Raw genomic sequence first — 57,671 nt, 5'->3', positions numbered from 1 at the left:
GCGGTAGCGGTCCATGCGCTGCATCTGGTAGAACGGGCCTTCGTCGTGGTCCAGGCCCAGCCACTTCATGCCTTCGATGATCGCTTGCACGGCTTCCGGCGTGGAGCGTTCCAGGTCCGTGTCTTCGATGCGCAGCACGAAAGTGCCGCCAAAGTGGCGGGCATACGCCCAGCTGTACAAGGCGGTGCGGGCGCCGCCCAGGTGCAGATAGCCGGTCGGGCTGGGAGCGAAACGGGTGCGGACGGGAGTAGCGGTTGTGGTCATCGAAGTAATCAGGCTTTAATAAGTAAAACGCCATTTTACTCTGTTGAACGTCCCCGCTCCACTTGCTCATTCCCTATTACCCTACAGCGCCAGCAAGCGCCTTTTAACCTCGTTCGCCTGCGCCTGCAAGGCCTGCTCGAACAGGGCGACCAGCTGCGACAGGGGCCGGTGCAGCGGCTTGACGATATTCACGGTGAACGGCAGCGACACACTGAAGCGGCGGATCTGCAGGCCCTGGCCCACAAAGTCCAGCGCCGTCAGCGGGTTGACGATGGCCAGGCCCACACCCTCGCGCACCATGGCGCACACCGACGCGGCGCTGTGGGTGTCGAGCGCCATGCGCCGCTCCACGCCGGCCTGGGCGAAGATGGCGTCGATCTGCTGGCGGTAGGGGTCGACTGCCGCCAGGCTGATAAACGGCAGCCCCGCAAAGTCTTCCGGCGCCAGGGTGGCCTTGCCCGCCAGCGCATGGCCATCGGGCAGCACGCACACTTCATCGACGGACATCAAGGTATCGAGCACGGTGCCGGGCGGCGCATTGCCCACCTCCGTCAGGCCGACATCATGGCGCTGGGCCGACAGCCATTCCTCCAGCAGCGGCGACTCCTGCGGCGTGATGCTGATGCTCACATTCGGAAAATCCGCCACGAACGATTTACAGGCCTGCGGCAGCAGAGACTGCGAAAACACGGGCAGGCAGGCGATCGACAGCTGGCCCTGGTCGAACTGGCGCAGGGCGGTGGCCGTGCTGACAATGCGCTCCAGGCCGAAATAGGCGCGCTGCACTTCCTCGAACAGCTGCAAGGCCTGGGCGGTGGGGCGCAACCGGCCGCGCTCGCGCTCGAACAAGGTCAAGCCCGTCAGGTATTCCAGGCGCGCCAGCTCGCGGCTGACGGTGGGCTGCGAGGTATTGAGCATGGCGGCGGCCGCCGTCACGCTGCCGGTGGTCATGATGGCGCGGAAAACTTCGATATGGCGCAGGGAGATGGACATAGCTCATATCATAAATGAATAAGGTGGCCTTAAATGGATATTTTATGTTTGGGCGATAAACCGCGATGATGTGGTTATTCTTCCCTCACACGAAAGCGCACGATGAAGCCCGTCAACGACCAGACCCTCGCCCAACTCGCCCAACAGCACGGCACGCCCTTGTGGGTCTACGACGCGGCCACCATCCGCGCGCGCGTCAAACAGCTGGCGCAGTTCGACACCGTGCGTTTCGCGCAAAAAGCCAACTCGAACATCCACCTGTTGACCTTGATGCGCGAGGCCGGCGTGCACGTGGACGCCGTCTCGCTGGGCGAGATCGAGCGCGCGCTGCAGGCTGGCTATACGCCGGCGCAGACCAATGGCGCGGCCGGCGTGGTGTTCACCTGCGACCTGTTCGACCGCGCCACGCTGGCGCGCGTGGTGGAGGCGAAGATCGAAGTCAATTGCGGCTCGGTCGACATGCTGCGCCAGCTGGGCCCTGTATCGCCCGGCCACCGCGTCTGGCTGCGCATCAATCCGGGTTTCGGCCATGGCCACAGCAACAAGACCAATACGGGCGGCGAAAACAGCAAGCACGGCATCTGGCACGAGGAGCTGCCGGAAGCGCTGGCCGTGATCCGCCAGCATGGCCTGCACCTGGTCGGCCTGCACATGCATATCGGTTCCGGCGTCGACTACAGCCACCTGGAAACCGTCTGCGGCACCATGGTCGGCCTGGTGAGGAACATGGGCCACGATATCGAGGCGATTTCCACCGGCGGCGGCCTGTCGGTACCGTATCGCGAAGGCGAGCAGCCGGTCGATACCGACCACTACTTCCAGCTGTGGGACGCGGCGCGCAAGCAGATCGAAGCGCACCTGGGCCACCCGGTGCACCTGGAGATCGAACCGGGCCGTTTTTTAGTCGCTGACGCGGGCCTGCTGGTGGCCGAAGTGCGCGCCACCAAGCAAATGGGCGGCAACCATTTCACCCTGCTCGACACCGGCTTCAATGAACTGATGCGTCCCGCCATGTACGGCAGCTACCATGCGATGACGGTGATCGCCCACGATGGCCGCGCACTCGATGCCCAGCGCGCCACCGTGGTCGGCGGCCCGCTGTGCGAATCGGGCGACGTATTTACCCAGCGCGACGGCGGCGTGGTGGAAACCCGCCTGCTCCCTGCCGCCCAGGTGGGTGACTATATGGTGTTCGAAGGCGCGGGCGCGTATGGCGCGTCGATGTCGTCGAACTACAATAGCCGTCCGCATGCGGCCGAATACCTGGTCGATGGTGACGCGTCGCGCCTGATCCGCCGCCGCCAGACGGTGGCCGAGCTGATCGCGCTCGAATCCCTGTAAGACGTCAGGCGCGGCGGGCTTCTGCTACCATCGGGCAACCCCGATGAAAGCCCGCCATGACCCGTATTACCCTGCCCTCGCGCCGCCTGACCGCACTGTTTTCGGCGGCGCTGCTGCTGTCCCTTCTGCTGGGCGGCTGCGCCGAACTGCCCTCGCTGGCGGGCCGCACGCACAGCGTCACCCTGCTTGATACCGCGGACACCAAACTGGCGCAGGCCATCATGCCGCTGGCCGCGCAGCATCCGGGCGTGTCCGGCATCTACGCCCTGTCCGACGGGCGCGACGCGTTTGCCGCGCGCGCCCTGCTGGCCGCAGCCGCCCAGCGCACGCTCGACGTGGAGTACTACATCTGGCACAAGGACATTACCGGCACCCTGCTGTTCGATGCGCTGCGCCAGGCGGCGGAACGGGGCGTGCGCGTGCGCCTGCTGCTGGACGATAACAACACGGCGGAACTCGACGACACCCTGGCCCTGCTGTCCAAACAGCCCAACCTGGAAATCCGGCTGTTCAATCCCTTCGCCCTGCGCTCGCCGCGCGCACTGGGTTTTCTCACCGATTTTTCGCGCCTGAACCGGCGCATGCACAATAAATCGTTCACGGCCGACAACCAGGCCACCATCGTTGGCGGGCGCAATGTCGGCGACGAATATTTCGGCGCCGCCGGCGACGTGCTGTTTGCCGACCTCGACGTGCTGGTGATCGGCTCCGTGGTGGGCGCCGTGTCGCAGGACTTCGACCGCTACTGGAACAGCCCTTCGGCCTACCCGGCCACCTTGCTGATCAAGCCGCCCAGCAGGGGAGACGCCGGCGATATCGCGCTTGAAGCCGACCGCATCGACGACACAAAGGCGGCCGAAGAGTATGTGCAGGCCATGCGCACCTCGCCGTTCGTGCAGCAGCTGATCGAGCGCCAGTTGCCGTTCGAATGGGCGCCCACGCGCCTGGTCAGCGACGATCCGGCCAAGGTGCTGGACAAGGCGCGCCCCGGCTCTGGCGTGGCGGCCAACCTGAAGAATTTGCTGGGCGTGCCAAGCAAGGAACTCGATCTCGTCTCGCCCTATTTCGTGCCCGGCAAATCGGGCACCCAGGCGTTTGCCGAACTGGCGAAGGAAGGCGTGAACGTGCGCATCCTGACGAACGCGCTGGAAGCGACCGACGTGGCGGCCGTGCATGCGGGCTATGCCAAATGGCGCAAGCCGTTGCTGGAGGCGGGCGTGACCCTGTACGAATCGCGCCGCTCGTGGGATGAAGGCGATGCGCGCGAAAAAACCGGCCGCTTCGGCAGTTCCGCGTCCAGCCTGCACGCGAAAACCTTTGCGGTCGACGACCGGCGCATCTTTGTCGGCTCCTTCAATTTCGACCCGCGCTCGATCGATTTGAATACCGAAATGGGCCTGGTGATCGACAGCCCGGCGCTGGCCGGCAAACTGGGCCAGGCCATGCGCGGCAGCATCCCGCAGCGCGCCTACCAGGTGCTGCTGCAGCCCGACGGCACGCTGTACTGGATCGCGCGCGACGCCCATGGCGGCATCACGCGCTACGACACCGAGCCGGGCACCAGCGTGTGGAAACGCATGGGGGTGGCTATCTTGTCGGTGCTGCCGATTGATTGGTTGTTGTAAAACGCGCCAACAATGTTGTCGGGTTAGCGCGCAGCGCGTAACCCGACACCACCACTTGCGGATGAGCTTACTTGACCGCCTCGGTCAACACCCGCCCTTCCGACGCCGACGGCTGACGCACGCGCAGCAGGTGCGCCAGGGTCGGTGCGATATCGACCACTTCCGCGTACTGGCCATAGGCACCCGGCTTGATCCAGCGCGGGCCGTAGACCATCAGCGGCACATTGGTGTCATAGGTATAGGGCGTGCCGTGCGAGGTGCCGCCCACGCCCTTGCCGAAGTACCAGGCCGGTTTCGTCACCACCATCAGGTCGCCCGACAACTGGCGGTTCCAGGCGCGGCGCATCAGGGTGTCCATGCGGGTGGCGACCGCCCCCGTTTCCATCTGCGTGCGCGTGTAGACCTGCGCCAGGCCATCGCGCTGCAGCAGGAAGCGCGCGGCCGCGTCTTCCAGCTCCACGCGGCTGGTGCCGTTCTTTTCGGCCAGCGCATAGTCCAGGTAGATGTTCGGCAGCGAGAACGTCGTCACCAGCTTGTCCACGCCCAGGGTCGCCGCCAGGTGGTCGTTGAGGTCCTTGACCAATTGCCCGCCATCGATGCGCTTGGCGGGAACGCCGCGCGTCTCGTTAAATTCGGGGACGTTGGCAAAACCGTGATCGGCCGTCAGCACCACCAGCACATTGTCCATGCCGACCTTTTTATCGAGGTCGGCAAAGAAGCCGGCCAGCATGCGGTCCAGGCGCTGCAGATGGTCGTGCGACATCTTGCTTTCGGGGCCGTAGGCGTGGTTCACGTAATCGTGCGCCGACAGGCTGACGCCCAGGATGTCCGGCACGCCGGCCGGATTGCGGCCCAGGTTTTCGCCATCGACGGCGGCGCGCGCGAATTCCAGTGTCAGCTCGTCGAGGAAGGGGCCGGATTTCAAACGGCTGTAGTAGTCGCCATCGAGGCTGCCGCTGTCGCTGTAGTAGGCGAACGGGAAGGTGTTGCGCGCACCCGGCTTGGCTGGAACGATATCGTCGCGCGCGTCGTTGACGTAGGCCGAATCGGCCAGCAGCGGGGTCCAGCTCTTGCCGTAGTAGCGGTCCTGCGGCTTGGCCGCCTGGTAGCGCTGCACCCATTGCGGATGCTGCTGCATGTAATAGGTGGAGCTGGCGAAGTTGCCGGTCTTTTCCATATACATATAGGCGGTGCCGGTTTTGCCCGCCAGCAGGATGGCGCCACGGTCCTTGCCCGACACGGTAATGACCTTGGCCTGGTTGCCGGTGCCATAGCGCAGCTCGTCGCCCAGGGTCGTCACGCGCAGTTTCGCTGGCGAGGTGCCATCATCGGGCTTGGTCTCTTCGCCGATATATTTGTGCGCGCTGTCTTCGGTGCAGTAGACCGACTGTTTGGTGACGGGGTCGATCCAGTTATTGCCGATCACGCCATGCTGGTAAGGATAGGCGCCCGTCAGCACGGCCGAATGGCCGATGGCGGTGACCGTGATGCCGTGCGCCTGGTGCGCGTCGCTGAACCACGCGCCCTGCTCGAGCAGGCGGCGGAATCCGCCCTGGCCGAACTGGTCGCGGTAGCGCGTCACCTGCTCTTGCGGCAGGCCGTCGACCACCAGCACGACCACCAGCTTGGGCTGCGCGGCAGGCTTTTGTGGCGCGGGCGCGGCATGTACGGAGAATGCCGCCAGTAACAAGGCAGGCACTATCTTGCGTGTCAGGGAAATCGTGAGTGTCATGGTGAGGATCGATGGCTGGTTGATATGCGCGGCGATCACGCCGCGGCCCGCCCGGCAGCATACAGAACCATGATGACAGGAGTATTACATGAGCATGACAGCACGCCGGGACCGCTGCCATGCTCGTTCAAGCTTGCTTAAAAGTCAAACACGGCCTTCAACACCGCCGTCCTCGGGTCGCCCAGCGGCAGCACATTGGCGTTCAGCACGCCGGCGTAGTACTCCTTGTCGAACAGGTTTTTCACGTTCAGGCTGAGCCGGTAGCCACGGCCCTGGTAAGCCAGGCTGGCATCCGCAACCGTGTAGCCGGCGACCGTGTAGTTGACCGACGGCCCCGTCTTGCCCGCTTCATGGCGTGCGCCCAGGCCGGCCGTCCAGCCGTCCATCACGCCGCCACGGAAGCGGTAGTTGGCCCATACATTGGCGCTCTGGCGCGGCGTATTGAGCAGGCGGCGGCCCACCGTGCCGCCATTGTCTTCGGTCACGCGTGCGTCGAGCACGCTCAATGCGCTCTGCACGCTCCAGCCATTGCGCAGGTCCGCGCTGATTTCCGCTTCGAAGCCGCGCGTGCGCTGCTCGCCCGTCTGCACCTGGGCGCTCGACAGGATGGCGATATGGGCCGGGTCCGGATCGGCCGTGGTGACGTTGGTACGCGTCAGGTCATAGATGGCGACGGCGCCGTTGATGCGCCCGCCCGCGAACTGGAACTTGCTGCCCACTTCCGCCTGGCGCCCTTCTTCCGGCTTGAACTGCACGCCGAAGAAATCGCTGCCGCTGACGGGCAAAAACGAGGTGGCGTAGCTGACGTAGGGGATGATGTTTGGCGTCAGCACATACGACAGCGCCGCATTGCCGGTGGTCGACGAAGTGTCCTGGCGCTGGGTGACGTTGGTCAGGCCATTGAGTTCGCGGTTGCGCGCGCGGTCGTGGCGCATGGCCAGGTTGACGCGCCATTGCTCGTTCAATTTGATCTGGTCGCGCAGGTACAAGCCGGTCGACGATACGGTGGTGGTGGTCAGGCGGCTGACGGGCGGACACGTCACCACCGTGTTGTAGACGGGGTTGAGCACATTGAGCGCGCCGATGCGGCAAGCCTGGTTGGCGTTGCGCACGCGGTCGCTATTGAGATCGAGGCCGGCCATCAGATTGTGTTCCATGCCGCCGAATGCAAACGTGCGCGAGGCATTGGTGTCGAGGCCGCGGGTAATCCCGTCGACATCCTGCACCTGGGCCGAGCGCGACAGCAGCAGCTCGTTGGCGGACAGGCTGCCCAGCGACACGAAGCGGCCATCCATCGCCATTTTCTGCCAGCGGAAATTCTGCGCCACTTTCCAGCCATTCCCGAACCGGTGTTCCAGGCTGTAGCCGACCTGCTTCTGCGACGAGTCGTACGGGCCGAAACCGGGTTCGCCATAGAACTGATTGCGCTCCAGCCGGCCATTGCGGTTCGCCAGCAAGCTGCCCTTCACCGGCACGCCCTGGTTGCGCAGGTATTCGCGGCTGGTGTAAGACGTCAGTATCGTGAAATCCGTGTTCGCGCCCAGGTCCAGCGACAGCGATGGCGCCAGGTAGCGGTTCTTGAACCACACCTGGTCGGTCTGGTCGTCGCTGTGGGACCACAGGCCGTTGAGGCGGAACGCCGCCTTGCCGCTGTCGTTCAAAGGCCGGCCCAGGTCAAACGTGGCCTGCTTGTAGTTATAGCTGCCGACGGCAAGGCCGGCCTGGTTGAAGGCTTCCGCGCGTGGACGCTTGCTGACCATATTGACCATGCCGCCCGGCTGCACCAGGCCGAAGTTGATCGAGGCCGGGCCTTTCAGGATTTCGATGGTCTCGACGCCGGACACTTCCTGCGCCACGTAGTTGGACTGGTTCAGTTTCAGGCCGTCGACATAGATCGATTCCGACGCGCGCTGGCCGCGGATGGAAAAGTCATCCCAGCCGCGCTTGCCCCAGCTGCCCGACGACACGCCGGCCGAGGTCTGGATCGCTTCGTTCAGGGTGGTCACCTGGCGCGAATCGAGCAGGTCGCGCGTCAGCACCGAGATCGATTGCGCCGTCTCGAACAGCGACAGGTCGGACTTGGTGGTCGTGCTGCTGGCGCGCGTGGCGCCAAAGCCCGAGTTTTCTTCGCGCGTACTGGCCACGTGGACGGTCTGGATCGGGGCTTCGGCGGCAGCGGCATCGGCCGCAGTGCTGTCGTCAGCGCAGGCGGGGCCGCACAGCAGGGCGGAGGAAAGGGTGATGCACAACAGGCGGACAGCAGCGGGGATGGGGCGTGAAGTCAGGAGGAATGGAGACATTGAGAATCTTTATCGCATTGAGAATGATTCTTATTATTAAATGTAAATCCATGTAAAGACAATATGAAATTATTGTTTTGAGGTACTTTCCTGGCCTTTTGGTAAGGTTTTTACGTGTTATCCCTTAATGGAATTTGTGGTTTTTGTTGATGATTGTGAAATTTTGGCAAAAAAAATGCCGCGTCCGAAAAGCGCGGCATGCGGCATAAAATTTGTAGGTCGGGTTAGCGCACAGCGCGTAACCCGACAACATTGTTGGCGCCGGCGGTGTTGTCGGATTACGCTACGCTAATCCGACCTACGCGACCCAATTCACGCCACGAGGATCAATCGTTTTTAATAACAATGCTCGGGAATTTGTTCGTCATGTCCTTGGCTTTTTCCGCCACCTTGATGGCGATGGTGCGGGCGATCTGCTTGTAGATCGCGGCGACCGGGCCGTCCGGTTCGGCCACCACGGTCGGCGTGCCCGAATCGGTCTGCTGGCGGATCGCCATGGTCAGCGGCAAGGCGCCGAGGAATTCCACGCCGAAGTCGGCGCACATTTTCGCGCCGCCGCCGGCGCCGAAGATTTCTTCCGCATGGCCGCAGTTCGAGCAGATATGCGTGCTCATGTTTTCCACCACGCCCAGGATAGGGATGCCGACCTTCTCGAACATCTTGAGACCCTTGCGGGCGTCGAGCAGCGCGATGTCCTGCGGCGTGGTGACGATCACGGCGCCCGTGACCGGCACTTTTTGCGACAGGGTCAGCTGGATGTCGCCGGTGCCTGGCGGCATGTCGACGATCAGGTAATCGAGGTCGCGCCAGTTGGTCTGGTCCAGCAACTGCTGCAGGGCCTGCGTGACCATCGGGCCGCGCCATACCATCGGCTCGTCCGGATCGATCATGAAGCCGATCGACGACACTTGCAGGCCATGGTTTTCCATCGGCTCCATGCTCTTGCCGTCCAGCGTCTTCGGCTGGCCGCTGATGCCCAGCATCATCGGCTGCGACGGGCCGTAGATATCGGCGTCCAGCACGCCGACCGATGCGCCCTCGGCGGCCAGGGCCAGCGCCAGGTTGACGGCGGTGGTCGACTTGCCCACGCCGCCCTTGCCGGAAGCGACGGCGATAATGTTCTTCACGTTGCTCATCGGCTTCAAACCGCGCTGCACCGTGTGCGAGATGATCTTCGAGGACACGCCGACGCTGACATTGCCCACGCCCGGCAGCACGCGCAGCGCGGCCAGCACCGACTTGCGGATCAGGTCGATCTGGCTTTTGGCCGGGTAGCCCAGTTCGATGTCCAGGGAAATGTCGCTGCCGTCGACCTTCAGATTCCTGACAGTCTTGCTGGAAACGAAATCTTTTTGTGTATTTGGATCAATAACTTGCGCCAGGGCTGCCTTGACGTCTTCTGCTGTGATGCTCATGTGATTCTCCGTGTGTGATGCCCGCAGTTTAGCGCAAATGCGCGGGCCGGTCGCGATGCCCATGCAAAGACAAATGCACCACATGGCGCGGTTGCAACTGCTCGGCATCTGCTCATATTGCGTTTCCGCTGTTAAAATGCTCGTTTATCCATCCCAAAAGTGCATCAATCATGACTCGCAAGCTGTTCGTCACCACTGCCCTGCCTTACGCAAACGCCGCTTTTCACATTGGCCACATCATGGAATATATCCAGGCCGATATCTGGGTCCGGTTCCAGCGAATGCAACGCGATGGCGACGCCGGCCGTGAAGTGCACTTCGTGGGCGCCGACGATACGCATGGCACGCCGATCATGATCGCCGCCGAAAAGGAAGGCATCACGCCGCAGCAGTTCGTGGCCAATATCGCCGCCGGCCGCGCCCAGTACCTGGACGGCTTTCATATTGCGTTCGATAACTGGTATTCGACCGACTCGCCAGAAAACGTCGAGCTGTCGCAAGCCATGTACCGCAAATTGCGCGATACGGGCCTGATCGTCACGAAAACCGTCGACCGCTTCTTCGATCCGGTCAAAGGCATGTTCCTGGCCGACCGCAATATCAAGGGTGAATGCCCGAAATGCGGCGCCAGGAACCAGTACGGCGACAATTGCGAAGTGTGCGGCGCGGCCTACCAGCCGACCGACCTGGTCAACCCGTTCTCGGTGTTTACCAATGCCACGCCGGTAATGAAACCGTCGGAACAGTATTTCTTCAAACTGTCGGACCCGCGCTGCTTCGAGTTCCTCAAGGACTGGCTGAACACGCCTGGCCGCCTGCAGCCTGAAATGGTCAACAAGGTCAGCGAATGGCTGGGCGAAGCCGGTGAAAAGCTGGCCGACTGGGATATCTCGCGCGACGCGCCCTACTTCGGCATCCCGATTCCGGATGCGCCGGGCAAGTTCTTCTATGTGTGGATGGACGCGCCGGTCGGCTACCTGGCCAGCCTGAAAAACTATTGCGACAAGAAAGGCATCGATTTCGAGGCCTTTTTGAACGACCCGAGCACCGAACAGATCCACTTTATCGGCAAGGACATCGTCTCCTTCCACCTGCTGTTCTGGCCCGCCATGCTGAAATTTGCCAATCACCCGGTGATCGACAAACTGAAAGTCAATGTGCACGGCTTCCTGACGGTCAACAACGAAAAAATGTCGAAGTCGCGCGGCACCGGCATCTCGCCGCTGCGCTACCTGGACCTGGGCATGAACCCGGAATGGCTGCGCTACTACATCGCGTTCAAACTGAATTCGAAAGTGGAAGACCTGGACTTCAACGGCGAAGATTTCGTCGCCCGCGTCAATAGCGACTTGATCGGCAAATACGTGAATATCGCCAGCCGCTGCGCCGGCTTTATCGCCAAGCGCTTCGACGGCAAGCTGGCGCCAAGCTTGTCCGAAGGCGCGCAGACCTGGATCAACCGCGCGCTGACGCAGGACGTCAACGGCGTTGTCATCGAGCGCCAGGACAGCATCGCCAAACATTTCGAGAATCGCGAATTCGGCAAGGCACTGCGCGAGATCATGGAAATCGCCGACATCACGAATCAGTATGTCGACGAAAACAAGCCGTGGATCCTGGCCAAGGATGCGGAAAAGACGGCCGAACTGCACGATGTGTGCACCACTGCGCTGATCCTGTTCCGCCAGCTGACCATTTTGCTGTCGCCGGTACTGCCGGGCGTGGCCAAGAACGTGGCATCCTTCCTCAACGACGCCGAATTTACCTGGGCCGACACGCAGGTGTTCGGCGACGCCGTCTCGCAAAGCATGCTGGGCCGCACCATCGGCGCCTACAGCCATTTGATGACGCGCATGGATGCCAAGATGATCGAAGCGCTGTTCGATGCGCCGCAAGCCGTCGTGGCGGCCCCGGCAGCGGATGCGGCCAACGATGCTGCGCCGGCGGCCCCGGCCCTGGTGGCCAGCACGCCGGCCTCGGCCATCGAGGAACTGGCGCCCGAGATCAAGATCGACGACTTCCTGAAAGTCGACCTGCGCATCGCGAAAATCGTCAACTGCGAACTGGTCGACGGTTCCGACAAGCTGCTGCGCCTGACCCTGGACGCCGGCGAAGGTCGCCTGCGCAATGTGTTTTCGGGCATCCGTTCGGCCTACCAGCCTGAAGAGCTGGTAGGCAAGCTGACGGTGCTGGTGGCCAACCTGGCGCCGCGCAAGATGAAGTTCGGCGTCTCCGAAGGCATGGTGATGGCGGCCTCCGCCGCCGATGAAAAGGCCAATCCGGGCATCTACATCCTGAACCCGTGGCCGGGCGCCGAACCTGGCATGCGCATTCGTTAAGGCGCCATCATGAATATCGTGGTGCGCGAAGCGGGCGATGGCGATGCGGCCTTGATTGCCGGACTGACCCGCGCGGCATGGGCGGGCAAGGTTGCCGCCTCGTCCAGCGGCCACCACGAAACGGCCGGGCAGGTGGCGCGCGCCCTGCGCAGCGGTGGCGGGTTCATCTTGCTGATCGACGACATGCCGGCCGGCTCCGTGCGCTTCATGCCGCTCGACAGCGAACCGGCTGTCTGGGAAATCTCGCGCATGGGCATCTTGCCGGCCTGGCGCGGCAACCATTGCTCGCAGCACCTGCTGGAAGCCGTGATCCACCATGCCCTGTCCTGCCAGGCCGAGGAATTGCGGCTGGCGGTGCGCCTGGACCAGGGCAAGCTGATCGACTTTTACGCCGCCTTCGGTTTTGAACTGGCAGAAGAGCTGGAATATTCGCACGCCAACCCGGCCGAACCCCCGCCTTCCGTAATGCGGCGCATGCTGCGTTATTAAGTTACGTTACTAAGCTACGTTATTAAGTTTTAGAAATTTCCCTCATCGGCCAGGCGACAGAATGTCCCACCGCGCTCCCCGGCGCGGTAAAATGTGGCCTGCTGACTTTTTATACAGAAAAGACCATGAAACTGCCTGCAAAACACATGAACTACGTTTCGGACCACACCCTGTTCATCGCCGAACTGAAAGCGAAGAACCCGGGCATGGAAGAAGGCCAGCGCGCCGGCCGCGCCCTGCTGTGGGACAAGCCGCCCGTCAGCCTTGACGAGCAGGACCGCCAGATGGCCTCGGCCGTCAAGCAGCAAGCCTACGTGTACCAGAACAAGAACTAATTACCGCTGGAACCGGCACGATGTTGCCTGAAGAACCGGCGGACGCGCCAGGCACGGCTGTGCCTGACGTGGCCGCGGTCATCGCGCCGCCCGCCCCCGATCCGCTGGCCATCGCCCGCCTGTATGGCGAGCCGATGCTGCGCATGCCGACGGATCTGTATATCCCGCCGGACGCGCTGGAAATCTTCCTCGAAGCCTTCGAAGGCCCGCTCGACTTGCTGCTCTATCTGATCCGCAAGCAGAACTTCAATATCCTCGATATTCCGATGGCGCAGGTCACCCTGCAATACCTGAAATACGTCGACCAGATCCGCGTGCGCAACCTGGAGCTGGCGGCCGAATATCTGCTGATGGCGGCCATGCTGATCGAGATCAAGTCGCGCATGCTGCTGCCCTCGCGCAAGAGCGAGGTCGAGGAAGATGGCGGCGATCCGCGCGCCGAACTGGTGCGCCGCCTGCTCGAATACGAGCAGATCAAGCTGGCCGCGTATGAACTGAACACCATCCCCCAGTTCGAGCGCGACTTCGTGCGCACCCAGATCTTCATCGAGCAAAGCCTGACGCCCACCTGGCCCGAGGTCGAGCCGGTGGACCTGCAGCAAGCCTGGCTCGACGTGCTGAAACGCGCCAAGCTGACCCAGCATCACCGCATCAGCCGCCAGGAATTGTCGGTGCGCGAGCACATGACGGCCATCCTGCGCCGCTTGCAGAGTACGCGTTTCGTCGAATTCGGCGAGCTGTTCGATATCGCCGGCGGCGTGCCGGTGGTGGTGGTCAACTTCGTGGCCCTGCTGGAACTGGCCAAGGAAACCCTGATCGAAATCACGCAAGCCGAACCGTTTGCACCCATTTACGTCCGGCTGGCTTATTCGCCCGCCTGATATCATCTCCCTTTGTCACTGACCACCGTACAACGGGGCTTTAGCGAAAGCATGCAATGAAAATTATTTCCGACATCGATGAATTGCGCGACCAGCTCAGCGGACAGCTGCGCACGGCCTTCGTGCCCACCATGGGCAATCTGCACGAAGGCCATCTGTCGCTGATGCGCCTGGCGCGCAAGCATGGCGACCCGGTGGTGGCCTCGATTTTCGTCAACCGCCTGCAGTTCGGCCCGAACGAAGACTTCGAAAAATATCCGCGCACCATGGCCGCCGATGTCGCCAAGCTGGAAAAGGAAGGCGTCTACGTGCTGTTTGCGCCGACCGAGAAGGAACTGTATCCGGAACCCCAGGAATACCGCGTGCGCCCGCCTGACGGCCTGGGCAATACCCTGGAAGGCGAGTTCCGCCCCGGCTTCTTCGAAGGCGTGTGCACGGTGGTCACCAAACTGTTTTCCTGCGTGCAGCCGCGCGCGGCCGTGTTCGGCAAGAAGGATTACCAGCAACTGATGATCATCCGTAACATGGCGCGCCAGCTGGCCATGCCGACCGAAATCATCGCCGCCGAAACGTATCGGGCCGAGGATGGCCTGGCGCTGTCGTCGCGCAATATGTATTTGTCCGACAGCGAACGCGCGGAAGCGCCGGAACTGTACAAGGGCCTCAATTTTGTGGCCGAGGAAGTCCGCAAGGGCAACCTGTCCGTAACGGAACTGGAACAGGCCGCCATGCGCCTGCTCGACGGCCGCGGCTGGAAGTCCGACTATATCTCGGTGCGCAAGCGCGCCAACCTGCAGGCGCCCGACGCGGCCGAGCTGGCCGCCGGCGAGCCGCTGGTGGTGCTGGCGGCGGCCAGGCTGGGGCAGACGCGCCTGATCGATAATCTGGAGATTTAGCAGACATGCCGGTACCGTTCAGTTAGCGTCCCGCGCCACCAGCACACCGGCAAAACGAATTAAAACCTCAGGCGCCCGCACAGGTCCACCGGGCCAAGCGGGCCTGAAAAATGTCGAGGGCAAGGCGCAGCGACGAAGACAGTACGACTAGTACGGCAAGGAGCTGCAACGCAGCCATCGGCATTTTCTCAGGCCCGCGTCTCCGGCCCGCCATTTTGACGTTTTTGCGCCTTTCAATGCGTCGGACAGCGTAATTTAACGGCATCAGATCAGACCCCGGATGTAAAAAAAGCTGCCAGTTCACACTGGCAGCTTTTTTATTGGATCAACCCCGGCAAAATCAGGCGCCGGCTTTTTCCAGTTTTTCGAAAATCTTGTTCAGCTTTTCATCGAGCGTCGCGGCCGTGAACGGCTTGACGACGTAGCCGCTGGCGCCCGCTTGCGCGGCAGCGATGATGTTTTCCTTTTTCGCCTCAGCCGTCACCATTAGCACCGGCAGCTTGGCCAGTGCCGGATCGGCGCGGATATGCTGCAGCATCGTCAGACCGTCCATGTTCGGCATGTTCCAGTCCGAGACGACGAAATCATACGATTCCGCGCGCAGCTTGGCCAGGCCCATCACGCCGTCTTCCGCCTCGTCGACGTTGGCATAACCCAGTTCCTTCAACAGATTCCGGACAATGCGACGCATCGTCGAAAAATCGTCAACGACTAAAAATTTCATCTTTGGATCAGCCATGAATAACTCCGTTGTTTCTGTAGCGGTTTGTTAATAATATCGACATGAATGCCGACATTATGGTCGACACTACGGCAGCAAGTCACAGGATAGCATTTTCGTTGCTTTTAAGCGAAAAAAATTGCCTTCTATCATAGGAAACGTGGCTTACACGCGCAAAGCGCGCATGCCATGCGCCGCCAGGTAGCCGAGCACCATGCCAGGCAAGGCCGTCAAGGCGCCGACCTCATGCGTGGCACCGACGGCGATCGCTTCGCGCGGCATGCCGAACACCACGCAACTGGCTTCATCCTGTGCGAAATTATACGCTCCCGCGGCCTTCATCTCCAGCATCCCTTGTGCGCCGTCCTTGCCCATGCCGGTCAGGATCACGCCGACCGCGTTCTTGCCGGCGAACTGGGCGGCCGAGCGGAACAGCACGTCCACCGACGGGCGGTGGCGGTTGACGGGCTCTCCCTGGTCGATCTTGGTCATGTAGTTGGCGCCGCTGCGCGTCAAGGTCAGGTGCGAGTGGCCCGGGGCGATATACGCATGGCCAGGCAGCACGCGCTCGCCGCCAGCCGCTTCCTGCACCGAGATCTTGCACAGCGAATCGAGGCGGCGCGCGAACGAGCGCGTAAAGCCCTCTGGCATGTGCTGGGTGATCAGGATGCCGGGGCAGTCGGACGGCATCTGCATCAGGAATTCGCGGATCGCCTCGGTGCCGCCGGTCGAGGCGCCGACGATGATCAGTTTTTCCGACGACAGCAGCGGATTGCGCAAGATCGGCAAGGGCGCCGTGCCGGGCGCGGCCGGTGCACCGGCCGGTGCGATGGTGCGGGCACGGATGCGCGCCTTGGAGGCGGCGCGGATCTTGTCGGCAATCATCTCGGTGTATTCGCGCATGCCGCTCTGGATCGAAATTTTCGGTTTGGTGACGAAGTCGACGGCGCCCAGTTCCAGCGCGCGCATGGTGATTTCCGAACCGCGCTCGGTCAGCGATGACACCATCAATACCGGCATCGGCCGCAGGCGCATCAGTTTTTCCAGGAAGTCCAGGCCATCCATCTTCGGCATCTCGACGTCCAGGGTCAGCACGTCCGGGTTGGTCTGCTTGATCAGCTCGCGCGCCACCAGCGGATCGGGCGCCGTGCCCACCACTTCCATATCGGGCTGGCTGTTGACGATTTCCGCCATCACGCTGCGGATCAGCGCCGAGTCATCCACGATCAGTACCTTGATCTTCATTTATTCCCCTTCCAGGCCATACGGGCCTTTACTCATGATCTTTGTTAGAACAAATCTACCGATCCGCCCACGGGAGCGACTTTCAGGCGGCTGGCGTAATCGAGCTCGCGGCGGACCAGGGTGTCGTTGTGCGACTGCATCAGTTTCTTGACCAGTACCTTGCCGCTGCGCGGGAAGAAATACACCTTGCGCGGGTGGATGTCGTTCAGGTCTTCGGCCACCACGCGCATTTTTTCCGCCTTCAGGTAATTGATGACGAAGGCCGCATTGCGCTCGCCGACGTTGATCGCCGTAAAGCCGCGCAGCACGGCGCCGCCGCCGAACACTTTCGCTTCCATGTTCTCGCGCTTGGCGCCCGCTTTCAGCAGGTCATTGATCAGTATCTCCATGGCGTAGGTGCCATAGCGCATCGAGGCCGAGATCGGGCTGTTGGTGTCGCCGCCGCCGTCGGGCAGCATGAAGTGGTTCATGCCGCCCAGGCCAGTGACGCGGTCGCGGATGCAGGCCGACACGCAGGATCCCAGCACGGTGACGATCAGCATGTCCTTGTTGGTGAAGTAGTACTCGCCAGGCAGGATCTTGGCGGCTTCGCAGTTGAACGTCCGGTCGAAATAGACGTTGGTGGCGAATTGTTCTTTGGGTGCGAGGCTCATGGCTAATCTCAGGTACGTTGCGACGATGCTTTGGGTGCGGTGCTGCGCGACAGGTCCAGCTCATACACCGTCTTGCCGCGCAATTTCAAGGACTCCGACACGTACAGGAAATTTTCCGAGTGGCCCGCGAACAGCAGGGCATCGGGTTTCATCAGCGGCACGAAGCGCGACAGGATCTTGCGCTGGGTCGCCTTGTCGAAATAGATCATCACGTTGCGGCAGAAGATCACGTCGAACTGCCCCGTCAACGGCCAGCCGTCGGCCAGCAGGTTCAGTGGCTTGAAGGTGATCATCTGGCGCAGCTCGGGGCGCACCCGCACCTGGCCTTCGCGGTCGCCCTTGCCGCGCAAGAAGAAGCGGCGCGCGCGGTCGGCCGGCATCTTGTCGAGCCGGTCCAGGTTGTAGACGCCATTGGCGGCCGTGGCCAGCACATTGGTGTCGATGTCGGTGGCGATGATGGTCACCGGCGGCGTGAGCGTATTGAAGGCCTCGCACACCGTCATGGCGATCGAATACGGCTCCTCGCCGGTGGAGGCGGCCGAACACCAGATGGTGATCGGTCCCTTGAGCTTTTTCACGTGTTCCGCCAGCAGCGGAAAGTGATGGGCTTCGCGGAAGAACGAGGTCAGGTTGGTCGTCAGCGCGTTGGTGAACGCCTCCCACTCGTCGGCCATGCGGCCCGCTTCCAGGTCGTCCAGGTAGCGCACGAAGGACGAGATACCGGTCGCGCGCAAGCGGCGCGCCAGGCGGCTGTAAACCATTTCCTGCTTGCTGTCGGCCAGCGCGATGCCGGCACGCTTGTAGATCATGGCGCGGACCCGCTCGAAATCCTTGCCGGTAAAGTCAAATTCCTTGACCGAATCCGTTTTAGTTTGCGGCATTTGTTGATTACCTCTTCTATGACTGCTTTGTACAATGCCTTGCAAGTATTACAAGCGGGACCGGGATCAGGCCAGGGCCAGGGCCAGGGTCAGAACTCTTCCCAATCGTCGCCGCTGGCCGCCGCCAGCTTTTTGGCCGGCGGCGGCGTGACCGCCTTGACCGCCGGCGCCTGCGCCACTACCTTGACCTTGGCCACCTTCAGTGCCGGCACCGGTCCCGGCGCCGCCGTCACGGCGGCGCTGGCCACCAGCGCATCGCCTTCGCTGCCCAGCTTGAAAATGCTGACGGCGTCGGCCAGGCGCTGCGCCTGGTCCTGCATGCTTTCGGCCGCCGCCGCCGCTTCCTCGACCAGCGCCGCGTTCTGCTGCGTCATCTGGTCCATCTGCGCGATGGCCTGGTTGACTTCCTCGATGCCATGGCTCTGCTCCTGCGTCGCCGCCGTGATCTCGCCCATGATGTCGGCCACCTGGCGGATCGAAGTGACGATCAGGCCCATGGTCTGCCCTGCTTCATCGACCAGCCGGCTGCCCGCATCGACCTTGTCGACCGAGTCGCCGATCAGGCCCTTGATCTCTTTCGCCGCGCCAGCCGAGCGCTGCGCCAGGTTGCGCACTTCCGACGCCACCACCGCAAAACCGCGACCCTGCTCGCCGGCCCGCGCCGCTTCCACCGCCGCGTTCAAGGCCAGGATATTGGTCTGGAACGCGATGCTGTCGATGACGCCGATAATGTCGACGATCTTGCGCGAGCTGTCCTTGATCGACCCCATGGTGTCGACCACCTGCGCCACCACGCTGCCGCCCTGCTGTGCCACCGACGAGGCCGACACGGCCAGCTGGTTGGCCTGGCGCGCATTGTCGGCGTTCTGTTTCACCGTCGAGGTCAGTTCCTCCATCGACGACGCCGTCTCTTCGAGCGAACTGGCTTGCGTTTCCGTGCGCGCCGACAGGTCGGCATTGCCGCTGGCGATCTCGCGCGAGGCGATCGTGATCGTCTGCGTGCCCTGGCGCACGTCGCTCACCGTGCGCACCAGGCTTTCGTTCATGTCCTTCAGGGCCTGCTGCAGGGCGCTGGTCTCGTCCTTGCCTTCGACCACCACGTGCGAGGTCAGCTCGCCCGCCGCCACTTTCTGCGCCACCGCCACCGCGCCCGACAGCGGCTGGGTGATCGAGCGCGTGATGAACACCGCGCACCAGGCGCCCAGCGCCACGGCCGCGCCACCCAGCACCAGCAGCACCAGCATCAACTGCTTGTCATCGGCCAGCGAACCGGCCATGAAGCGCTGCTGGCTGGCGTGCTGCAACTGCAGCAGCTGGTTGATATCGGCCAGCATCTTGCGGTTCAAGGGGTCGATGCGGGTCGAGATCACCTTGGCGCCGCCTTCGCTGTTAAACGCCAGCACCTGGCCCATCGCTTCCTTGAAGGCGCTGTCGACTTCACGGTCCAGCGCCGAGATATTCGCCACCAGCGCCTTTTCGGCATCGGACAGGCCCAGCTTGCCCAGCTTGTCGCGCGCGCCATCGTACTGCTTGCGCTGCTCGCGCACCTTGCCTTCTTCCACCTGCATCAGGCCGACGTCGCCCTGCAAGCCGATATTGCGCATGGCGATGCCCATTTCCAGCATCGCGCTTTTCATGGTCGAGGCCTGCGTGTTCTTCTCGCTGGCCAGTTCCAGGCCCGACAGCAGCTGGGCCTTGTTCCGGTAATTCAATGCCGTGGCGGCCAGCACGACGATCACCAGGATCGCCAGGATGCTGCCAAAACCAATACCTAACCGTGTACCTATCTTGAAATTGCGCAAACCCATGACAGTCTCCCCCTATGTTTGATGACGGCGCGCACGATAGTCGTGTCGCGCCGTGCCTTGGCCTGGTTTCTGAGAACCTTGCGGCCTGCCGGCGCGCCTCTGCTCGCGCCGGGTCATGCTTTTGCTGTAGTGATTCTGGTGCTGGTGCTAATACTGGTGCTAATTTTGTCGCGGGTGTTGTCGGGTTACGCTGCGCTAACCCGACCTACCCGACCTACCCGACCTACCCGACCTGCCCGACCTGCCCGACCTGTCTTATGCCGCGAGCTTGTCGATCAAACCCATCTCGCTGCTGGACATCAGCTTGTCGATGTCGACCAGGATCAGCATGCGCTCGTCGATGGTGCCCAGGCCGATCATGTAGTCGGTCGAAAACGCGGTGCCCATTTCCGGCGCCGGTTTCACCTGCTCGGGTGTCAGGGTGGTCACGTCGGAGACGCTGTCGACCACCATGCCGACGATGCGGCCACCGATGTTCAGGATGATCACCACCGTGAACTGGTCATACACGGGAGTGCCCAGCTTGAACTTGATGCGCATGTCGACCACCGGAATGATGATGCCGCGCAGGTTGATCACGCCCTTGATGAATTCAGGCGCGTTGGCGATGCGGGTCACCGCTTCGTAGCCGCGGATTTCCTGGACTTTCAGGATATCGATGCCGTACTCTTCCGAGCCCAAGGTGAAGGCCAGGAATTCACGGCCGGCGATGTCCTTGCCGTCGCTGGTCTTGCTGGCGGATAGTTGTTGAGTATCTGACATGGTGCGTTCCTATCTGTGATAACGGTGTTACGAAAAAATATGGGACTCGTCGGCCAGCTGGCGCGAAGAGCGGATCAGGGCGGCGACGTCGAGTATCAGGGAGACGCCGCCATCGCCCAGGATGGTGGCGCCGGAGATGCCCACCACTTTGCGGTAATTCGATTCGAGGTTTTTCACCACCACCTGCTGCTGGCCGACCAGGTCGTCGACGAACAGCGCGGCCTTGCGCCCTTCCGTCTCGAGGATCACGCAGATGCCTTCGGACGCATTGGTAAAGCGCGGCGCGATGTCGAACATCTGGTACAGGGGGATCAGGGGCAGGTATTCGCCGCGCACCTTGACCACCTGGCCGCGGCCGGCGATCTCCTTGACATCCTCCACGGCCGGCTGCAGCGATTCGATCACGAAGCCCAGCGGCAAAATATACACTTCCTCGCCGACCCGGATCGACATGCCGTCCAGGATCGCCAGCGTCAGCGGCAGCGAGATCGAAATGGTGGTGCCGAAGCCCTTGGCCGAACGGATGTCGACCACGCCGCCCATGGCGCTGATATTGCGCTTGACCACATCCATGCCCACGCCGCGGCCCGACACGTCGGTGACCGCTTCGGCGGTGGAAAAGCCGGGCGCGAAGATCAGCTGCCACACTTCGGCGTCCGTCATCGTGTCCGACACGTCCATGCCCTGCTGCTGCGCCTTGGCCAGGATGCGTTCGCGATTCAGGCCGGCGCCATCGTCCGATACTTCGATGATGATGTTGCCGCCCTGGTGGCTGGCCGACAGGAACAGGCGGCCCGCCTCGGTCTTGCCGGCGGCCACGCGGGCGGCCGGCATTTCCACGCCATGGTCGATGCTGTTGCGCACCAGGTGCGTCAGCGGATCGACGATGCGCTCGATCAGGCCCTTGTCCAGTTCCGTTGCCGCGCCATTGGTGATGAAGTCGACCTTCTTGCCCAATTTGCCGGCCAGGTCGCGCACCATGCGCGGAAAGCGCGAGAACACGAAATCCATCGGCATCATGCGGATCGACATCACCGCTTCCTGCAGGTCGCGCGTATTGCGCGTCAGGTGGCTGACGCTGTCGAGCAGTTTTTCATGCAGCATCGGATCGAGCGCGCCGGCGCGCTGTTCGATCATCGCCTGCGTGATCACCAGTTCGCCCACCAGGTTGATCAGCTGGTCGACCTTTTCGATCGAGACGCGGATCGACGACGATTCGGCGCCGGCCTTGTCGACTTCCTTCTTGGCCGGTTTTTTCTCGACTTCGGCATCGGCCGCCACCACTACCGGGGCGGCAACGGCCGGCGCCACGCTGGCCGCGTTGGCGCGTATCTGTTCCAGCGGCTGGAAAAAACCGTAGCCACGTTCGGCGTCCGTCTGCACGCCGGCGGCGGCGCGGATGTCCTCGAGCGGCTGGAAGAAACCATAGCCCTGCTCGGCCTCGGTCTTCACCGCGCCGGGCGCGCCTGGCAGCGGATCGAAAAAGCCATAGCCTTGCGCCGCTTCCTGTGCCGCGCGCGCCGCTTGCGCGGTGGTCGCTTCGCCCGGCGCCAGCGGCGGCGCCTGGGTGATCACCATGTCGTCCGGGTTCAGCACGAACGAGCAGATCGCCAGGATATCGTCCAGGCTTTCATGGGTCGTCACTTCCAGCGAGCTGCGCGCGTCGGGCAGCACGGTCACCGCGACGTCGCCCAGCAGGCCCAGTTCGGCCGCCAGCGCATCGACTTCGCGCTGCTCCATCTTCGGCAGTTCAAGACGGAAGCGGTGGCCGCCGGCATGGCTGACGGCGGCTTTTTCAGCCGTGTGGAAAGCCGGCGCGACGGGTGTCAGGGCGGCTACCGGCACGTCCTGCGCAAACGACTGCAGCATCATGCGCACGTTGGCGACGGCGTCCTGGTCCACCTCGGAACCGAGGCGATGGCCGTCGAGCTGCATCTTGAGGATGTCCTTGGCGGCCAAAAAGGCGTCGACGTGTTCGGCCGTCAGGGCCATCTGGCCCTGACGGATACGGTCGAGCAGGGACTCGAGGATGTGCGTCACCTCGCTCATGTCGGACAGGCCGAACGTCGACGCGCCGCCCTTGATCGAGTGGGCGGTACGGAAAACGGCATTCAGGTCTTCGGCGTCGGGCGCCGCAATATCGACGGCCAGCAGCAGCCGTTCCATTTCAGCCAGCAGTTCCTCGGCCTCATCGAAAAAGACCTGGAAAAACTGGCTAATATCGATGGTCATAGGGTGACTCCGTCAATTGCATCGTTGTGCTGCGCGGCTGGCATCAGCCGATCACCTTCTTGACCACTTCGATCAGGCGCTGCGGATCGAAGGGCTTGACCAGCCAGCCATTGGCGCCGGCGGCGCGGCCTTTCGATTTCATTTCATCGGACGACTCGGTCGTCAGCATCAGGATGGGCACCTTCTGGTACGCTGGCAGCTCGCGCAGCAGCTTGATCAGCTCCAGGCCGTCCATGCGTGGCATGTTCTGGTCCGTCAGCACCAGGTCCACGGTTTGCAGCTTGGCTTTTTCCAGTCCGTCCTGGCCGTCCACGGCCTCCACCACCTGGTAACCGGCGGCTTTCAGGCTGAACGCCACCATCTGGCGCAATGAGCTGGAATCGTCCACTGCAAGTATCGTTTTGGCCATCTTTGCTCCCACTTATACCGGGCGTCGTGCCCGGCTTGTTTATTGAATTGATCCATGCAACCGCAAGCGTTCCGCACTCGGCTAGAACAACTCGATGTCGCCGCTTTCCAGATGCTGTTGGCTGACAGCCTTGCGCAGCACGCTGCGCAATTCCAGGCTTTGTATCGCCAGCGCCATGCTGACGCGCCCAAGCAAGGCCACGATTTCCTCGTTATCGCTTTCCGGCAGCATTTCGGCGCCGTGCGACCCCAGAGTACCGAGAAACTCGCGCAGCCCCGTGACCCGTTTCAGGGTACGGTCGATCAGCTGGCTGGTCATGTCCTGGAACTGCATGCTGGTGATGGCGGCGTTCACGTAACCGCCCACCTCGTCCTGCAGCGCCAGCAGCTTTTCACGCTGCTCGGCGGGCGGCACGCCGCCCTCGAGCAGCAGGGCGATCGTGTCCTGTTGCGCTGACACCGCCGCATGGATGGCCATGAAGTTGAAGGAGAGTTTCTCGATTGCCTCTTCCAGCAAGATGCCGGTCTGCACCAGGTCGGTTTCCACCTCCGTCAGGTGCTTGCGGCCATGGTCCGACACGCCGGACAACAGGCGCTTCACATGCGAGCCAAGTATTTTCTTTCTTGTCATAGAGATCTCATTGTTTTACTACGATGCGCACGCTGGCCATGCATGCCTATTTCTTTGCCGCCGCAGGCGCCGCACCCGCCTCCAGCCCCGAAGAGATGGCGGCCGCCGCGTCGTTCACCGGCAGTTCGATCGCGGCGCCGTCGCGCAGGACGTTTTCTTCCGTGCGCTTGTTCATGACGATAATGCTGATGCGGCGGTTGATCGGATTGAAGGGGTCGAGCTTGTCCAGGTTCGCGGCCGAGCCCAGGCCCACCACGCGCAGCACTTTTTCTTCCTTCATGCCGCCGATCACCAGTTCGCGCCGCGAGGCGTTGGCGCGGTCGGCCGACAATTCCCAGTTGCTGTAGCCGGCGTCGCTCATGTAGGGCGTCGAATCGGTGTGGCCGGACAGGCCGACCCGGTTCGGCACTTCATTGAGCACAAAGCCGATGGCGTGCAGGATTTCCTTGGTATATGGCTGCAGGTTGGCGTTGGCCAGCGCAAACATGGGACGATTCTGTTCGTCGACGATCTGGATCCGCAGGCCTTCGCTGGTGATGTCGAGCAGCAATTGATTCTTGTATTTTTTCAGCAGCGGATTGGCGTCGATGGTCGCCTCGATACGGGCCTTTAACGCCTGCAGGCGGCGCCCTTCTTCGCGCTCGAGCGCGGCCTTGGCCGAATTGAGGTCGAACGATTTGCGCTGCTGCTCTTCCTGCGCCTTGCGCACCTGGCCATCCTGGCGCGACAGGTCCTGGCCGCCGCCCTGGATCACGGAATTGCTTTCGCCGCTGCCGGAGCCGCCCGCCATCGCCACTTTCAAGGGCGTCTTGAAGAATTCGGAAATGCCGTTCAGGTCGCCCTTCGAGGTCGAACCGAGCAGCCACATCAGCAAGAAGAAAGCCATCATCGCCGTCACGAAGTCGGCGTAGGCGATCTTCCATGCGCCGCCGTGATGGCCGCCGGCCACCTTCTTGACGCGCTTGACGATAATCGGGCGCATGCCTTCATCGGCCATGGCGTCCCCCTTCCCTGTGCGGCGATAAACTCATGGTGTGCAAACGTGACCTCACTGCTTACTTCGTTTTCGATTTCTTGATGTGATCTTCGAGCTCGTTGAAGGTCGGACGCTCGGTCGAGAACAGCACCTTGCGGCCAAACTCCACCGCCAGCGCCGGTGCATAGCCGTTCAGGCTGGCCAGCAGGGTCACTTTCACGCACTGGAACATCTTGCTCGACTCTTCCAGCTTCTGTTCGAGCAGGCTGGCCAACGGCCCCACGAAACCGTAGGCCAGCAGGATGCCGAGGAAGGTGCCGACCAGCGCGTGCGCGATCAGCATGCCCAGCTCGGCCGGCGGCAGGCCCACCGACTCCATCGTGTGCACCACGCCCATCACGGCGGCAACAATACCAAAGGCGGGCAAGCCGTCGCCCACCTTGGCGATCACATGGGCCGGCACGGCGCCCTCGTGGTGATGGGTTTCGATCTCGTTGTCCATCAGGTTTTCGATCTGGAAAGCGTCCATATTGCCCGACACCATCAGGCGCAGGTAATCGGTCATGAATTCGACGATATGGTGGTCGGCCAGCACGGCCGGATACTTGGAAAACAGCGGACTTTCCTGCGGGCTGTCGATATCGCTTTCGATCGACATCAGGCCTTCCTTGCGCACCTTGCTGAGCACTTCGAACAGCAGCGACATCAGCTCCATGTACAGGTCCTTGGTGTAGCGCGAACCCTTGAGCAGGCTGGGCAAGGCGGCCAGCGTCGCCTTGATGGCCTTGTTATTGTTGCCGACCAGGAAGGCGCCCGCCGCCGCACCGCCGATCATCAGCAGTTCCAGCGGCTGGAACAGGGCCGCCAGATGGCCGCCCGCCAACGCGAAACCGCCGAACACCGAGGCGCAAACGATGATGTATCCGAGTATGACTAACAAGTGCTGTGACTCCCAAGGTGGCCGGGCATGCATACCCGTAGTGTTCTGGCAAGCTTGCATGAAGTTTAGCTACCATGGCACGCTGCTGCTGCGCTAACCGGAAGTAGCTGGAAACGGACCACATTTCAAGCTACTTCCAGCAAAGTGCCGCGTGGAACTACAATAACGTGAGATTGTGCTGTCGGCAAGCAAATAACGCAGACAATTGCCTAAAAGCACCATACGTAAAGTAAAGGGCCACGCTCTGTGGCGGCAATGGTCTTATCGGGCGCACGCGCGGCGATCTTGAATTCGTAACTAAGAAGCATACTTCCCGGCAACATTTGCTTTTCGACCTGCATCCACAGCGCCGCCATGGCGGCCGGCGACAGGTAGGCAAACACCACATCGTAATCGGCGAAATCGAGCGCCACATAGTCGCCCCGAACAAACCGCGCAGGGTTGCCCACCAGGCGCGCGCGCAAGCTGCTCACCAGCCACGGCAGCGGCGCCAGCTCGATGCCGCAAAACTGGCCATCGGGCCGGCGCCGCGCCAGGTCCAGCACCAGGCCACCGAGGCCGCTGCCGATATCGATCAGTTTCACGCCCGGACGGTCGGCGATCAACTGCGCCACTGCGCGCCACACGGCCGGCCCCGACGGATAGAACGGCACTTGCGTGCGAAAGGTGGACCAGTACAGGCCCAGCAAAAAAATAAAGACCAGCAGGAACAACAGCGGCGGCAGCTCCAGCGCGCTGGCCGCCAGCAGCGCCGGCGCAAACAGCAGGCCGATCGCGCACCACCAGCGCGCCAGCCTGGCGCGCCAGGTGATCAGCGCCGCCAGCACCCCCTGCAGCAGGGCCACCGAGAACAAGGTCATGCCGACCCCGGCGCGTGCCAGCAGATACACCAGGCCCAGCATCAAGGGAAACGCCAGCGCCTGGATCAGGACCGCCTTGAGCGCGGGCGCGCGCAGGATTTGTTGCAGCATGGAGCTAGTATGAGTGGAAACAGTGGTGAAAACGCCAGCGTTGGCGGCGGTGCGGCATCCCGACTTTGTCTGACACGCGCCGGTCAGCCAGCGCTGCCGGATGGCGCCGCAATCGCTTCGTCGCGGGCTTTCTTGGTCTTGCCGGCGCGCGAAGGCATGTGGCACAGGCCGCACACATAATCGGCGTTCAGGTCGAGGCAGTTGACGACGAACTTGCCGCCGCACTTGCCGCAGGTGGCCATGGCCAGCATCTTGCTGCTGAAAAAGCGCACCAGGGTCCAGGCGCGCGTCAGCGACAGCAGCGGCTCTTCGCCCGGCTCGGGCGGCATTTGTTCGAGGTAGAGCTTGTAAGCCTTCATGACGGCTTCGATGCCGGTGGCGCCGGCGTGTTCCACGAGGAAGTGGTGGATATTGATGAACAGCGAGGAGTGGATGTTCGGTTGCCAGGTGATAAACCAGTCGGTGGAGAATGGCAGCATGCCTTTCGGTGGCGACACCCCTTTCAGCTCCTTGTACAGGTTGAGCAGGCGTTCGCGCGACAGCGATACTTCGGTTTCCAGCAACTGCAGGCGGGCGCCCAGCTGTATCAACTCGATCGCAAGCTGTATTTCCTGTGCTTCCGAGACGACACTCTTTTTGGCCATGTTACTGCTCCCGTCTGATTGACTACGGGCACAGTTTACACGATTTCTTCGACGCCCTGTCCGGCCATCAGGATGGCGGCGTGCGACTGCGCCAGCGAGCGGTCCTTATTGTAGTTCGTCAACATGCCCAGGATGGCGCTGTCATCGAAGCGGAAGCGGGCCAGCATCATGTTGCCGCCAGCCAGTTTCAGGATCTGGGCATTGCTCATGCCTTCGATCAGTTCGGCGATTTCCGCCGATACGCCAAGACGGAAGATGGCCGTTACCTTGTCCGCGCGGATCATCTGCTGGGCCAGCATCAAGTAGCTCAGGTTAGCGTCGCGAATCTCAGCCATCATGTCGTTAGCAGTCATTTCCATCTCCTCAATCCGTTAAATTCTTCAACTGGAGCACTTCGTGTTTCCAGTGAGATACATTTTGAAGGAGCAACAGAAAACGGCATAGAGGTGCGGCGCTGTATTTTTGGCCGGACAATAGAGGATGAGACCGTAGGTGTCTGTCTTACAAACACGGTACGATCATGCTCGCACGCCTGTAAAAGCGTGGAAAGAGGAGCGCTGAACAATCAAGTGTGATGACCTTCTGCAGAAAAACGGCTATCGCTTTTTTACAACGGCTTGACTTGCATCAAAATACCCATACTGCCTGTTACGGCAGCGGCGCCGAGAACTTGAGGACTTTTTTAAAAATTTATGAAAAAAATTCTGAAAAAAGTTTTCATCTCTTCTTATGTAGTCTTTTACGACGCTTGCCATGGAAACTTTAGGGTCTTTTGAAAATATTTTGAAAAAAAGCGAAATTTTGTCGCGACGCCCGGGAAAACCGCTCTTTTGATACTGGTTTCAAGTAGGAAAATAGTGCATGACAGCCAAGACTTGCTACACTGCCGTTCCCGTTCGGTACGTTTTGCCGAGCCGATCACATGCATCCAAAACAAGTATCGACATGAAAGCCAACATGATTTCCCGACAAGATTGCATAGCACTCGACCGCGACGATGCGCTGGCGCCGCTGCGCGCCCAGTTCGACCTGCCGGCCGGCGTGATTTACCTCGACGGCAACTCGCTCGGCGCCCGTCCCAAGGCGGCCATGGCCCGCGCGCGGCAGGTGATCGAGGCCGAATGGGGTAACGACCTGATCCGAAGCTGGAATACCAACGGCTGGTTCGACCTGCCGAAACGCCTGGGCGACCTGTTGTCTCCGCTGCTAGGCGCCACCGACGGCGAAGTCGTCATTACCGACACCACCTCGGTCAACCTGTTCAAGGCGCTGGCCGCCGCGCTGCGGATGCAGGCGTCGGACCCAGACCCTGCCTGCGCCGCGCGCCGCATTATCGTCAGCGAACGCAGCAATTTCCCGACCGACCTGTATATGGCGCAGGGACTGGCCGCCTGGCTCGATCGCGGCTACCAGCTGCGGCTGGTCGACGACCCGGCCGAGCTGGCGCAGGCGATCGATGGCGACTGCGCCGTGGCCATGCTCACGCACGTCAACTACCGCAGCGGCTACCAGCACGACATGGCCGCCGTGAGCAGCCACTGCCATGCGCAGGGCGCGCTGGCGCTGTGGGACCTGGCCCATTCGGCCGGCGCCGTGCCGCTGGACCTGAACGGCGATGGCGCCGACCTGGCCGTCGGCTGCACCTACAAATACCTGAACGGCGGCCCCGGCGCGCCGGCCTTTATCTGGGTGCCGAAAAAGCACCAGGCGGCCTTCCGCCAGCCACTGTCGGGCTGGTGGGGCCATGCCGCGCCGTTTGCCATGGAGCCGGCCTTCGCGCCGGCCGACGGCATCGCGCGCGCCCTGTGCGGCACGCAGCCCATCGTCTCGCTGGCGCTGGTCGAATGCGGCCTCGACATCTTTGCCCAAACCACCATGCAAGCGATCCGCGCCAAGTCGCTGGCCCTGACCGACCTGTTTATCGCGCTGGTGGAACAGCGCTGCGCCAGCCACCCACTGGGCCTGGTCACGCCGCGCGAGCATGCGCGGCGCGGCAGCCAGGCCAGCTTCACGCATCCGCATGGCTATGCCGTGATGCAGGCCCTGATCGCGCGCGGCGTGATCGGCGACTACCGCGAACCGGCCATCATGCGCTTCGGCTTCACGCCGCTGTACACCAGCTTTGCCGAGCTGTGGGATGCGGTGGAGATCCTGCGCGAGATCCTTGACACGCAAGCCTACGATGTCACAGCCCGCCGCGACGCGGTGACCTGAACTACCAGAGACGACGACATGAACGAGAACACACCAGGCAACGGCTGCCCCATGCATGCCGGCGCACAGGATGCAAAAGACGCGCAATGGCACGGCGCGCAGATGGACTTCAGCGAGTCGATGAGCTATGGCGACTACCTGGCACTGGACCGCATCCTGACGGCCCAGCATCCGCTGTCGCCGAACCATAACGAGATGCTGTTCATCGTGCAGCACCAGACCAGCGAACTGTGGATGAAGCTGATGCTGCACGAAATGCACGCCGTGCGCGCCAACCTGCAAAGCGGTGACCTGCCACCGGCCTTCAAGATGCTGGCCAGGGTGGCGCGCATCATGGATCAACTGGTGCACGCCTGGGACGTGCTGGCGACCATGACGCCGCCCGAATACACGGCCATCCGGCCATATCTCGGCGCCTCGTCGGGCTTCCAGTCCTACCAGTACCGCGAGATCGAATTCATTTTGGGGAACAAGAACGCGGCGCTGCTGAACGTGCACACCACCGCGCCCGAATCGTACGCCGTGCTGGAGGCCGCCCTGCGCTCGCCGTCCGTCTACGACGAGTCGGTCAGGCTGCTGGCGCGCCATGGCCTGCCGATTTCGGCGGCCCGCCTGAACGCCGACTGGACTTTGCCCACCGCCAGCGACGACTCCGTGAAGGCGGCATGGCTGGAAGTCTACCGCGACCCGGCCAAATACTGGGCCCTGTACGAGCTGGCCGAAAAGCTGGTCGACCTGGAAACGGCGTTCCGCTTCTGGCGCTTCCGCCATGTCACGACAGTGGAGCGCATTATCGGCTTCAAGACCGGCACCGGCGGCACGGCCGGCGTCAGCTACCTGCGCAAGATGCTCGACGTGGTGCTGTTCCCGGAATTGTTCGCGCTGCGCACCGAGCTCTGACCGGCACAGAGGCGCGCACGATAGGCACGTATTTGCCCTATGCGAAGAAGTTAGGCAGTATCGATGCCTTTCCCTAGTGGGCAACGCGCCTGTCACCCGATGAAACGCTTTTTTTTGCCGCTGCTGTTCTGCACCGCCCTCGCCCAAGCCGCACCATTTTATGAAGGCAAGCCGCTGGCCCATCCGGTGATTGCGGCCTCGCAGGACAGCGGCCTCGATATCGTCTTTCTCAAGGAGGCCGGCGGCGTCAACGCGTACTACTGCGAATGCGGCAAAGCCGGCAGGAAACCACAGCCGCTGGACAAATTCGGCCATGCCGTGATCCGTTCCGTGTTCTACGCCCCGCTCGACCGAAGGCCAGAAACGTCCACCCTGCTGGTGCTGTTCCGGCTTGACGGCAAGCAGGGTTTGCGCGCCTACCGGCATGACCACAGCTCGGGCAAATACGTGAAGCTCACAGGCCTGCAGCCGGCGCTGGACCGCATCGCGGCGCAAATGGCCGTGCCGAACGCGGGCCAGGTCAAGGCGGCATTGGCGAAATTGTCACCGCTGGATTACAGCGTCGCGCGCGGCAAGAGCGGCAATGCCGACTTCGACGCGATCGACCATACGCAAGGCACGGTAGTCGGCTTTTTTGACAATCAGGGCCGCCCGGTGGACGCCGCCAGCAAGGACGCCATCAGCTACAAGAAGACCTTTTCCAGACAGGGCAAGCGCTATCTGACGGCCAGCTATACCCTGTATGGCGATGGCGACGCGGGTGAGCTCCCCAATTACCGCCTGTGGCAGGTGGGCTGGGAAACGGCGCCGCAGCAGTTTGCGGGCAGCGCCGAAGGACACTCCGTACTCTACAGCCTGGCCTGGGACGATGGCTCGGTGGTGGAACGGGGCGCATACGCCAACGGCAAGCGCACCGGCCTGTGGACACGCAGCGGCCTGCATGAAGGGTCATCCAAAGGCGCGTATGTCGACGGCCTGCCCGACGGGCCCTGGCATATCGAGGAGCCGAAGCAGACCGAGGACGGCGTGTACCGCGCCGGCCAGCGCGAAGGCCGCTGGACCGTCATCAACTACGCCGACCAGGATGAAGTGACGGGCTTCGACACCTACGCGGGCGGCCAGCTCAATGGCCCTTCCGAACGCAGCATGGGTGGCAAGCTGCAGGCGCGCGGCAACTACGTCAATGGCACGCGCCAGGGCAAGTGGATCACGAGCGACGGTGAAGGCAGCTATCTCGACGGCTTGCGCGACGGCCCCTGGACACTGAAGCTCAAGGACGGCGCCAGCCTGCGCGTCCCTTTCGTCAAGGGCAAGAAGCACGGCGAGGCAAACGAGACTGACGCCAGCGGCAAGCTGCGCCTGCGCGAACATTATGCGATGGACGTGCCCGACGGCGAGCGCACGCGCTATCTGCCGGACGGCACCGTGGTCTACCAGGCGACCTTGCGCAACGGCCAGCTCGACGGGCGCGAACGCGCCTGGGATGACAACAAGATCCTGCGCCTCGACACGCAATGGGATAACGGCAAGAAACAGGGCATGGACGCGCGCTACTATGCCAGCGGCAAGCCGGAACGCCTGACCGTGGTCGAGCGTGGCCGGCTGGCGGCGCATCTGCGCGAGTATGCCGAAGACGGCCTTCTTATCAACGATATCCACCGCTGCACCTTTACCGAATATGGCCGGGAACGCGACGACGTGTGCGACTACCACCGCCTCAATTTCGCCAGCGGCCAGCCACAGTACGATTACCAGTTCCAGTTCGGCCAGCGCCAGGAAGGCCGTTCCTGGTATGCGAACGGCAAGGTGATGGATGAACTGCTGGTCGACCGCGCCAAGGACACCTCGGTCTACAACACCTATTTTGAAAGCGGCCAGCTCAAATGCACGGAGCCGCGCCGTGGTCACGCCACGCGCACCGTCAACGGCCAGACCTACTTCAGCTATGCTTCGGCTGACCGCGACGGCGACGCCATCTGCTATCACCCGAACGGCAAGGTGGCCAGCATCCGCAGCTACCGCCAGCGCATCGCCGTCGATTGCGGCAAGCAGTTTGACGATACCGGCAAGCAGATATCGCCGGGGCCGGAAGGCTGCCCCGTGCCGAAAAAAGTCCCGTTTATTTTTGGAGAATAAGAATGGAACACATCACGCTGACGATCCAGAATCCGGCCGAACTTGACGCCGCAGAAATCGGCGCCGCCATCGCCGCCGGCCGGCAGGTGCTGGTGCAGTTCGACACCCTGGGGGAGCCCGAACCGCTGCTGCCTGAACTCGATGCACTGGCGGCCACCCATGGCGCCGCGCTGACCATCCGCATCTACGGCTACGATCCGCGGGTGTTCGATACGCGCATCCTGCGCGCGCTGCCGCATGTGGCCAGCCTGTCGATCGACTGCCACCGCAATGCACTGTATCTGGAGACGCTGGGCGAACTGCACCACCTCAAGCGCCTGGACCTGGGCGTATATGAGCTGGCGCAAACCGATATCCTGCAGCTGGAAAACCTGCACGGCCTGGAGCACCTGTCCTTGGGCGAGTCGGCCAAAAACAATATCGACCTGGCGCCGCTGCGCCACTACACGCGGCTGTCTACACTGGCGATCGAAGGCCATGCCGGTCATATCGACACGCTGGCCGGTTTGCCGGCATTGACCAGGTTGTCGCTGTACCGCATCAAGAACAAGGTAGCGCTCGATTTTATGTCCGGCATCGCGCAGCTTGATCGCCTGCTGCTGCAGTTGGGCGGGCGCGAATCGATCCAGGAGATCGACGCGCCACGATTGAACAAGCTGGAAATAATCCGCGTGCGCGGGCTGGAAGACTTGGGCGACCTGGGCCGGTTTCCGCTGCTGCGCCAGCTGTGGCTGGAAGACCAGATCAAGCTGACGCAACTCGATGTGCGTGACAATCCGCTGCTGGAACGGCTGCATCTGCTGACGTGCAAGGGGCTGGAGCGGCTCGATGGCCTGGCTTTACTGCCCGCGCTGCACACATTGACCGTGTCGGAAACCCGGCTCGATTTTGATGCGCTGCTGGCAGGCGGACTGCCGGCGGCGCTGACCGATATGCGCTTCAGGACGGGGAAGGTCAGGCGCGACGAGGAGATCAGGGCGATGCTGGCGCTGGCGGGCCATGGTGGTGATGTCGGGTTACGCGCTGTGCGCTAACCAGACCTACGATGGCGGGCCATGGTGGTGATGTCGGGTTACGCGCTGCGCGCTAACCCGACCTACGATCCTGCATCCCTCACGCAGGTCGGATCAGGCCCCTGCGGGGCCGTAATCCGACAACACCGCCGGCGTCAACAATGGCGTCGATTTATTGTCCGGCGGCCAGCTTCTTCTGCCACAGCGCCACGTCAATCATCACGCCGTCAAAGCCCGTATTGCGGATATACACGCGGTAGCTGCCCTGCCCCAGGTCGCCATGCAGGTAGGCGGTGCGCTCGTTGCGCTGCAGCCGGGCGCCCTTGATGGTCTTGCGGTACAGCTCGACCACGCTGTCGAAGCTGGCATAGCTGCGCAGCGCCACCTCCAGGTCGCGCGGCGGCCGGCCTTCCGCCTCGTCGAGCACATTGTTCTGCTTCTTGCCCTTCAGCGACAGCGGAAACGTGAACACGCCGGCGCCGGCCGACGTGAGCACCGTCGATTTGTCGAGCAGCAGCGGCAGCAGCGCCGACGGAAAACCGGACGGCAGCTGCGCGCGGTTCCAGCCAGGTAGCGCCGGCTGCGCCAGCACGTATTCGACCGTGGCGATTCTTTGCCCATCGCCGCCCGCTTCATCGTCGGCGGCGATCAGCGCCAGCATCGGCGGCAATTGCCGGGCCCAGGCCAGCAGGGGCGCGGCCTCGTCGACCAGCATGCCCTTGCGGTGGAACACCGTCAGCACGGCTTGGGGATCGGGCTTGCAGACCTTGGCCAGCGGCTGGCCCTGCAGGCGGCAATGGCCGTTGACCAGGCCAAAGGCGATGATGGCACCGCGCTTGTCGAGCAGCATGGCGCCCCGTTCGCGGCCCTGCTTGCGGTCATTCATGGAGGCCAGCAGCACGCGCCCGTCCGGCAGCACATTGCGGGTGGCGTCGCGCCGCTCGCTGACGGCTTCGAGCGCCTGCTCCAGCAGCAGCGCATCGTCATCGGTATAGCTGCCGCGCGCATAACCGAAGAACTCGAACAGCGCGGCGCGTACCTGCGGCTCTTCGCTCAGGCGCGGCAGTTGTCCGGCCGGCAGCACGATGGTCCGGGGCGCGATCGCCGGCGCGGACCTGGCGGCCGCAATGGCCGGCAAGGCCGCGCAAGCGGCCCATAACAGCATGCCGCCAAGGCGGCGACAAGTCGATAAAGTAGTCATGATTCCATCTGCCCAGGGTCTACCCGTGAATGCGGCCACGCTTGGCACGTCGGCGATTCTAGCATGCTCGCGGCGGCGCGCTGCGCACGGCGCCCGGGCGGCCGGCGTAAAAAAGGCTATGTCACCATCAAATGTGGGAACGACCCCAAAGTGGCCCTGAGCAAGCTTTCGGGGGACAATATTCTCCTGGCGTCCAGTATCCAGCGCCAACCCAGGTAGTTGGGCAGATAGCGCGTCGCCACGCCATGAAAGGCGCGCAGCCAGCGACGCAGCCGGCTGTGATACGCGTTGACGTTCTGCACGTGCACCGCACCGCGCACGCGGATGCCGGCCCGCAAGTTGACGGCTGAATGCTGGATGCCGAGCTCCCTGGCAAACACGGGATAGGCCGGATGGCCATCACTGACCAACAAAATGTCGCGGTCGATCACCGCTGGCAGGCAGGCGTGCAGGCTGGCCTTGGTCAGCTGGCCCAGGCCAGTGATGAAATCGACGGTTTGCCCGGTGCGGTCACGCGCCACCAGGACACATACCTGTTCACTGGAAATGCCGCGTTTGCCTGCGCGGCCACCACGTCTGCGTGCCGGCCGCGTCATATGCCGTGAACCTTTTTGCGACTCCAGCACATACATCTCGTCGGCCTCGGCGATACCGTGCAGGCAATGTGGCCGGTCGGTCTTGGCCAGCGCAAGAAAACGATGGCGCCAGCGAAAGCTGGTATTGCGATGGATATGCACTTGCAGGGCTGCCTTGCGCACCGAAAACGAGTTGAGCAGGCAATCCGCATAGGCGAGCCACTGCGTCTTATGGTGCAGATACGCCAGCGGCGTGCCGGTCAAGGCGTTGAACGTTTTGCCACAAGGAACACAGCGATAGCGTTGCAAGCCATGGGCCTGGCCGTGGCGGTGGAAATGGATCGATTGGCAGGCGGGGCAATGCAGTTTCGCCTGTGCTGTCTGCTCAATCAGGGCGACAGCCGGATCCTGCGGCGCGCGCATGCGCAACAAGCTGCTGCTGGCAATACGCTGGCGATACGATAGTTGTGAAAATTGGTCGGCGAAAATCTGCCACTGGGTGGTGTCCACGATCGGCTCCTGGAAGGAAATACCTGATCAGTTAGACTTCCGCAACGGCTGGGCGTTCCCACTGCTTTCGGTGACATAGCCTAAAAAAAGCCGGCCCTTTCTGGCGAAAGGACCGGCCTGGCGAATGACAAGCGACTTATTTTGCCGAATTGAGCAGCAATTCGTTCAGGCGTTTCACGAACGTGGCCGGGTCGGCCAGCGAACCGCCTTCGGCCAGCAAGGCCTGGTCGAACAGGATATTGGCCCAGTCGCCGAACTTGCCGCCTTCGGCGTCTTCATATTTCAGGCGCGTCACCAGCGGGTGGTTCGGGTTGATTTCCAAAATCGGCTTCGATTCCGGCGCGCTCTGGCCGGCCGCTTTCAGCATGCGCAGCAGGTTGCCCGACAATTCGTTCTCGTCGGCCACCAGGCAGGCTGGCGAATCGGTCAGGCGGAATGTCACGCGCACGTCCTTGGCCTTATCTTCGAGCGCGGCCTTCATCTTGCCGACCAGGTCGGCGTACGAGGTTTCGGTTTCTTCGTGCTCTTTCTTTTCCGCTTCGTCTTCCAGCGCGCCCAGGTCCAGGCCGCCCTTGGCCACCGACACCAGCTCCTTGCCTTCGAAGTCCTGGATAAACGACAGCATCCATTCATCGACGCGATCGGTCAGCAGCAGCACTTCGACGCCTTTCTTGCGGAAGATTTCCAGGTGCGGGCTGTTTTTCGCGGCGGCGTAATTGTCGGCCGTGACGTAATAGATCTTGTCCTGGCCTTCCTTGAAGCGCGCCACGTAGTCGGCGAACGACGTGATCTGTTCATCGCTGTCGTTGGCGGTCGAGGCAAAGCGCAGCAGCTTGGCCAGGCGTTCCTTGTTGCCAGCATCTTCGCCGATGCCCTCTTTCAGCACCTGGCCGAATTCCTTCCAGAACGTGACGTACTTGTCTTTCTTTTCCTGCTCGTCGGCGTTCGCCAGTTCTTCCAGCATGCCCAGCACGCGCTTGGTCGAGCCTTCGCGGATGACTTTCACGTCGCGCGACTCCTGCAGGATTTCACGCGACACGTTCAGCGGCAGGTCCGACGAATCGATCACGCCCTTGACGAAACGCAGGTAGGTCGGCATCAGCTGCTCGGCGTCGTCCATGATGAAGACGCGCTTGACGTACAGCTTGATGCCGCCGCGCTTGTTGCGGTCCCACATGTCGAACGGCGCCTTGGCTGGAATGTACAGCAGCTGCGTGTATTCGCTGCGTCCTTCGACGCGGTTGTGCGTGTGCGTCAGCGGCGCCTGGAAGTCATGCGACACGTGCTTGTAGAATTCCTCGTACTGTTCCGGCGTGATCTCGGACTTGCTGCGGGCCCACAGGGCGCTGGCCTGGTTGACGGTTTCCGTGTCGTCCTTGACCACGGTTTCCTTCTTCTCGTCGTCCCATTCTTCTTTCTGCATCACGATCGGCAGCGAGATATGGTCGGAGTACTTGCGAATGATGGACTTGATCTTCCAGCTCGACAGCAGTTCGTCTTCGCCTTCGCGCAGGTGCAGGACGATGTCGGTGCCGCGACTGGTTTTTTCGATGGGCTCGATGCTGTAGTCGCCTTCGCCGGCCGACTCCCAGCGCACGCCTTCCGATGCATCCGCGCCGGCGCGGCGGGTGTCGACGGTGATCTTGTCGGCCACGATGAAGCCGGAATAGAAGCCCACGCCGAACTGGCCGATCAGGGCCGCGTCCTGCTGCTGGTCGCCCGACAGTTTGCCGAAGAATTCCTTGGTGCCCGACTTGGCGATGGTGCCCAGGTGCGAGATCGCCTCGTTTCGGGTCATGCCGATGCCGTTGTCGGAAATGGTGATGGTGCGCGCTTCCTTGTCGAAGCTGACCTTGATCTTCAGTTCATGATCGTTGCCGTACAGGGCGTCATTGTCGATCGCTTCGAAGCGCAGCTTGTCGGCCGCGTCGGAGGCGTTCGAGATCAGTTCGCGCAGGAAAATTTCCTTGTTCGAGTACAGAGAATGGATCATCAGATGCAGCATCTGCTTGACTTCGGTCTGGAAACCCAGTGTTTGCTTTTCGGAGACAGCCATGTTTACCTCATAGTCTTGTGAATGGGACGAGTGTCAGCTAGTTGGAGATGCTGGCGGCGATTTCAAGATGCCAACATGCAAATTTTCGGGCATCAAGCGCCCAGCATGCGATCGAAAAATTCCCACACCGGCTCTTCCTGCACTGTCGCCAGGTTCAGCCGCATATGGGTCGACGGCAGCTGACGCGGCGAAAACAGGCTGCCGGGGCCCAGCACCAGGCCTTCGGCCAGCGCCTGTTCGGCCAGCACATTGGTGTCGCGGCCCGTGTCGGCCCAGACAAACATGCCGGCCTGCGCCGGTTCGAAGCGCAGGCCGGCCCGCTCCATGCGGCGATACGTGCTGTCGCGCACCTTGTCGAGCCGCGCGCGTAGCCGTTCGGCATGCTTGCGGTACAGGCCCTGCGACAATATCTTGTAGACCACGCGCTCGCCGATATCGCTGGTGGTAAGCGTGGCCAGCATCTTGCGGTCGGCCAGGCGCTGCGCCCGCTCGGGCGAGGTGGCGATAAAGCCCACGCGCAGGTTGGCAGCCAGGCTTTTCGAAAAACCGCCCAGGTAGATCACGCGGCGCAACTGGTCCAGCGCGGCCAGCCGCGTGGCCGGCTGCACCGTGCTGGCCGAACCAGGATGCATGTCGCAATAGATATCGTCCTCGACCACCAGGAAATCGCGCAGCTCGGCCAGGCGCAGCACCTGGAACGCCTTGGCGGCGGACAGGGAAGTGGAACTGGGGTTGTGCAGCACCGAATTGATCACATACAGCTTGGGGCGGTGGACCGCCGCCAGTTGTTCCAGCACGGCGATATCGGGGCCGTCGGCGAGGCGCGGAATGCCGATCACCTGCACGCCCATGGCGGCAAAGGCGCCGAACATCAGCCAGTAGGCGGGATCGTCGACAAAGATGGTGTCGCCGGGACGGGCGAATTCGCGCGCCACCAGGTCCAGCGCCTGCATCACGCCCACCGTGGTGACGATCTGTTCGGGCGGGCAGGCGATTTCCAGGCCGGCCAGCTTGAGCTGCAGTTGCTGGCGCAGCGGCAGGAAGCCCTGCGGCAGGCCATAGCTGATCATGGCCGCGCCCGGCTGGCGGCTGACGTCGCGCAGCGCGCGCGCCACCAGTTCGCCGTCGAGCCATTCGGGCGGCAGCATGCCCGAGCCGGGCGCGGGATGAAACGGTGCCTGGCGGAACATATTGCGGATCAGCCAGACCACGTCCATCGGCTGCGGCGCACCGGGCGCCGGCGTACTGCCAGCGGGCAGCGGCGCATGCAGTGTCGCGCGCTCGCGTACATAAAAGCCGGCGCCGCGCCGCGATTCGAGGTAGTCGCGCGCCACCAGCTTGTCGTAGCTGGCGACGATGGTGGCGCAGGAGACGTCCAGGCTGGCCGCGCACTGGCGGATCGACGGCATGCGCGCGCCGCCGCGCAGCAGCTTGTCGTCGATCCGCGCGGCCAGCGAGCGCACGATCTGGTCGATCAGGGTTTCGCCCGAGCCGCGCGTCAACAAATGAGGAAAGCCGTCCGGTGTATTGCTCATGTGACCATCACAGTATCGAAAATTATGCGGGAAAGTGTATTTGTACTGTACTGCCAATGAAGTCTAGGATAGCACTGACTTACACTACTGGACAGGAAAAATCATGCCGCCCGCCACCGCCCTCGCCACACCCCTGCCCCGCCTGGGCGACGACCGCAAGGGCCTGCTGCTGGGCTTGATCGCCGTTGCGCTGTTCAGCCTGACCCTGCCGATGACCCGCCTGGCGGTGGCGGAACTGCCGGCCGTGTTTGTCGCACTGGGTCGTGCGCTGGTGGCCGCCTGCCTGGCGGCGCTGTGGCTGTGGCGTCAACAGGCAGCCCTGCCAAGGCGCGCGCAATGGCTGCCGCTGGCGCTGGTGGCGGCCGGCTGCGTGGTGGGCTTTCCCTGGCTGACCTCGGTCGCCATGCGCAGCCTGCCGGCCTCGCACGGCGCGGTGCTGGTCGGCATTTTGCCCCTGGCCACGGCGGTGTTTGCCGTGCTGCGCGGCAAGGAGCGTCCCTCGCCCGCATTCTGGCTGATGGCGCTGACCGGCACCGCGCTGGTGATGGCGTTCGCGCTGCGCCAGGGCGGCGGCAGTTTTCATCTGGCCGACTGGCTGATGTTCGCCGCCGTGCTGCTGGGCGCGCTGGGCTATGCGGAAGGCGGCCGCCTGGCGCAGGCCATGCCGGGCCAGCAGGTGATCTGCTGGGCGCTGGTGCTGGCCGCCCCGTTCGTGCTGCCGCTGGTGCTGTGGCAGGGCTGGCCGCAGCGGGCCATGCTGGCGCAGGCCGGCGCGCAAGCCTGGCTGGGCTTTGCGTATATCTCGGTGTTTTCCATGTTTATCGGCTTTTTCTTCTGGTACCGCGGCATGGCGCTGGGCGGCGTGGCGAGGGTCGGCCAGACGCAGCTGCTGCAGCCCTTCCTGACCTTGCTGGGCGCGGCCGTGCTGCTCGGCGAACCGCTGGCGAGCGACAGCCTGCTGTTTGCCGGCGCCGTGATCGCCGTGGTGGCGGCCGGGCGCAAGCTGAAATAAGACAGCCGCGGCACAGGCACCACGGCGGGAGTGGGCTTGCCCACAAGTCCGTCGTACAATACCGCAGCAGTTTGGGCGGTGCCTATCCGGTGGCGCCCGTAAAAGGCCGCCACAAGCGGACCATACAACCAGCCGGCGCAGCTCGGCATCTTCTGTGAGACACGCATGAAAATTGAAAACCCGAATCCGATCCAGTGGCGCTTTGCCGAACGCGCGGAACAGCTGCAAAGCTCGTTCATCCGCGAAATCCTGAAAATCACGCAACGCCCCGACATCATTTCCTTTGCCGGCGGCCTGCCTTCGCCCGCCACTTTCCCGGTCGACGAAATGAAGGTCGCCTTCGACAAGGTGCTGTCGAATAACGGCAAGGTGGCGCTGCAATACGGCCCGACCGACGGCTACCTGCCGCTGCGCCAGTGGATCGCCGATTCCCTGTCCACCAGCGGCAGCAGCATCGCGCCGGAACAGGTGCTGATGACATCCGGCTCGCAGCAGGCGCTGGACTTGCTGGGCAAGGTCCTGATCGACGAAGGCAGCCGCGTGCTGGTCGAAACCCCGAGTTATCTGGGTGCGCTGCAGGCGTTTTCCGTGTACCGCCCGCAATTCATGTCGGTCGACACCGATGACGAAGGCCTGGTGCCGTCGTCGGTCGATCCGGTCGCCGACGGCGCGCGCCTGCTGTATGCACTGCCGAACTTCCAGAATCCGACCGGGCGCAGCCTGTCCGTGGCGCGCCGCGTGGAGCTGGTGGAAACCTGTGCCCGCCACGGCCTGCCGCTGATCGAGGACGATCCGTACGGGGCGCTGAGCTACAGCGGCGAGCCGTATCCGAAAATGCTGAACATGCATCCGGACGGTGTGATCTACATGGGTTCGTTCTCCAAGGTGCTCACGCCCGGCATCCGCCTCGGTTACGTGGTGGCGCCGCCGCCACTGGTGCGCCGCCTGGAGCTGGCCAAGCAGGCGGCCGACCTGCACACCTCGCAGCTGACGCAGATGGTGGTGCATGAAGTGATCAAGGACGGCTTCCTGGCGCAGCATATTCCGAAGATCCGCACCCTGTACGGCGACCAGTGCCAGGCCATGCTGCATGCGCTGCAGGAACACTTCCCGGCCGGCGTGACCTGGACCCGGCCCGAAGGCGGCATGTTTATCTGGGTCACCCTGCCGAGCCATATCGACGCAATGAAGCTGCTGGACGAAGCGATCGAAAACAAGGTTGCCTTCGTGCCCGGCTCGCCGTTCTATGCGAACGCACCGCAAACCAACACCCTGCGCCTGTCGTTCGTGACGGTGCCACCCGAGCGTATCCGTGCAGGCATCGCCATCCTGGGCAAGCTGATCGCCGCCAAACTGTAAACCACTTGGCCATATTCCCGCCACACTGCCTGCGCGGCGGGAATACTATTATTGCAATGCTTTCCACAACATAAAGCTTAAATTTTTCACCAAACAAATTGCCGAAGCGGTATGATCTGTATCAAAGTGTAACTTTAAGATCAGGCTAGATTCTTGCGGCATTGCTGGCCTGTGCTCCCCATCAGATAGAGGCCGGCAGCAATGAGTCCAGGCAGCATGGCATATGCGCAACGGCGCGTAGCCGCGATATTGATCGTCGATGATGCGCCGGCCAACCTCGAGCTGCTGCGCAAGCTGATGAGCGAGCAAGGTTACCAGGTGTATGTCGCCCTGTCTGGCGAGCGAGCGCTCGCTATTGCCCAGCGCGCCCAGCCCGACCTGATCCTGCTCGACGTGATGATGCCCGACATGGATGGCTTCGAAACCTGCCAGCACCTCAAGCAAAATCCTCTCACGCAACGCATCCCCGTCATCTTCATGAGCGCCAGGACCGACACCGACGACGTGGTGGCCGGCTTCGACATCGGCGCCGTCGACTACATCGCCAAGCCGCTGCGCATGGCCGAAGTGTGCGCCCGCGTGCGCGCCCAGCTGCAAATCCGCAGCAACAGCGAAACCCAGGAAGAACAGGCCGAGCGCCTGCGCACCATCGTCAACCATATGGCCGAAGGCCTGCTGATCATCGAGGCGGACGGCCGCATCCAGTACACCAATCCGGCCTGCGACCACTACCTGGGCTACCGCGAAAACGAACTGCCTGGCCGCTCGATCGCCGAACTGCTCAGCCCCATGGTGACGCAGGAATACCTCGATTATTTCGCCATGCATGCGGCCAATCCGGACACCGCGCACAATCACGGCACGCGCGAAGTGGCGATCCGCCACCGCGCTGGCCATGCGCTGAGCATGGACCTGACCCTGACCCCGATGTATTTGCGCCAGCCGCTCTACATCGGCCTGCTGCACGACATCACCCACCACAAGCAATCCGAAGACGCGCTGCAGCGCGCCGCCTACCTGGACCCGCTGACGAAAATCGCCAACCGCCGCCATTTCGACAGCTTCCTGGAAAAAGAATGGCAGCGCAGCGTGCGCAACGGCGGCGTGCTGTCGCTGGTGGTACTCGACGTCGACCATTTCAAACTGTACAACGACAGCCTGGGCCACCCCGCTGGCGACACCTGTTTGCAGCAAGTGGCGCAGGCGATCGACGCCCACGCTTGCCGCCCGGGCGACCTGGCGGCCCGCTACGGCGGCGAGGAATTCGTGATGCTTTTTTCGGAAACCGAAGCCGACAGCGCGATGCTGCTCGCCGAAACCATCCGCGCCACCATCGAAGCGCTGCACCTGCCGCACCCCCGCTCAACGACTTCCGCCTGGATCACCGTCAGCATCGGCGTCGCCACCATCCGCCCCCATCAACTCGACAACCGCGAAGCCCTGTTCGTCGCCGCCGACCGCGCCTTGTATGTGGCAAAAGAAGCCGGCCGCAACCAGGTGCGGGCGACCAGTTCGGGGAGTACGGCGTGGGAGACGGTGAAGGCGTTGATACTGCGATAAGCAAGAAAGCAGACCACGGGCGATCAATCCGGCCCGAGACCTCAAAAGAGGCGCTCGGGCCAAGCGGGCCTGAAAAATGCCGAGGGCAAGGCGCAGCGACGAAGACAGTACGCATGTACGGCGAGGAAGCTGCAACGCGGCCATCGGCATTTTCTCAGGTCCGCGTCTCCGGCCCGCTGTTTAAAATTTACGGGACACGCTCAACTTGGCATTGCGTCCGACACCTGTCACTGCTTCACTCAAATACGGCATGTAATGACGATTGAAAACATTATCAACAGTAAGCCGCACCTCGGTCCCGCGCCAAAGACCTGCAGTACCATTCCACGACGCAAACAAAGTATGCAACGCATACCCCTTCGACGGCGGCAGGCGATAAACATTCCCCACCGGCAGCACGCGATCCTGCTTGGCCACAAACCGCCCCTGCCAGCCGACAGTCGCGCCCAAATCGGCAAACCGCCAGCCCAGCCCCGTCATCACCTTGTCCGGCGCAATCGTGGAAACCGGTTCATTCTTGCCCCACGGATCACGCTGCGCACCGCGGCGCGAGCCGAATTGCGACGACAAGGAAGCACTGGCGAACAGGCGTGGCGAGTTGTAATACGATTCGATCTCGACGCCCTCGGTGCGGAAGCCGGCCAGGTTACGATAGGACGACAAGCCCGGCGGCAAACCCACGCCGCTGCCTGAAACGTAGCCTTCGACCAGCACGCCCAGGCGCGGGCCGATATTGTCTTCGACCCGGTTACGGTACGCCGTCACGCGCAATTGCGCATCGTCGCGCTCCTGGAAAAGCCCCTGCCGGTGCAGCATCACGCCCAGCCGCGCGGCCGTCACGCGCTCGACCGCCAGGTCGCGGCTGGTGCCCGGCGTGCTGGAACCGAGGCGGGCCGACACATAATATTCATTCGAATACATCTCGTCGATGGTTGGCGCGCGCCAGGTGCGGCTCAAGTCGCCAAACAGCGCCAGCGCGCTGCTGGCCTTCCAGAACAGGCCCAAACGCGGCGACCAGTCTTCATGGGTTTTTTCGCTGAAGTCGTGGCCTGCCGCCGGCAGCGGGCTGTTATAGCGCGAAGCCACGTTCGGCACGCCTTCGGACACCACGCGGTCATGGCGCAGCGCCGCCGTCAGGGTCACGTCGCCATAGGTCATCGCGTCCTGCAAATACAGTCCGCGCGTCTCCTGGCGCCCGGACGGCATGTAATAGGGCTGGAAATAGCCATAGTTATAGCTGGGGTCTTTCAGCGCGGTCGACGACGGGTAATACATCAGGGTGTCGCGCACGTTCTTGTGCCATTGCAGGCCCGTCATCAGCACGTGCGATAGCGCGCCGGTGGTAAAAACGCTTTCATTGCGGATCTCGGCGATGCGGTCCACATACGAGGCCCAGCTTTCGTTGCCCAGCGAACCCAGGTAGGAGCCCAGCGAGGCCGACGGCAGGCGCTTGTCGTGCTGGTCGGTGTGCGAATAGCCGGCCGTGGCCGTCAGCTTGACCCAGCGATTGTTGGCCGGCGCGTACTGCCATTTGACGGAATAGGTATCGTCGTCCTGGTCGCGGTAGACGGCCTTGCGCTGCCACGCTTCTTCCAGGCCGTAGCGCTTGATTTCCGCTTCGGTCGGCGTCGGCACGTCTTCGCCCATGGCGGCGAACGGGCCCCAGCCGGTGCTGCCGCTCTTCATGGCGGTGACGGTCAGCAGCTGTTCGGGTGTCAAGCGCACATTGAGCTTGACCAGGTTCGACGGCGCATCGACGGCGGAAAAGCGGAATGGCTTGCCATCCGGCTTGCGCAGGTCGTCCGATTTGCGCCGGGTGGAAAACGCCATCACGTCAAAGCGGCCGTCTTCGGTGCGGCCATACGCGGCGACGGTGACATCGTCTTCCGCGTTGTTGCTGTGGCGCGAGTACTTGACGAAAGCGCCCAGCCTGGCGTCGCCGTCGAGCATGTCCTTCGCATCCTTGGTCTCGACCGTGATCACGCCGCCAAAGCCGCCATTGCCATACAAGCTGGTATGGGCGCCCTTGTTCACTTCGATCTGCTTGATCAGTTCCGGCTCGATGAAGATCGAACCCTGGCGGTATTTTTCAAATCCCTTGGGCACGCCGTCGAGGATGACTTTCACGTCCTGTACCTTGTTGAAGCCCCAGATATTGAGGCTTTGCCCGCTCGGGCGCGCCGTGCCGGCCAGGTCGACGCCGGGCAAGGTGTCGAGCAGCGAGGCCACGTTGTCGGCCTGCTGGCGTTCGATGTCTTCGCTGTTGATGTACGAGCGCCCGGCCGTGCTGGCGCTGATGGCGTCGCCGAACACGCTGATGGCGGGCATCCGGGTGTCGTTCGAGGTGTCGCCGGCATCGACCGCCCAGGCGTTGCCAACGGCGCCCAGCGCCAGGGCCAGTGCGGCCGCCATCGGGGTCAGGGCGCCTGCGCGCGACGTATGCTTGCTGCTCGATCTCATTGCTGTCCTTGCCTGGTTCTTCATGCTTGTGGAATGAAAAAGCGCTGGGCAGAGGGTGCGTCATGCACTGTTCAAGCGGCGGCGTTGAAGGGAGCGTTGCGGCGGCGTTCTGCCCGCGCGGGACAAGCCGCCGCGCATGGGCGGCGGCTTGTCGCATCACCGGGATAAGTTGCCTTGGTGAAATGCGATGCACATCATACAATGGATGCGAATGATTCGCAATATCATTTATAACTGGATCAAGCCGGGTAGCCGGTGATCTCGGCGATATCGCGATACAAAGGCTGCAGCCGTCCATACATCTTGCGGTACACGCGCCGGTACAGCTGGTCATAGATGCGCACATGGTCGGCATGCGGCTGGAACACGCGGCCCTGGCGCGTCATCGCGCGCACGGCGGCCGGGAAGCCGGCATGGTAGCCCAGGCCGACGGCGGCGCAAATCGCCGCGCCCAGGCCCGAACTTTCATACACATGGGCGCGCGCGGCCGGCATGCCGAAGATATCGGCCGTCAGCTGCATCGCCGCATCGCTTTGCGAGCCGCCGCCGGCCACGCGCAGCGCGGTGATAGTCACGCCGCTTTTTTTCTCGATGCGCTCCCGGCCCTCGCGCAGCGCATACGCCAGGCCTTCCAGGATGGCGCGGTACATGTGGGCGCGCGTATGCACGTCGCCAAAGCCGATCATGGCGCCCTTCGCTTCCGGTCCCGGCACCTTGATGCCAGGGCTCCAGTAGGGCTGCAGCATCAGGCCCATGGAACCGGGCGGCACGCTGTCGACCAGGCGGTCGAACAGCGCTTCGGCCGGCAAGCCCGAGCCGTTTTCGGCGGCGGCCTGCCGCTCGCGGTCGCCGAACTGCTCCTTGAACCAGTTGACCATCCAGTAGCCGCGAAAAATCTGCACCTCGGTGCTGTAGGCGCCCGGCATGGCGGCCGGATACGGCGGAATGAAGCGCGTCACTTCCAGATAACGATGATTGGTGGTGTTGATGGTGGCCGTGGTGCCGTAGCTGAGACAGGCCACGTGCGGTTCGACGCAGCCGGCGCCCAGCACTTCGCAGGCCTTGTCGGCGGCGGCCGCCAGCAAGGGCGTGCCTTCCAAAACGCCGGTGGCCAGCGCGGCCGCCGCAGTAATCTCCCCCATACGGCTGCCCGGCGCCACCAGTTCGGGCAGCATGGCCGGCTTGATGGCCAGCGCCTGCCACTTCCAGTCGTGGCGCCCGGCCCAGGCATGGCGCTTGTAGTCGAAGGGGATATACGCCACCTGCGAGCCGGTCGAATCGATGAATTTCCCGCACAGGCGGTGGTTCAAAAAGCCCGACAGCAGCAGGAATTTGTGGGTGCGCCGCCAGATGTCCGGTTGCTGCGCGGCGATCCAGTTGATCTCGGCCTCGCGGCGAAAATAGCCGATGGTGCCGTCCAGGCGCGCCAGGCGAAACGCCGCCCGCCACCAGGGCGCCAGCGGCGGTATCTGCCGCGTCTGGCGCTGGTCCAGCCAGGTGATGGCGGGCCGCAGCGGCACGCCCGCTTCATCGACATTGACCACCGTGCCGCGCTGGGTGGTCACCGCCACGCCTTTTACCTGCGCCCTGTCGATGGACGTGGAGCGCCACAACTGCCGGCACGCCTCGCACACGGCCTGCCAGTAGCCGTCGGCGTCATGCTCGGCCCAGCCGGGATGGGTCGAAAAATACGGCTCCAGGAACACCTGCGACTTGGCCGCCAGGTTGCCCTGCACATCGAACAGCAGCGCGCGCACGCTTTGCGTACCGTTGTCGATCGCCAGCAGATACGGACCCGCGCTCACCGCTCGCCCGACCGCGCCAGCGCGGCACGCAGGCAGGCCAGCAGCGCCTGGGGACTCGTCGCCGGCTGTGCGCTGAATATCGGCGCCTCCCAGTCCTGGCCGCGCACCGTCACCACGCGCAGGCGGCCCGCCTCGTTCCAGGCCGGATACCAGCCGACGTCGACGATATCGCCATTGTCGCAGGCTATCTGCAGCAAGTCTTCGCCCAGGTCCTCGACGATGGCGGCCACCGGCTGCGCCAGGTCCAGCGGCGACAAAGTGTCATAGGTAATGCGGGCGTCGCCCAGTTCCAGTATTTCGCCAAACAGCAAGGTATCGATATTGTTCTCCTTTTTTATGGTGCCGGCACGCTGTAATGCCCGCGCCACAGCGCCAGGTAGCGCGCCTGTTCTTCTTCCCAGCGTGCGTCGCTCCACCCCAGTTCCTGCTGGCAGATGGCGCGCACGCGCGGCAAGATCGCCAGCGCGCCACCGGCCAGTTGCAAACCGAGCCGCGTGCGTCGCAGCAGCAAGTCGTCCAGGTGTTCCACGCATTCCATGCGCGCGCCCCAGCGCAGTTGCGCCCACACGGTCTGCGTGCCCGGGATCATCGCCAGCTCGCCGTCCTGCGCCGCGTCGCACAGGGCCTGCGCCTGCGCGCCGTGGCGGCCCAGCAGGCGCAAACGCTGTTCGCTGTCCAGTTGCATGGCCGATCCCGTCAATGGCGCCACGGCCGTAAAGACCGGCAGCTTGCGCAAATCGGCGCGCCAGTGCGGCAGCAGCGGCGCGGCCATGCGCAAGGCCTGCAGCGCGATGGCGCGGAAGGTGGTCAGCTTGCCGCCGGCCACCGTCAGCAAACCCTGCTCCACCCACAGCGCATGTTCGCGCGCTTCCTGCGATGGGTCAAGCGCGCCGCTGGCCACCACCGGCCGCACGCCGGAAAAAGTGGCGATCACGTCGTTTTCCACCAGCTCGAGCGCGGGAAACTGCCAGCGCAGCGCGGCCAGCAGGTAATCGAATTCGGCGCGCGTGATGGCCACTTCGGCATCGAGGCCTGCGCCATGGTCGACATCGGTGGTGCCGACCAGGGTCACGCCCTCCCATGGATAGGCGAACACGGGCCGTCCGTCGTGCGGATGCATCAGGCTGACGGCCTGCGCCAGCGGCAAGCGCCAGGCCGGCAGCAGCAGATGGCTGCCGCGCAAAGGGCGCAGCCTGGGCACGCCGCCGACCTGGCCGCGCAAGCCATCGGCCCAGGCGCCGGTGGCGCTGATCACCAGCCGCGCCCGCACGCGGTGATCGTGATGGCCGACGGCGTCATGCAGCAGCGCGCCGTCGACGGTGTCTTGCGTGCGCAGCAAGGCGGCCACGCCGAGGTAATTGACGGCCACGCCACCATGCTGGCGCGCCTCCTGCAGCACGCGCAGCACCAGGCGCGCGTCGTCGGTCTTGGCGTCCTGGTAAAGCATGCCGCCTTGCAGGCCGGCGCGCGCCACATGCGGCGCCAGCATGGCAAATTCATCGGCCGACAGCAGGCGGCGCGTGCGCCGGCCCGCCATCCAGTCATAGATGGCCAGGCCCAGCATGAACTGGCGCCGGCCCGGTTTACGGCCCAGGTAGTCGCCAAAGGCAAAGCCCTGTGGCTCGACCAGCCCGGCCGCATCCCGCAGCAAGGCCTGCCGCTCGTGCACGGATTCGAAGGTCATGCCCAGCCGGCCCTGCTTCAGGTAGCGCAGGCCGCCATGCACCAGTTTCGAGGAACGGCTGGACGTGCCCCAGGCAAAATCCTTCTGCTCGACCAGCAGCGCCGCCAGCCCGCGCCGCGCCGCTTCGAGCAAGATGCCGGCGCCGGTAATCCCGCCGCCGATAATCAGGAGGTCCCACTCGCGCGCCAGCAACGCTGGAAGTCCCTCGCGGTTCATGGAGTTCCTTTCGCGTCCTGCAGCAGTTTGCCGGGATTCATGAGGCCCTGCGGGTCGAACCGGCGCAGCAGCGCGCCCATCGCCGCCAGTCCCAGCGCGCCCTTCTCGGCCAGCAGGTATGGTGCATGGTCGGTGCCCACGCCGTGCTGGTGGCTGATGGTGCCGCCATGCGCCACGATGGCGGCGCTGGCGGCGTCTTTCAAGGCGCGCCAGCGGGCCATGTTTTCCTCATGGGTGGCAGCCAGGCGATATACATAGGTGGTGTACACGCTGGCGCCCTGCGCATACAGGTGCGACAGATGCGTGTAGGCGTGCACGCGCTCGCCAAAACCTCCCAGCGCGGTGACCGCCGCCGCTTCCAGCGCCGCCATCATGGCCGGCACGCGCGGCCAGTCGACCGCCGTTTCCACCGTGTCGATCACATAGCCGTGCTCCCAGGCCGCATTGCGCAGGTAGACATTGCGAAAGCGCCCCTGCTTCCATTTGTCGCCCATGCGGCGCCCGACATGCACGCCCTGGTGCCGGCGCGCCAGCGCCAGGGCGGCGCGCATCGCCGCACGCACGGCCGCCACCTCGCCGCTGGCGCCAACCATCAGCATGCACTTGCCCTCGCCGCAGCCGCGCAGGGCCAGGTAGCGTTCCAGCCAAGCGACCTGGCGCGCATGGCCGGCCAGCGCCAGCATGGTCTGCGTTTCGGCCGCGTTCGACAGGCGCAGCAAACTCAAAGGCAGGCGCGCCTGCGCCAATGCGCGCACGGCTGCCAGCGCCTGCGCCAGGCCGGCAAAGAACACGGCGTGAAAGGCTTCGCGGGCCGGCAGCGGACAGACACGCACGGTCGCTTGCGTGATAATGCCGATGCGCCCTTCCGAGCCCAGTACCATTTCGCGCAGGTCGATGCCGGCCGCCGAGGCGGGAAAGGTCGGCAAGGCCAGCGTGCCGGCCGGCGTTTCGACCACGCCGCCGGCAAACAGCTGCTCGATGCGGCCATAGCACAGCGATTGCTGGCCGGACGAGCGCGTGGCGATCCAGCCACCCAGCGTGGAATATTCGAACGATTGCGGAAAGTGGCCCAGGGTATAGCCGTGTGCGCGCAGCTGCGCTTCCAGGTCGGGACCAAGGATGCCCGCGCCAAAGGTGGCCAGCTGCGCCTCGCGGTCCAGGCCCTGCAGCGCGCACAGGCGCCGCAGGCTGAGCGACAGCACGGGACGGTGACCGTCAGGCACGGTCAAATGGCCGGCCACGCTGGTGCCGCCGCCGTGGGCAATGATGACGATGCCGTGCGCGCGCGCATGCGCCAGCAGTGCGCGCACCTGTTCGCCGCTGTCGGGAAAGGCCACGCCATCGGGCACCGCGCCGATGCGGCCATGGCGCAGCTTGAACCAGTCGGGCAGGCTTTGCCCCAGCGCATGGCGCACGCGCAGCGCCGGCGCGGTGTCGATCAGCGGATGGCCTGCCAGGCGCGAGGCGGGCACCAGCGCACAGACGGCCTCGAAGCTGGCGTCGGTGATCGCCTGGCCCGGCCCCAGCCTTTCGTGCAAAAAACCCAGCGCCTCGGCACTCAAGGCATGGACGACACCGTCATCGCCCCATCCATTCCAGCGTCGCATCGCCTGCCTCCCAAGATATACTGTCTGACGGCCAGCATAGGCCGCCACCATCACGGGGTATTGGTTTTTCATGACAATCGCATTGTTCCATCATGCCAGGCACTGACACCGTCGTCGCCGCCTATGTGCAGCCGCTGCTGGAAGCGGCCGGCGCGCACGGCATCGACGGCGCCGCGCTGGCCAGCGCCGCCGGGCTGCCGGAAAACGGCCTGTCGCCGCTGCCGGCCACCCTGCCCGCCGCCACCTATGTGCGCCTGCTCGACGCGGGTGCCATGCTGGCCGGCGACGCGCATTTCGGCCTGCACGTGGGCGAGCGCGTGCGCATGGGCACCTACAGCGCCTACGGCCTGGTGCTGCTCAGTTGCGCCAGCGTCGGCCAGGCGCTGGAACAGACGGCGCGCTATGAAGTGCTGGCGCACGACCTGGGCCGCTCGTCGCTGCGGCGCGACGGCGACCGCTTTCAATACCGCTGGATCAGCCACTATCCGCATGCCAGCCGGCACCTGGTCGACAGCGTGTTTGCCGGCATACGCGTGTGTGGCGACTGGCTGGCCGGCATGCCACTGCCGCCAGGCGAGCTGGCGTTTGCCCATGACGGCGGCGGCGAGGCCCTGCTGCGCCATGCCGGCCACCGCGACGAATATGTGCGCGTGCTGGGCAGCCTGCCGCGTTTCAACGCGGACGCCAACACCGCCACCATGGACGCGCGGGTACTCGACTGGCCGGTGCCGAACGCCGACACCAGCCTGTATCCGCTGCTGCGCCAGCACGCGGAACAATTGCTGGCGCAGCGCTGTGGGTTGACGGGCGCCAGCGTCGGGATCGAAGCGCAGGTACAACAAGCCATCGCGGCCGGCCTGCGCCAGGGCGCGGTGCGCCTGGCCGGCGTGGCCGGCGAGCTGGCCATGACACCGCGCACCCTGCAAAGAAAACTCGGCGACGCCGGCACCGGTTTCCAGGCCCAGCTGGACCAGGTGCGCTACCGCCAGGCCTGCGATTATTTGCTCCAGCCCGAGCTGTCGCTGGTCGATATCGCCTTTTTGTTGGGCTACCAGGAGCAAAGCGCCTTCAACCACGCGTTTCGCGCCTGGGCCGGCACCAATCCGGGCGCCTGGCGCTTGCAGGCGCGGCTTGATGCGCGTGAATGATCTGCGATCCTGTTTCTGGCTATACTGGCAGCGGCAAGTTAATTTGTATCCTCCCACCTGCACCGCAAAGGATGAATAATGCAACTCAAGGACAAAGTCGCACTGATTACCGGCGCCGCCAGCGGCATCGGCAAGGAAATGGCCATCGAATACGCGAAACAGGGCGCGAAGGTCGTGATCGCCGACCTGGCGCTCGATGCCGCCAGCAAGACGGCCGATGAAATCACGCAGGCCGGCGGCGAGGCGTTCGCCGTCGCCATGGACGTGTCGAGCGAAGAACAGGTCGACAAGGGCGTGGCCGACGCCGTGGCCCATTTCGGCGGCATCGACATCCTGATCAGCAACGCCGGCATCCAGATCATCAGCCCGGTGGTCGACTATCCGTTTGACCAGTGGAAGAAAATGCTGGCGATCCATATGGACGGCGCTTTCCTGACCACCCGCGCCTGCATGCGCGCCATGATCCAGGGTGGCCGCGGCGGTGCCATCATCTACATGGGTTCGGTGCATTCACACGAAGGCTCGCCCTTCAAGAGCGCCTACGTGGCGGCCAAGCACGGCCTGGTCGGCCTGGCCAAGGTGGTGGCCAAGGAAGGCGCGAAAGACGGCATCCGCGCCAACGTCATCTGCCCCGGCTTCGTGCGCACCCCGCTGGTCGACAAGCAGATCCCGGAACAGGCTGCCCAGCTGAACATCAGCGAGGAAGACGTGATCAAGAAAGTGATGCTGAAAGACACCATCGACGGCGAGTTCACCACCACCCAGGACGTGGCGCAAACGGCAGTATTCCTGGCGGCGTTTCCGTCGAATGCGCTGAGCGGGCAGTCGATCGTGGTCAGCCACGGCTGGCATATGCAGTAACAGCTGAAACCCACCAGCAAGTGCCGGGGTCAGTCGCTTCGCGATCGGAATACATCCCACTGGGACGTATTCCCCCGACGAGTCTGACCCCGGATTTTCTCCCGCATCCACGTAAAAGATAGCAACTTTCCAAAGCAAAAAAGAGACAAAAGCCGTTAGTTAACAACAGTTAACTTTTGCCGTACGGCAACATCGCGTTACAATTCGGGCCATTTGTCCGATCTGGCAACATTGCTTGCCATCTACGCTTTCCTCTTCTTTCCCCGAAAACGCTATGACTATACGCAATCTCCGCATAGGCGCCCGCCTCAGCCTGGGTTTTGGCCTGGTGCTGGCCCTGATGGCCCTGATGATACTGATCGGCGTGGTGCGCCTGCAGGATATCGGCAACGCCACCCACACCATGGTCGAGCGCGACCTGGTACGCGAACGCATCGCTTCCGAATGGATCGGCATTATCGAAAGCAATGGCGCACGCAGCGCCGCCGTGGTGAAAAGCAATGACCCGGCCGTGCAGGATTATTTCAAGAAGCAGATGGCCTCGTACTCGCAGCGCGCCTCGGCGATCCAGAAGCAGCTGGAAGACAGCGTGACGGGTCCGGAAGACCGCAAGGTGCTCGATGCCATGCTGGCCCAGCGCAAAGTGTTCAACGATATCCGCAACGACGTCTTCAAGATGAAGGAAGCGGGCAATGACGAGATGGCCAACGCGGCGTACGACAGCAAGATGGCGCCCGCCACGCAAGCGTATTCGGACAGCATCCGCGCCCTGGTGAAATTCGAACAGGGCGTGATCGACGGCGCCGCCGCCAGCATCGACGGCAGTTTCCGCTCGGGCCGCAGCCTGCTGCTGGCCCTGGGCGCGGCCGCGCTGCTGATGGGCGTGATCGCCGCCTGGCTGATGGCGCGCAGCGTCACCGTGCCGCTGGATCACGCGGTGGAAGCGGCCAGGGCCGTCGCCAGCGGCGACCTGAGCCGCACCATCGCCATCGACAGCAGCGACGAGATCGGCCAGCTGCAGCAGGCGCTCAAGGAAATGAACCAGAGCCTGCGCAATACCGTGCGCGAAGTGCGCACCGGCGCCGACACCATTGCCACCGCCTCGGCCGAAATCGCCAGCGGCAACCTGGATCTGTCGTCGCGCACCGAAGAGCAGGCCAGCTCGCTGGAAGAAACCGCGTCGGCCGTCGAACAGCTGTCGTCCACCGTGCACCAGACGGCCGACAACGCACGCCAGGCCAGCACCCTGGCGCAGTCGGCGTCAAACGTGGCGCAGGACGGCGGCGCCGTGGTGCGGCAGGTGATTGCCACCATGGGCGAGATCCATGTGGCCTCGAACCGCATCGTCGACATCATCGGCGTGATCGACGGCATCGCCTTCCAGACCAATATCCTGGCGCTGAACGCGGCCGTGGAAGCGGCGCGTGCCGGTGAACAGGGACGCGGTTTTGCGGTGGTGGCCACCGAAGTGCGCAGCCTGGCGCAGCGCTCGGCCGCGGCGGCGAAAGAAATCAAGACCCTGATCGGCGACTCGGTCGGCAAGGTCGACGAAGGCACGCAGCTGGTGGAACAGGCCGGCAAGACCATGGGGCAGGTGGTGGAAGGCGTGCAGCGCGTGACCGATATCGTGGCCGAAATCAGCTCGGCGGCGCAGGAACAAAGCACCGGCATCGCCGAAGTCAACCATGCGATCACGCAGATGGACCAGGTGACGCAGCAGAACGCGGCGCTGGTCGAGGAAGCGGCGGCCGCCGCCAACGCGCTGCAGGACCAGTCGGCGCGGCTGGCCGAACTGGTCAGCACCTTCAAGCTCGACGAGACCACCCAGCGCAATGTGCGGCATGCGGTGGCGCGAGCGAAGGTGGCGGTCAAGCCGGCCGCTGCCAGCTTGTCCAGGCCGGCCAGGCAGGATAGTGAATGGGAAACCTTCTGAGGCACACTGCAATGGTGCCGCCGCTTACCCCGCCATGTGCCGTATGCGCGCTGCGGGCGCAATGGCCCCCCTTGTCACCACCGCGGGCCTTGCTGGTGCCTGCCCTGCCCTTCCCGGCCCCGTCCTGGCGGCTGCTGCAGCGCCGGCGCGCCGCTCGAGCCGGAACAGCGCCATCGCCTGTTCCAGTTGCAGCGCCTGGTCCTGCAGCGAGCTCGATGCGGCCGCCGATTCCTCCACCAGCGCCGCGTTCTGCTGCGTCACTTCATCCATTTGCGTCACGGCCTGGTTGACCTGGCCGATGCCATGGCTTTGCTCGCGCGAGGCCGAGGCGATTTCGCCCATGATGCCATGCACGCCCTGCACCGCGACCAGCATTTCCTGGCTGCTGGCGCCGGCCTGCGCGGCCAGCCGCGTGCCCTCCTGTACCTGCTGCAAGGACGCCGTGATCAGCTGCTTGATCTCGGTGGCGGCCGCCGCCGAACGCTGCGCCAGGCTGCGGACTTCCCCGGCCACCACCGCGAAGCCGCGTCCCTGGTCGCCGGCGCGCGCCGCTTCCACCGCCGCGTTCAGGGCCAGGATATTGGTTTGAAACGCAATGCCTTCGATGATGCCGGTGATGTCGCCGATTTTTTTCGACGAGGCGTTGATCTCGTCCATCATGGTGACCACCTGGCCGACGATTTCGCCGCCGCGCCCGGCCAGGCCATGCACCTTGCCCGCCATGGTGCTGGCCTGTTCGGCGTTGCCGCTGTTTTGCTGCACCGTGGCCGCCAGCTGCTCCATGCTCGACGCCGTCTGCTCAAGGGCCGAGGCCTGCGCCTCGGTGCGGCCCGACAAGTCCATATTGCCGGCTGCAATCTCCTGGCTGGCCATGCTGATGCGCAGAAAGTTGCCGCGCACATCGCCGACGATGGAGTGCAGGTTCACGCGCAGCTGGCGCAAGGAGCGCAGCAGCTGCCCCATTTCGTCGCGCCGCGTGGTGTCGATTTCGCCCGTCAGGTCGCCGCCGGCCATCACGTCGCAGGCCTGGCGTGCCTGCTGCAGCGGCACGATCACGGTGCGGTGCAACACGTTCCAGAAATACAGCGTCGCCAGCAGCGCCACCACCGACACGGCAGTCAGCCACGGTCCGGCCGAGTCGGGAAACACCTCGGCATGCCAGGCCAGTTGCAGCAGCAAGGCCAGGCTGAGCAGCCCCAGGTTCCAGGCTATGCGCTTGCCGAGCGCCATATCGCGCAAGCCCACGATTTTCGCCAGCCAGCCCGTGCGCACGGCCGCACCCTGGCTGATCGCCATGCCGCCGGCCTGGCCCGCCTTGATGCGGGCATACAGGGCCGCCGCCTGCGCCACCTGCTGGCGCGTGGGCTTGGTGCGCACCGACATGTAGCCGATCGCCACGCCGTCCTCGACCACTGGCGTGACATTGGCCAGCACCCAGTAAAAGTCGCCGTTCTTGCAGCGGTTTTTCACCATGCCGCTCCACGAGCGGCCAGAACGGATGGTGGCCCAGAAGTCGGCAAACGCCTCGACCGGCATGTCGGGATGGCGCAGGATATTTTGCGGCGCCCCCATCAATTCCTCGGCCGTGTAGCCGCTGATGGCGATGAAGTAGGGATTGGCGTAGGTAATATTGCCTTGCAAGTCAGTAGTCGAGACGATGGTCTCGGTGTCGCTCAGGTTGATCTCGGTATCGCTGACGGGAAGATTGAGTCGCATGGTCACATCCTCGGGGTAGCCCGTACGGTGACGGGAAAGCAAGCAGCGGAGTGATGTCAGGCAATACTGCCTACCTGGCATCCCTATTTTAGTATTTTATTACCAATAAAATAGAATATTTTACGGAGCAAGGCTGCCGCAGCGTTACGCCTGCACTGCCTGACATTGATCCGCATAATCTTGTTGATATAGTACGCCAAATTAAACGAATTAAACAAATATATTATTTTTTTGCTTAAATGCCAATATTTATCCAACAATTTTCTTACATATGTTAAATTTTAGTTTCTTTTATATTATTATTAAATAATTAATCGCAACCATTCTTGCCTGGCACAGGATGCTGGTGTGCTGACAGGCACGCACGGCCAGCTGGATATGTCGGAGAAGATGGAGGTACAGGCCCGGACGGGCGCTGTGATGGGAAGGTAGTGCCTGCGACTGTCGGGCGGGCACGGCTTATGGTGGCGCCGTGCCCGGCATGAATGGATGGACCGTGCCGTCAGCGCGGCACGTAACGCCAGCCAGTGCTTTCCAGCATGAACGTGAATTCCGTCTTGATGTCGTCGCGGCCTGGCACGCTCAACACCGTATCGCACGCGAGGTAGCCCGCAGGGCGATTGCATGAAGCATCAGATCGGCAAGCCCAAGACCTTGGCAAGGTAGTCAGCACTCCAGCCGGCTTTTA

46 protein-coding genes (1 of these 46 running past the window's edge) are annotated in these 57,671 nt (G+C 63.3%); 17 read left to right on the top strand and 29 right to left on the bottom strand.

Annotated elements, in window-relative coordinates:
- Together gltX and ACP7B7_RS06415 are read right to left on the bottom strand one after the other, a co-directional pair.
- Positions 1–264: the beginning of a glutamate--tRNA ligase gene (gene gltX / locus ACP7B7_RS06420; protein WP_426076089.1), read on the bottom strand. It extends 1,143 nt beyond the left edge of the window; the window shows 264 of its 1,407 coding nt (coding positions 1–264); the start codon lies at positions 262–264; the stop codon falls past the left edge of the window.
- Between the two features lie 81 nt (positions 265–345).
- Positions 346–1,257 (bottom strand): LysR family transcriptional regulator, encoded by a 912-nt coding sequence (locus ACP7B7_RS06415; protein ID WP_426076088.1) that lies wholly within the window; start codon positions 1,255–1,257, stop codon positions 346–348.
- Between the two features lie 102 nt (positions 1,258–1,359).
- Between ACP7B7_RS06415 and lysA the strand changes: the two genes are divergently transcribed.
- The gene (gene lysA, locus ACP7B7_RS06410; protein WP_308922127.1) at positions 1,360–2,598 is read left to right on the top strand and encodes a diaminopimelate decarboxylase; all 1,239 of its coding nucleotides are present in this window, start codon (positions 1,360–1,362) and stop codon (positions 2,596–2,598) included.
- A 56-nt stretch (positions 2,599–2,654) separates the two neighbouring features.
- Complete coding sequence (locus tag ACP7B7_RS06405; protein WP_426076087.1) at positions 2,655–4,223, top strand: phospholipase D family protein; 1,569 nt, start codon at positions 2,655–2,657, stop codon at positions 4,221–4,223.
- Between the two features lie 67 nt (positions 4,224–4,290).
- Here ACP7B7_RS06405 and ACP7B7_RS06400 read toward each other — a convergent pair whose 3' ends face one another.
- The 3 genes from ACP7B7_RS06400 to apbC form a co-directional block, all read right to left on the bottom strand.
- Positions 4,291–5,955, bottom strand: coding sequence for an alkaline phosphatase family protein (locus tag ACP7B7_RS06400; RefSeq protein ID WP_426076086.1), 1,665 nt, complete (start codon positions 5,953–5,955; stop codon positions 4,291–4,293).
- A gap of 137 nt (positions 5,956–6,092) precedes the next feature.
- Positions 6,093–8,255: a TonB-dependent siderophore receptor gene (locus tag ACP7B7_RS06395; protein ID WP_426076085.1), complete on the bottom strand. Its 2,163-nt coding sequence runs from the start codon at positions 8,253–8,255 to the stop codon at positions 6,093–6,095.
- Between the two features lie 326 nt (positions 8,256–8,581).
- The gene (gene apbC / locus ACP7B7_RS06390; protein ID WP_426076084.1) at positions 8,582–9,670 is read right to left on the bottom strand and encodes an iron-sulfur cluster carrier protein ApbC; all 1,089 of its coding nucleotides are present in this window, start codon (positions 9,668–9,670) and stop codon (positions 8,582–8,584) included.
- 170 nt (positions 9,671–9,840) lie between these two features.
- Between apbC and metG the strand changes: the two genes are divergently transcribed.
- The 5 genes from metG (at position 9,841) to panC (ending at position 14,610) form a co-directional block, all read left to right on the top strand.
- Entirely contained in the window at positions 9,841–12,009 is a 2,169-nt protein-coding gene (gene metG / locus ACP7B7_RS06385) for a methionine--tRNA ligase (protein ID WP_426076083.1), read from the top strand.
- 9 nt (positions 12,010–12,018) lie between these two features.
- Positions 12,019–12,498: a GNAT family N-acetyltransferase gene (locus tag ACP7B7_RS06380; protein ID WP_426076082.1), complete on the top strand. Its 480-nt coding sequence runs from the start codon at positions 12,019–12,021 to the stop codon at positions 12,496–12,498.
- A gap of 125 nt (positions 12,499–12,623) precedes the next feature.
- The gene (locus ACP7B7_RS06375) at positions 12,624–12,833 is read left to right on the top strand and encodes a DUF3460 family protein (RefSeq protein ID WP_094444544.1); all 210 of its coding nucleotides are present in this window, start codon (positions 12,624–12,626) and stop codon (positions 12,831–12,833) included.
- 20 nt (positions 12,834–12,853) lie between these two features.
- On the top strand, positions 12,854–13,714 hold the full coding sequence (locus ACP7B7_RS06370; RefSeq protein WP_426076081.1) for a segregation and condensation protein A: 861 nt from the start codon (positions 12,854–12,856) through the stop codon (positions 13,712–13,714).
- A 56-nt stretch (positions 13,715–13,770) separates the two neighbouring features.
- Positions 13,771–14,610, top strand: a complete 840-nt coding sequence (gene panC / locus ACP7B7_RS06365) for a pantoate--beta-alanine ligase (protein WP_308922136.1) — start codon at positions 13,771–13,773, stop codon at positions 14,608–14,610.
- A gap of 340 nt (positions 14,611–14,950) precedes the next feature.
- Here panC and cheY read toward each other — a convergent pair whose 3' ends face one another.
- The 14 genes from cheY to flhD form a co-directional block, all read right to left on the bottom strand.
- Positions 14,951–15,349 (bottom strand): chemotaxis response regulator CheY, encoded by a 399-nt coding sequence (gene cheY, locus ACP7B7_RS06360; RefSeq protein ID WP_010396677.1) that lies wholly within the window; start codon positions 15,347–15,349, stop codon positions 14,951–14,953.
- Between the two features lie 147 nt (positions 15,350–15,496).
- Positions 15,497–16,576: a protein-glutamate methylesterase/protein-glutamine glutaminase gene (locus ACP7B7_RS06355; protein WP_308922137.1), complete on the bottom strand. Its 1,080-nt coding sequence runs from the start codon at positions 16,574–16,576 to the stop codon at positions 15,497–15,499.
- A gap of 44 nt (positions 16,577–16,620) precedes the next feature.
- The gene (cheD, locus tag ACP7B7_RS06350; RefSeq protein WP_426076080.1) at positions 16,621–17,229 is read right to left on the bottom strand and encodes a chemoreceptor glutamine deamidase CheD; all 609 of its coding nucleotides are present in this window, start codon (positions 17,227–17,229) and stop codon (positions 16,621–16,623) included.
- A gap of 8 nt (positions 17,230–17,237) precedes the next feature.
- The gene (locus ACP7B7_RS06345) at positions 17,238–18,110 is read right to left on the bottom strand and encodes a CheR family methyltransferase (RefSeq protein ID WP_308922138.1); all 873 of its coding nucleotides are present in this window, start codon (positions 18,108–18,110) and stop codon (positions 17,238–17,240) included.
- 89 nt (positions 18,111–18,199) lie between these two features.
- Positions 18,200–19,918, bottom strand: coding sequence for a methyl-accepting chemotaxis protein (locus ACP7B7_RS06340; protein ID WP_426076079.1), 1,719 nt, complete (start codon positions 19,916–19,918; stop codon positions 18,200–18,202).
- 255 nt (positions 19,919–20,173) lie between these two features.
- Entirely contained in the window at positions 20,174–20,680 is a 507-nt protein-coding gene (locus ACP7B7_RS06335; RefSeq protein WP_065306418.1) for a chemotaxis protein CheW, read from the bottom strand.
- 27 nt (positions 20,681–20,707) lie between these two features.
- Positions 20,708–22,912, bottom strand: coding sequence for a chemotaxis protein CheA (gene cheA / locus ACP7B7_RS06330; protein ID WP_426076078.1), 2,205 nt, complete (start codon positions 22,910–22,912; stop codon positions 20,708–20,710).
- 43 nt (positions 22,913–22,955) lie between these two features.
- Positions 22,956–23,321, bottom strand: coding sequence for a response regulator (locus ACP7B7_RS06325; protein ID WP_065306416.1), 366 nt, complete (start codon positions 23,319–23,321; stop codon positions 22,956–22,958).
- Positions 23,322–23,402: 81 nt separating this feature from the next.
- Entirely contained in the window at positions 23,403–23,951 is a 549-nt protein-coding gene (locus ACP7B7_RS06320) for a chemotaxis protein (protein WP_308922141.1), read from the bottom strand.
- Positions 23,952–23,997: 46 nt separating this feature from the next.
- Positions 23,998–24,948 (bottom strand): flagellar motor protein MotB, encoded by a 951-nt coding sequence (gene motB, locus ACP7B7_RS06315; RefSeq protein WP_426076077.1) that lies wholly within the window; start codon positions 24,946–24,948, stop codon positions 23,998–24,000.
- Positions 24,949–25,006: 58 nt separating this feature from the next.
- Positions 25,007–25,867, bottom strand: coding sequence for a flagellar motor stator protein MotA (motA, locus tag ACP7B7_RS06310; RefSeq protein ID WP_308922143.1), 861 nt, complete (start codon positions 25,865–25,867; stop codon positions 25,007–25,009).
- 209 nt (positions 25,868–26,076) lie between these two features.
- Positions 26,077–26,838 (bottom strand): class I SAM-dependent methyltransferase, encoded by a 762-nt coding sequence (locus ACP7B7_RS06305; RefSeq protein WP_426076076.1) that lies wholly within the window; start codon positions 26,836–26,838, stop codon positions 26,077–26,079.
- An 83-nt stretch (positions 26,839–26,921) separates the two neighbouring features.
- Positions 26,922–27,482 carry a flagellar transcriptional regulator FlhC gene (gene flhC / locus ACP7B7_RS06300; protein WP_308922145.1) on the bottom strand — a complete coding sequence of 187 codons (561 nt, stop codon included), beginning with the start codon at positions 27,480–27,482 and terminating at the stop codon, positions 26,922–26,924.
- A 35-nt stretch (positions 27,483–27,517) separates the two neighbouring features.
- A complete protein-coding gene (gene flhD / locus ACP7B7_RS06295; protein ID WP_065306444.1) occupies positions 27,518–27,835 on the bottom strand; it encodes a flagellar transcriptional regulator FlhD in 318 nt (105 codons plus the stop codon).
- A gap of 604 nt (positions 27,836–28,439) precedes the next feature.
- Here flhD and kynU point away from each other — a divergent pair.
- From kynU to ACP7B7_RS06275, 4 genes are all read left to right on the top strand, one after another.
- Positions 28,440–29,696: a kynureninase gene (gene kynU / locus ACP7B7_RS06290; protein WP_426076075.1), complete on the top strand. Its 1,257-nt coding sequence runs from the start codon at positions 28,440–28,442 to the stop codon at positions 29,694–29,696.
- Between the two features lie 51 nt (positions 29,697–29,747).
- Positions 29,748–30,596: a tryptophan 2,3-dioxygenase gene (kynA, locus tag ACP7B7_RS06285; RefSeq protein ID WP_426076215.1), complete on the top strand. Its 849-nt coding sequence runs from the start codon at positions 29,748–29,750 to the stop codon at positions 30,594–30,596.
- Between the two features lie 99 nt (positions 30,597–30,695).
- Positions 30,696–32,732 carry a hypothetical protein gene (locus ACP7B7_RS06280; RefSeq protein WP_426076074.1) on the top strand — a complete coding sequence of 679 codons (2,037 nt, stop codon included), beginning with the start codon at positions 30,696–30,698 and terminating at the stop codon, positions 32,730–32,732.
- Positions 32,733–32,734: 2 nt separating this feature from the next.
- Entirely contained in the window at positions 32,735–33,766 is a 1,032-nt protein-coding gene (locus ACP7B7_RS06275) for a hypothetical protein (RefSeq protein ID WP_426076073.1), read from the top strand.
- A gap of 151 nt (positions 33,767–33,917) precedes the next feature.
- Here the strand turns inward: ACP7B7_RS06275 and ACP7B7_RS06270 are convergent, their stop codons facing one another.
- The 4 genes from ACP7B7_RS06270 to ACP7B7_RS06255 form a co-directional block, all read right to left on the bottom strand.
- Complete coding sequence (locus ACP7B7_RS06270) at positions 33,918–34,946, bottom strand: hypothetical protein (protein ID WP_308922149.1); 1,029 nt, start codon at positions 34,944–34,946, stop codon at positions 33,918–33,920.
- Between the two features lie 116 nt (positions 34,947–35,062).
- A complete protein-coding gene (locus ACP7B7_RS06265; protein WP_426076072.1) occupies positions 35,063–36,031 on the bottom strand; it encodes an IS1595 family transposase in 969 nt (322 codons plus the stop codon).
- Positions 36,032–36,167: 136 nt separating this feature from the next.
- Positions 36,168–38,087, bottom strand: a complete 1,920-nt coding sequence (gene htpG / locus ACP7B7_RS06260) for a molecular chaperone HtpG (protein WP_426076071.1) — start codon at positions 38,085–38,087, stop codon at positions 36,168–36,170.
- A gap of 92 nt (positions 38,088–38,179) precedes the next feature.
- Positions 38,180–39,622: a PLP-dependent aminotransferase family protein gene (locus ACP7B7_RS06255; RefSeq protein WP_308922152.1), complete on the bottom strand. Its 1,443-nt coding sequence runs from the start codon at positions 39,620–39,622 to the stop codon at positions 38,180–38,182.
- A gap of 103 nt (positions 39,623–39,725) precedes the next feature.
- Here ACP7B7_RS06255 and ACP7B7_RS06250 point away from each other — a divergent pair, with 103 nt between their 5' ends.
- From ACP7B7_RS06250 to ACP7B7_RS06240, 3 genes are all read left to right on the top strand, one after another.
- Positions 39,726–40,634 (top strand): DMT family transporter, encoded by a 909-nt coding sequence (locus ACP7B7_RS06250; RefSeq protein WP_308922153.1) that lies wholly within the window; start codon positions 39,726–39,728, stop codon positions 40,632–40,634.
- 165 nt (positions 40,635–40,799) lie between these two features.
- A complete protein-coding gene (locus ACP7B7_RS06245) occupies positions 40,800–41,993 on the top strand; it encodes a PLP-dependent aminotransferase family protein (protein WP_426076070.1) in 1,194 nt (397 codons plus the stop codon).
- Positions 41,994–42,209: 216 nt separating this feature from the next.
- The gene (locus ACP7B7_RS06240) at positions 42,210–43,553 is read left to right on the top strand and encodes a diguanylate cyclase domain-containing protein (protein WP_426076069.1); all 1,344 of its coding nucleotides are present in this window, start codon (positions 42,210–42,212) and stop codon (positions 43,551–43,553) included.
- A gap of 180 nt (positions 43,554–43,733) precedes the next feature.
- On the opposite strand, the gene ACP7B7_RS06235 is transcribed toward ACP7B7_RS06240, so the two are convergent.
- The 5 genes from ACP7B7_RS06235 to ACP7B7_RS06215 form a co-directional block, all read right to left on the bottom strand.
- Positions 43,734–46,013 (bottom strand): TonB-dependent hemoglobin/transferrin/lactoferrin family receptor, encoded by a 2,280-nt coding sequence (locus tag ACP7B7_RS06235; protein WP_426076068.1) that lies wholly within the window; start codon positions 46,011–46,013, stop codon positions 43,734–43,736.
- Positions 46,014–46,252: 239 nt separating this feature from the next.
- Positions 46,253–47,818 (bottom strand): FGGY-family carbohydrate kinase, encoded by a 1,566-nt coding sequence (locus ACP7B7_RS06230; protein WP_426076067.1) that lies wholly within the window; start codon positions 47,816–47,818, stop codon positions 46,253–46,255.
- Positions 47,815–48,129 (bottom strand): hypothetical protein, encoded by a 315-nt coding sequence (locus ACP7B7_RS06225; protein WP_426076066.1) that lies wholly within the window; start codon positions 48,127–48,129, stop codon positions 47,815–47,817. Before ACP7B7_RS06225 ends, ACP7B7_RS06230 begins: the two co-directional genes overlap by 4 nt.
- A 23-nt stretch (positions 48,130–48,152) precedes the next feature.
- Positions 48,153–49,718, bottom strand: a complete 1,566-nt coding sequence (locus ACP7B7_RS06220; RefSeq protein ID WP_426076065.1) for a glycerol-3-phosphate dehydrogenase/oxidase — start codon at positions 49,716–49,718, stop codon at positions 48,153–48,155.
- The gene (locus tag ACP7B7_RS06215; RefSeq protein WP_426076064.1) at positions 49,715–51,325 is read right to left on the bottom strand and encodes an FAD-binding oxidoreductase; all 1,611 of its coding nucleotides are present in this window, start codon (positions 51,323–51,325) and stop codon (positions 49,715–49,717) included. Before ACP7B7_RS06215 ends, ACP7B7_RS06220 begins: the two co-directional genes overlap by 4 nt.
- Positions 51,326–51,417: 92 nt before the next feature.
- Here ACP7B7_RS06215 and ACP7B7_RS06210 point away from each other — a divergent pair, with 92 nt between their 5' ends.
- The 3 genes from ACP7B7_RS06210 (at position 51,418) to ACP7B7_RS06200 (ending at position 55,267) form a co-directional block, all read left to right on the top strand.
- The gene (locus ACP7B7_RS06210; protein WP_426076063.1) at positions 51,418–52,473 is read left to right on the top strand and encodes an AraC family transcriptional regulator ligand-binding domain-containing protein; all 1,056 of its coding nucleotides are present in this window, start codon (positions 51,418–51,420) and stop codon (positions 52,471–52,473) included.
- A 78-nt stretch (positions 52,474–52,551) separates the two neighbouring features.
- Positions 52,552–53,334, top strand: coding sequence for a 3-hydroxybutyrate dehydrogenase (locus ACP7B7_RS06205; protein ID WP_426076062.1), 783 nt, complete (start codon positions 52,552–52,554; stop codon positions 53,332–53,334).
- Positions 53,335–53,608: 274 nt separating this feature from the next.
- On the top strand, positions 53,609–55,267 hold the full coding sequence (locus ACP7B7_RS06200; RefSeq protein WP_426076061.1) for a methyl-accepting chemotaxis protein: 1,659 nt from the start codon (positions 53,609–53,611) through the stop codon (positions 55,265–55,267).
- 24 nt (positions 55,268–55,291) lie between these two features.
- On the opposite strand, the gene ACP7B7_RS06195 is transcribed toward ACP7B7_RS06200, so the two are convergent.
- On the bottom strand, positions 55,292–56,983 hold the full coding sequence (locus tag ACP7B7_RS06195; protein ID WP_426076060.1) for a methyl-accepting chemotaxis protein: 1,692 nt from the start codon (positions 56,981–56,983) through the stop codon (positions 55,292–55,294).
- Positions 56,984–57,671: the final 688 nt, after the last annotated feature.

Source organism: Janthinobacterium sp. PSPC3-1 (genome assembly GCF_049896105.1).
GTDB lineage: Bacteria > Pseudomonadota > Gammaproteobacteria > Burkholderiales > Burkholderiaceae_D > Janthinobacterium.
The sequence above is the reverse complement of the archived record's forward strand: the minus strand, read 5'-3'. Positions and strand labels throughout refer to the sequence as shown.

Coding starts and splice junctions, on each gene's coding strand:
- ACP7B7_RS06335 (WP_065306418.1), bottom strand. CDS start 20,680: ATGTCAGATACTCAACAACTATCCGCCAGCAAGACCAGCGACGGCAAG.
- ACP7B7_RS06400 (WP_426076086.1), bottom strand. CDS start 5,955: ATGACACTCACGATTTCCCTGACACGCAAGATAGTGCCTGCCTTGTTA.
- ACP7B7_RS06270 (WP_308922149.1), bottom strand. CDS start 34,946: ATGACTACTTTATCGACTTGTCGCCGCCTTGGCGGCATGCTGTTATGG.
- ACP7B7_RS06240 (WP_426076069.1), top strand. CDS start 42,210: ATGGCATATGCGCAACGGCGCGTAGCCGCGATATTGATCGTCGATGAT.
- ACP7B7_RS06200 (WP_426076061.1), top strand. CDS start 53,609: ATGACTATACGCAATCTCCGCATAGGCGCCCGCCTCAGCCTGGGTTTT.
- cheY (WP_010396677.1), bottom strand. CDS start 15,349: ATGGCTGATCCAAAGATGAAATTTTTAGTCGTTGACGATTTTTCGACG.
- ACP7B7_RS06325 (WP_065306416.1), bottom strand. CDS start 23,321: ATGGCCAAAACGATACTTGCAGTGGACGATTCCAGCTCATTGCGCCAG.
- panC (WP_308922136.1), top strand. CDS start 13,771: ATGAAAATTATTTCCGACATCGATGAATTGCGCGACCAGCTCAGCGGA.
- kynA (WP_426076215.1), top strand. CDS start 29,748: ATGCATGCCGGCGCACAGGATGCAAAAGACGCGCAATGGCACGGCGCG.
- kynU (WP_426076075.1), top strand. CDS start 28,440: ATGATTTCCCGACAAGATTGCATAGCACTCGACCGCGACGATGCGCTG.
- ACP7B7_RS06280 (WP_426076074.1), top strand. CDS start 30,696: ATGAAACGCTTTTTTTTGCCGCTGCTGTTCTGCACCGCCCTCGCCCAA.
- apbC (WP_426076084.1), bottom strand. CDS start 9,670: ATGAGCATCACAGCAGAAGACGTCAAGGCAGCCCTGGCGCAAGTTATT.
- ACP7B7_RS06195 (WP_426076060.1), bottom strand. CDS start 56,983: ATGCGACTCAATCTTCCCGTCAGCGATACCGAGATCAACCTGAGCGAC.
- ACP7B7_RS06255 (WP_308922152.1), bottom strand. CDS start 39,622: ATGAGCAATACACCGGACGGCTTTCCTCATTTGTTGACGCGCGGCTCG.
- ACP7B7_RS06215 (WP_426076064.1), bottom strand. CDS start 51,325: ATGCGACGCTGGAATGGATGGGGCGATGACGGTGTCGTCCATGCCTTG.
- ACP7B7_RS06355 (WP_308922137.1), bottom strand. CDS start 16,576: ATGAAGATCAAGGTACTGATCGTGGATGACTCGGCGCTGATCCGCAGC.
- ACP7B7_RS06210 (WP_426076063.1), top strand. CDS start 51,418: ATGCCAGGCACTGACACCGTCGTCGCCGCCTATGTGCAGCCGCTGCTG.
- flhD (WP_065306444.1), bottom strand. CDS start 27,835: ATGACTGCTAACGACATGATGGCTGAGATTCGCGACGCTAACCTGAGC.
- ACP7B7_RS06320 (WP_308922141.1), bottom strand. CDS start 23,951: ATGACAAGAAAGAAAATACTTGGCTCGCATGTGAAGCGCCTGTTGTCC.
- lysA (WP_308922127.1), top strand. CDS start 1,360: ATGAAGCCCGTCAACGACCAGACCCTCGCCCAACTCGCCCAACAGCAC.
- ACP7B7_RS06345 (WP_308922138.1), bottom strand. CDS start 18,110: ATGCCGCAAACTAAAACGGATTCGGTCAAGGAATTTGACTTTACCGGC.
- ACP7B7_RS06375 (WP_094444544.1), top strand. CDS start 12,624: ATGAAACTGCCTGCAAAACACATGAACTACGTTTCGGACCACACCCTG.
- cheA (WP_426076078.1), bottom strand. CDS start 22,912: ATGACCATCGATATTAGCCAGTTTTTCCAGGTCTTTTTCGATGAGGCC.
- ACP7B7_RS06370 (WP_426076081.1), top strand. CDS start 12,854: ATGTTGCCTGAAGAACCGGCGGACGCGCCAGGCACGGCTGTGCCTGAC.
- ACP7B7_RS06405 (WP_426076087.1), top strand. CDS start 2,655: ATGACCCGTATTACCCTGCCCTCGCGCCGCCTGACCGCACTGTTTTCG.
- ACP7B7_RS06235 (WP_426076068.1), bottom strand. CDS start 46,013: ATGAGATCGAGCAGCAAGCATACGTCGCGCGCAGGCGCCCTGACCCCG.
- ACP7B7_RS06415 (WP_426076088.1), bottom strand. CDS start 1,257: ATGTCCATCTCCCTGCGCCATATCGAAGTTTTCCGCGCCATCATGACC.
- ACP7B7_RS06275 (WP_426076073.1), top strand. CDS start 32,735: ATGGAACACATCACGCTGACGATCCAGAATCCGGCCGAACTTGACGCC.
- ACP7B7_RS06245 (WP_426076070.1), top strand. CDS start 40,800: ATGAAAATTGAAAACCCGAATCCGATCCAGTGGCGCTTTGCCGAACGC.
- ACP7B7_RS06305 (WP_426076076.1), bottom strand. CDS start 26,838: ATGCTGCAACAAATCCTGCGCGCGCCCGCGCTCAAGGCGGTCCTGATC.
- metG (WP_426076083.1), top strand. CDS start 9,841: ATGACTCGCAAGCTGTTCGTCACCACTGCCCTGCCTTACGCAAACGCC.
- flhC (WP_308922145.1), bottom strand. CDS start 27,482: ATGGCCAAAAAGAGTGTCGTCTCGGAAGCACAGGAAATACAGCTTGCG.
- htpG (WP_426076071.1), bottom strand. CDS start 38,087: ATGGCTGTCTCCGAAAAGCAAACACTGGGTTTCCAGACCGAAGTCAAG.
- ACP7B7_RS06380 (WP_426076082.1), top strand. CDS start 12,019: ATGAATATCGTGGTGCGCGAAGCGGGCGATGGCGATGCGGCCTTGATT.
- ACP7B7_RS06250 (WP_308922153.1), top strand. CDS start 39,726: ATGCCGCCCGCCACCGCCCTCGCCACACCCCTGCCCCGCCTGGGCGAC.
- motB (WP_426076077.1), bottom strand. CDS start 24,948: ATGGCCGATGAAGGCATGCGCCCGATTATCGTCAAGCGCGTCAAGAAG.
- ACP7B7_RS06205 (WP_426076062.1), top strand. CDS start 52,552: ATGCAACTCAAGGACAAAGTCGCACTGATTACCGGCGCCGCCAGCGGC.
- ACP7B7_RS06395 (WP_426076085.1), bottom strand. CDS start 8,255: ATGTCTCCATTCCTCCTGACTTCACGCCCCATCCCCGCTGCTGTCCGC.
- cheD (WP_426076080.1), bottom strand. CDS start 17,229: ATGAGCCTCGCACCCAAAGAACAATTCGCCACCAACGTCTATTTCGAC.
- ACP7B7_RS06220 (WP_426076065.1), bottom strand. CDS start 49,718: ATGAACCGCGAGGGACTTCCAGCGTTGCTGGCGCGCGAGTGGGACCTC.
- ACP7B7_RS06340 (WP_426076079.1), bottom strand. CDS start 19,918: ATGGGTTTGCGCAATTTCAAGATAGGTACACGGTTAGGTATTGGTTTT.